The organism is Streptomyces sp. NPDC093260 (assembly GCF_040683715.1).
GTDB classification, from domain to species: Bacteria; Actinomycetota; Actinomycetes; order Streptomycetales; family Streptomycetaceae; genus Streptomyces; species Streptomyces sennicomposti.
Map to the genome: position 1 here is coordinate 57,282 of NZ_JBFBEK010000023.1, position 56,256 is coordinate 113,537.

49 protein-coding genes and 5 pseudogenes (1 of these 54 cut by a window edge) are annotated in these 56,256 nt (G+C 71.9%); 22 read left to right on the forward strand and 32 right to left on the reverse strand.

Features of this window, described 5'->3' with window-relative positions; genetic code table 11:
- Positions 1-89: 89 nt before the first annotated feature.
- On the reverse strand, positions 90-1,106 hold the full coding sequence (locus tag AB0N63_RS25960; protein WP_365532066.1) for a zinc-dependent alcohol dehydrogenase family protein: 1,017 nt from the start codon (positions 1,104-1,106) through the stop codon (positions 90-92).
- Between the two features lie 360 nt (positions 1,107-1,466).
- A complete protein-coding gene (locus AB0N63_RS25965) occupies positions 1,467-2,228 on the reverse strand; it encodes a cobalt-precorrin-6A reductase (protein WP_365532068.1) in 762 nt (253 codons plus the stop codon).
- A 159-nt stretch (positions 2,229-2,387) separates the two neighbouring features.
- On the opposite strand from AB0N63_RS25965, the gene tsaD reads away from it, so the two are divergent.
- From tsaD to AB0N63_RS25980, 3 genes are all read left to right on the forward strand, one after another.
- Complete coding sequence (gene tsaD / locus AB0N63_RS25970) at positions 2,388-3,467, forward strand: tRNA (adenosine(37)-N6)-threonylcarbamoyltransferase complex transferase subunit TsaD (protein ID WP_365532070.1); 1,080 nt, start codon at positions 2,388-2,390, stop codon at positions 3,465-3,467.
- An 81-nt stretch (positions 3,468-3,548) separates the two neighbouring features.
- A complete protein-coding gene (locus tag AB0N63_RS25975) occupies positions 3,549-3,884 on the forward strand; it encodes an antibiotic biosynthesis monooxygenase family protein (RefSeq protein WP_365532072.1) in 336 nt (111 codons plus the stop codon).
- 80 nt (positions 3,885-3,964) lie between these two features.
- Complete coding sequence (locus AB0N63_RS25980; protein ID WP_365532074.1) at positions 3,965-5,206, forward strand: SpoIIE family protein phosphatase; 1,242 nt, start codon at positions 3,965-3,967, stop codon at positions 5,204-5,206.
- Positions 5,207-5,479: 273 nt separating this feature from the next.
- Here AB0N63_RS25980 and AB0N63_RS25985 read toward each other — a convergent pair whose 3' ends face one another.
- On the reverse strand, positions 5,480-6,073 hold the full coding sequence (locus AB0N63_RS25985; protein WP_365532076.1) for a TetR/AcrR family transcriptional regulator: 594 nt from the start codon (positions 6,071-6,073) through the stop codon (positions 5,480-5,482).
- 173 nt (positions 6,074-6,246) lie between these two features.
- Here AB0N63_RS25985 and AB0N63_RS25990 point away from each other — a divergent pair, with 173 nt between their 5' ends.
- Positions 6,247-6,816 (forward strand): hypothetical protein, encoded by a 570-nt coding sequence (locus AB0N63_RS25990; protein ID WP_365532077.1) that lies wholly within the window; start codon positions 6,247-6,249, stop codon positions 6,814-6,816.
- A gap of 30 nt (positions 6,817-6,846) precedes the next feature.
- Complete coding sequence (locus AB0N63_RS25995; protein WP_365532079.1) at positions 6,847-7,275, forward strand: VOC family protein; 429 nt, start codon at positions 6,847-6,849, stop codon at positions 7,273-7,275.
- A gap of 52 nt (positions 7,276-7,327) precedes the next feature.
- Here the strand turns inward: AB0N63_RS25995 and AB0N63_RS26000 are convergent, their stop codons facing one another.
- Positions 7,328-8,359, reverse strand: a complete 1,032-nt coding sequence (locus AB0N63_RS26000; RefSeq protein ID WP_365532081.1) for a LacI family DNA-binding transcriptional regulator — start codon at positions 8,357-8,359, stop codon at positions 7,328-7,330.
- A gap of 280 nt (positions 8,360-8,639) precedes the next feature.
- Here AB0N63_RS26000 and AB0N63_RS26005 point away from each other — a divergent pair, with 280 nt between their 5' ends.
- The 3 genes from AB0N63_RS26005 to AB0N63_RS26015 all read left to right on the forward strand — a co-directional run bounded on the left by AB0N63_RS26005 (position 8,640) and on the right by AB0N63_RS26015 (position 13,361).
- Positions 8,640-10,460 (forward strand): glycoside hydrolase family 35 protein, encoded by a 1,821-nt coding sequence (locus AB0N63_RS26005; protein WP_365532210.1) that lies wholly within the window; start codon positions 8,640-8,642, stop codon positions 10,458-10,460.
- A 163-nt stretch (positions 10,461-10,623) separates the two neighbouring features.
- On the forward strand, positions 10,624-12,819 hold the full coding sequence (locus AB0N63_RS26010) for an RICIN domain-containing protein (RefSeq protein ID WP_365532083.1): 2,196 nt from the start codon (positions 10,624-10,626) through the stop codon (positions 12,817-12,819).
- Positions 12,820-13,040: 221 nt separating this feature from the next.
- Positions 13,041-13,361, forward strand: coding sequence for a hypothetical protein (locus tag AB0N63_RS26015; protein ID WP_365532085.1), 321 nt, complete (start codon positions 13,041-13,043; stop codon positions 13,359-13,361).
- A 55-nt stretch (positions 13,362-13,416) separates the two neighbouring features.
- Here AB0N63_RS26015 and AB0N63_RS26020 read toward each other — a convergent pair whose 3' ends face one another.
- The 3 genes from AB0N63_RS26020 to AB0N63_RS26030 form a co-directional block, all read right to left on the reverse strand.
- Positions 13,417-14,781 carry an alkaline phosphatase gene (locus tag AB0N63_RS26020; RefSeq protein WP_365532088.1) on the reverse strand — a complete coding sequence of 455 codons (1,365 nt, stop codon included), beginning with the start codon at positions 14,779-14,781 and terminating at the stop codon, positions 13,417-13,419.
- Between the two features lie 186 nt (positions 14,782-14,967).
- A complete protein-coding gene (locus AB0N63_RS26025) occupies positions 14,968-16,803 on the reverse strand; it encodes a cholesterol oxidase substrate-binding domain-containing protein (protein ID WP_365532090.1) in 1,836 nt (611 codons plus the stop codon).
- A gap of 128 nt (positions 16,804-16,931) precedes the next feature.
- Positions 16,932-18,026 (reverse strand): YafY family protein, encoded by a 1,095-nt coding sequence (locus AB0N63_RS26030; protein ID WP_365532093.1) that lies wholly within the window; start codon positions 18,024-18,026, stop codon positions 16,932-16,934.
- Positions 18,027-18,203: 177 nt separating this feature from the next.
- On the opposite strand from AB0N63_RS26030, the gene AB0N63_RS26035 reads away from it, so the two are divergent.
- Positions 18,204-18,629, forward strand: a complete 426-nt coding sequence (locus AB0N63_RS26035) for a VOC family protein (protein ID WP_365532095.1) — start codon at positions 18,204-18,206, stop codon at positions 18,627-18,629.
- 564 nt (positions 18,630-19,193) lie between these two features.
- Here the strand turns inward: AB0N63_RS26035 and AB0N63_RS26040 are convergent.
- The 10 genes from AB0N63_RS26040 to mftA all read right to left on the reverse strand — a co-directional run bounded on the left by AB0N63_RS26040 (position 19,194) and on the right by mftA (position 28,554).
- Entirely contained in the window at positions 19,194-19,778 is a 585-nt protein-coding gene (locus tag AB0N63_RS26040; protein ID WP_365532097.1) for an adenylate kinase, read from the reverse strand.
- A 52-nt stretch (positions 19,779-19,830) separates the two neighbouring features.
- A complete protein-coding gene (locus AB0N63_RS26045; protein ID WP_365532099.1) occupies positions 19,831-20,553 on the reverse strand; it encodes an SDR family NAD(P)-dependent oxidoreductase in 723 nt (240 codons plus the stop codon).
- 26 nt (positions 20,554-20,579) lie between these two features.
- Positions 20,580-22,526, reverse strand: coding sequence for an acetate--CoA ligase (gene acs / locus AB0N63_RS26050; RefSeq protein WP_365532101.1), 1,947 nt, complete (start codon positions 22,524-22,526; stop codon positions 20,580-20,582).
- A gap of 113 nt (positions 22,527-22,639) precedes the next feature.
- Positions 22,640-24,139: a mycofactocin biosynthesis glycosyltransferase MftF gene (gene mftF / locus AB0N63_RS26055; protein ID WP_365532104.1), complete on the reverse strand. Its 1,500-nt coding sequence runs from the start codon at positions 24,137-24,139 to the stop codon at positions 22,640-22,642.
- Positions 24,136-24,921 carry a mycofactocin-coupled SDR family oxidoreductase gene (locus AB0N63_RS26060; RefSeq protein ID WP_365532107.1) on the reverse strand — a complete coding sequence of 262 codons (786 nt, stop codon included), beginning with the start codon at positions 24,919-24,921 and terminating at the stop codon, positions 24,136-24,138. Before AB0N63_RS26060 ends, mftF begins: the two co-directional genes overlap by 4 nt.
- Positions 24,918-25,730, reverse strand: a complete 813-nt coding sequence (mftE, locus tag AB0N63_RS26065; protein ID WP_365532110.1) for a mycofactocin biosynthesis peptidyl-dipeptidase MftE — start codon at positions 25,728-25,730, stop codon at positions 24,918-24,920. The genes AB0N63_RS26060 and mftE overlap by 4 nt, the downstream gene beginning before the upstream one ends.
- Before the next feature lies 1 nt (position 25,731).
- Positions 25,732-26,904 (reverse strand): pre-mycofactocin synthase MftD, encoded by a 1,173-nt coding sequence (mftD, locus tag AB0N63_RS26070; RefSeq protein ID WP_365532112.1) that lies wholly within the window; start codon positions 26,902-26,904, stop codon positions 25,732-25,734.
- A complete protein-coding gene (mftC, locus tag AB0N63_RS26075) occupies positions 26,901-28,142 on the reverse strand; it encodes a mycofactocin radical SAM maturase (protein ID WP_365532115.1) in 1,242 nt (413 codons plus the stop codon). Before mftC ends, mftD begins: the two co-directional genes overlap by 4 nt.
- Positions 28,142-28,432: a mycofactocin biosynthesis chaperone MftB gene (mftB, locus tag AB0N63_RS26080; protein WP_365532118.1), complete on the reverse strand. Its 291-nt coding sequence runs from the start codon at positions 28,430-28,432 to the stop codon at positions 28,142-28,144. The genes mftC and mftB overlap by 1 nt, the downstream gene beginning before the upstream one ends.
- A gap of 8 nt (positions 28,433-28,440) precedes the next feature.
- Positions 28,441-28,554 carry a mycofactocin precursor MftA gene (gene mftA / locus AB0N63_RS26085; RefSeq protein WP_365532121.1) on the reverse strand — a complete coding sequence of 38 codons (114 nt, stop codon included), beginning with the start codon at positions 28,552-28,554 and terminating at the stop codon, positions 28,441-28,443.
- Positions 28,555-28,938: 384 nt separating this feature from the next.
- Here mftA and mdo point away from each other — a divergent pair, with 384 nt between their 5' ends.
- The 4 genes from mdo (at position 28,939) to mftM (ending at position 33,990) form a co-directional block, all read left to right on the forward strand.
- The gene (gene mdo / locus AB0N63_RS26090) at positions 28,939-30,231 is read left to right on the forward strand and encodes an NDMA-dependent methanol dehydrogenase (RefSeq protein ID WP_365532124.1); all 1,293 of its coding nucleotides are present in this window, start codon (positions 28,939-28,941) and stop codon (positions 30,229-30,231) included.
- Positions 30,232-30,303: 72 nt separating this feature from the next.
- Positions 30,304-31,485, forward strand: a complete 1,182-nt coding sequence (locus tag AB0N63_RS26095; protein ID WP_365532127.1) for a MoxR family ATPase — start codon at positions 30,304-30,306, stop codon at positions 31,483-31,485.
- Between the two features lie 26 nt (positions 31,486-31,511).
- On the forward strand, positions 31,512-33,029 hold the full coding sequence (locus AB0N63_RS26100) for a VWA domain-containing protein (protein ID WP_365532130.1): 1,518 nt from the start codon (positions 31,512-31,514) through the stop codon (positions 33,027-33,029).
- 34 nt (positions 33,030-33,063) lie between these two features.
- Positions 33,064-33,990 carry a mycofactocin oligosaccharide methyltransferase MftM gene (gene mftM, locus AB0N63_RS26105; RefSeq protein WP_365532132.1) on the forward strand — a complete coding sequence of 309 codons (927 nt, stop codon included), beginning with the start codon at positions 33,064-33,066 and terminating at the stop codon, positions 33,988-33,990.
- A gap of 192 nt (positions 33,991-34,182) precedes the next feature.
- Here the strand turns inward: mftM and AB0N63_RS26110 are convergent, their stop codons facing one another.
- Genes AB0N63_RS26110 through AB0N63_RS26120 form a run of 3 tightly spaced genes read right to left on the reverse strand, consistent with a single transcriptional unit; the run spans position 34,183 to position 37,499 of the window.
- The gene (locus AB0N63_RS26110) at positions 34,183-34,848 is read right to left on the reverse strand and encodes a response regulator transcription factor (RefSeq protein ID WP_365532135.1); all 666 of its coding nucleotides are present in this window, start codon (positions 34,846-34,848) and stop codon (positions 34,183-34,185) included.
- Positions 34,838-36,214, reverse strand: a complete 1,377-nt coding sequence (locus AB0N63_RS26115; RefSeq protein ID WP_365532138.1) for a histidine kinase — start codon at positions 36,212-36,214, stop codon at positions 34,838-34,840. Before AB0N63_RS26115 ends, AB0N63_RS26110 begins: the two co-directional genes overlap by 11 nt.
- Positions 36,215-36,224: 10 nt before the next feature.
- Positions 36,225-37,499 (reverse strand): iron-containing alcohol dehydrogenase, encoded by a 1,275-nt coding sequence (locus tag AB0N63_RS26120; RefSeq protein WP_365532141.1) that lies wholly within the window; start codon positions 37,497-37,499, stop codon positions 36,225-36,227.
- Between the two features lie 225 nt (positions 37,500-37,724).
- Between AB0N63_RS26120 and AB0N63_RS26125 the strand changes: the two genes are divergently transcribed.
- Entirely contained in the window at positions 37,725-38,963 is a 1,239-nt protein-coding gene (locus AB0N63_RS26125; protein ID WP_365532144.1) for a transcriptional regulator, read from the forward strand.
- A gap of 541 nt (positions 38,964-39,504) precedes the next feature.
- On the opposite strand, the gene AB0N63_RS26130 is transcribed toward AB0N63_RS26125, so the two are convergent.
- Positions 39,505-40,131 (reverse strand): helix-turn-helix transcriptional regulator, encoded by a 627-nt coding sequence (locus AB0N63_RS26130; RefSeq protein ID WP_365532147.1) that lies wholly within the window; start codon positions 40,129-40,131, stop codon positions 39,505-39,507.
- Complete coding sequence (locus tag AB0N63_RS26135) at positions 40,128-40,340, reverse strand: hypothetical protein (RefSeq protein WP_365532150.1); 213 nt, start codon at positions 40,338-40,340, stop codon at positions 40,128-40,130. The genes AB0N63_RS26130 and AB0N63_RS26135 overlap by 4 nt, the downstream gene beginning before the upstream one ends.
- Positions 40,341-40,728: 388 nt before the next feature.
- On the opposite strand from AB0N63_RS26135, the gene AB0N63_RS26140 reads away from it, so the two are divergent.
- Positions 40,729-41,187 (forward strand): hypothetical protein, encoded by a 459-nt coding sequence (locus AB0N63_RS26140; protein WP_365532153.1) that lies wholly within the window; start codon positions 40,729-40,731, stop codon positions 41,185-41,187.
- Between the two features lie 140 nt (positions 41,188-41,327).
- On the opposite strand, the gene AB0N63_RS26145 is transcribed toward AB0N63_RS26140, so the two are convergent.
- Positions 41,328-42,167, reverse strand: coding sequence for a LysR family transcriptional regulator (locus AB0N63_RS26145; RefSeq protein ID WP_365532156.1), 840 nt, complete (start codon positions 42,165-42,167; stop codon positions 41,328-41,330).
- Between the two features lie 71 nt (positions 42,168-42,238).
- On the opposite strand from AB0N63_RS26145, the gene AB0N63_RS26150 reads away from it, so the two are divergent.
- Entirely contained in the window at positions 42,239-42,556 is a 318-nt protein-coding gene (locus tag AB0N63_RS26150) for a hypothetical protein (RefSeq protein ID WP_365532158.1), read from the forward strand.
- A 179-nt stretch (positions 42,557-42,735) separates the two neighbouring features.
- Positions 42,736-42,891: pseudogene (locus AB0N63_RS26155) on the forward strand (transposase); the annotation flags it as partial.
- Between the two features lie 15 nt (positions 42,892-42,906).
- On the opposite strand, the gene AB0N63_RS26160 reads toward AB0N63_RS26155, so the two are convergent.
- Together AB0N63_RS26160 and AB0N63_RS26165 are read right to left on the reverse strand one after the other, a co-directional pair.
- Positions 42,907-43,218 carry a helix-turn-helix transcriptional regulator gene (locus AB0N63_RS26160; protein WP_067055777.1) on the reverse strand — a complete coding sequence of 104 codons (312 nt, stop codon included), beginning with the start codon at positions 43,216-43,218 and terminating at the stop codon, positions 42,907-42,909.
- Positions 43,219-43,469: 251 nt separating this feature from the next.
- Positions 43,470-43,646, reverse strand: a pseudogene (locus AB0N63_RS26165) (transposase); the annotation flags it as partial.
- A 165-nt stretch (positions 43,647-43,811) separates the two neighbouring features.
- On the opposite strand from AB0N63_RS26165, the gene AB0N63_RS26170 reads away from it, so the two are divergent.
- Entirely contained in the window at positions 43,812-44,474 is a 663-nt protein-coding gene (locus AB0N63_RS26170; RefSeq protein WP_365532161.1) for a hypothetical protein, read from the forward strand.
- A gap of 44 nt (positions 44,475-44,518) precedes the next feature.
- Positions 44,519-44,757: pseudogene (locus AB0N63_RS26175) on the forward strand (IS5/IS1182 family transposase); the annotation flags it as partial.
- Between the two features lie 122 nt (positions 44,758-44,879).
- Here the strand turns inward: AB0N63_RS26175 and AB0N63_RS26180 are convergent.
- Both AB0N63_RS26180 and AB0N63_RS26185 read right to left on the reverse strand, forming a co-directional pair.
- The gene (locus AB0N63_RS26180; protein WP_365532164.1) at positions 44,880-46,076 is read right to left on the reverse strand and encodes a teichoic acid biosynthesis protein C; all 1,197 of its coding nucleotides are present in this window, start codon (positions 46,074-46,076) and stop codon (positions 44,880-44,882) included.
- A gap of 254 nt (positions 46,077-46,330) precedes the next feature.
- A complete protein-coding gene (locus tag AB0N63_RS26185; protein ID WP_365532167.1) occupies positions 46,331-46,939 on the reverse strand; it encodes a hypothetical protein in 609 nt (202 codons plus the stop codon).
- Between the two features lie 838 nt (positions 46,940-47,777).
- Between AB0N63_RS26185 and AB0N63_RS26190 the strand changes: the two genes are divergently transcribed.
- The gene (locus tag AB0N63_RS26190) at positions 47,778-49,439 is read left to right on the forward strand and encodes a ricin-type beta-trefoil lectin domain protein (RefSeq protein WP_365532169.1); all 1,662 of its coding nucleotides are present in this window, start codon (positions 47,778-47,780) and stop codon (positions 49,437-49,439) included.
- 127 nt (positions 49,440-49,566) lie between these two features.
- Here the strand turns inward: AB0N63_RS26190 and AB0N63_RS26195 are convergent.
- Positions 49,567-49,869 (reverse strand): annotated as a pseudogene (locus AB0N63_RS26195) (substrate-binding domain-containing protein); the annotation flags it as partial.
- A gap of 364 nt (positions 49,870-50,233) precedes the next feature.
- On the reverse strand, positions 50,234-51,334 hold the full coding sequence (locus AB0N63_RS26200; RefSeq protein ID WP_365532172.1) for a hypothetical protein: 1,101 nt from the start codon (positions 51,332-51,334) through the stop codon (positions 50,234-50,236).
- Between the two features lie 547 nt (positions 51,335-51,881).
- Here AB0N63_RS26200 and AB0N63_RS26205 point away from each other — a divergent pair.
- Positions 51,882-52,065: pseudogene (locus AB0N63_RS26205) on the forward strand (IMP dehydrogenase); the annotation flags it as partial.
- 145 nt (positions 52,066-52,210) lie between these two features.
- Positions 52,211-52,960 (forward strand): transposase family protein, encoded by a 750-nt coding sequence (locus AB0N63_RS26210; RefSeq protein ID WP_365532175.1) that lies wholly within the window; start codon positions 52,211-52,213, stop codon positions 52,958-52,960.
- A 6-nt stretch (positions 52,961-52,966) separates the two neighbouring features.
- Here the strand turns inward: AB0N63_RS26210 and AB0N63_RS26215 are convergent, their stop codons facing one another.
- The 3 genes from AB0N63_RS26215 to AB0N63_RS26225 all read right to left on the reverse strand — a co-directional run.
- Positions 52,967-53,509: a DUF4232 domain-containing protein gene (locus AB0N63_RS26215; RefSeq protein ID WP_365532178.1), complete on the reverse strand. Its 543-nt coding sequence runs from the start codon at positions 53,507-53,509 to the stop codon at positions 52,967-52,969.
- Positions 53,510-53,929: 420 nt separating this feature from the next.
- Positions 53,930-55,777, reverse strand: a complete 1,848-nt coding sequence (locus AB0N63_RS26220; RefSeq protein WP_365532180.1) for an FG-GAP-like repeat-containing protein — start codon at positions 55,775-55,777, stop codon at positions 53,930-53,932.
- A 67-nt stretch (positions 55,778-55,844) separates the two neighbouring features.
- Positions 55,845-56,256, reverse strand: partial view of a hypothetical protein gene (locus AB0N63_RS26225; protein ID WP_365532182.1) — the 3' portion only. Its footprint extends 308 nt past the window's final position; the window shows 412 of its 720 coding nt (coding positions 309-720); its start codon lies beyond the right edge, outside the window — the gene reads right to left on this strand; the stop codon is at positions 55,845-55,847.

The following is a 56,256-nucleotide window of genomic DNA, read 5'->3' on the forward strand; positions in this document are numbered from 1 at the left end:
CGAGCCACGGGTGATCTGCGCGGAGTTCCTTGTCCGCTCGCTTGCGCGAGTCGGGTGGCTCGAGTGGGTCAGGGTTCGACTTGAGTGGGTCAGGGCGTCAGGAGGGCCTTGATGGCGCGGCGTTCGTCCATGGCCTTGTAGCCCTCGGCGACCTGGTCGAGGGGCAGGGTGAGGTCGAAGACCTTGCCCGGGTCGATACGGCCGGTCAGGACGCGGTCGATCAGGTCGGGCAGGTACCGCCGCACCGGGGCGGGTCCGCCGCGCAGGCCGACGTGGGAGAAGAACAGCTCCTGCCCGTCGATCGCCACCTCGTGGGGGACGCCGACGAAGCCGACGTTTCCGCCGGGCCGGGCCGAGTGCAGCGCCTGGCTCATGGCCTCGGCGGTGCCGACGCACTCCAGCACGGAATCGGCGCCGATCCCGTCGGTCATCTCCTTGATCCGGGCCACGCCCTCGTCGCCGCGCTCGGTGACGATGTCGGTGGCGCCGAACTCGCGGGCGAGCTTCTGCCGGGTCTCGTGGCGGCTCATGGCGATGATCCGCTCGGCGCCCCTCTCCTTGGCGGCGATCACCGCGCACAGCCCGACCGCGCCGTCGCCGACGACCACGGCGGTGGAGCCGGGCCGCACCTCGGCGGCGTCGGCGGCGTACCAGCCGGTGCCCATCACGTCGGAGACGGCCAGCAGGCTCGGCCAGAACTCCTCGTCCGGCACCTCGTCGGTGGCGACCAGGGTGCCCTGGGCGTTGGGGATGCGCACGTACTCGGCCTGGCAGGTGCTCATGAACTCGCGGTTCAGGCAGTTCGACTGGAAGCCGTTGCGGCAGTTGGGGCAGGTGTTGTCCGAGGTCGCGAAGGAACCGACGACGAACTGGCCCGGCCGGACCGAGGTGACCTCGGAGCCGGCCTCCTCCACGAAGCCGACGTACTCGTGGCCCATGGGATGCGCCTCGTCGGTGGCGTCGAGGCCGCGCCAGGGCCACAGGTCCGAGCCGCACACGCAGGTGACGGCCGTGCGGATGACCGCATCCGTCGGCTCCAGGATCTTCGGGTCGGGGAGGCTCTCGAAACGTACGTCGCCGGGGGCGTGGATCACTGCTCCGCGCATGAGGGATGTCCTTGTCTGGGGGTGGGGAGGGGGCCGGGCGCGGGCGGATCCCGCACCGCCCGGGCCGGACGGCCCGCTGCCCGCCTCCGCCGCTCTGTCCGTGTCCGTGGCCGCAGGGGCCACCTACCAGGTAACCCCGCACGGCGCGGCCGAACGAGTCACCGCTGAAGGGTGTACCGCCGGTCCGTCCCTCCCGCGCCGCGCGCGTCGTACGGTCGGGGCACGGACAACCGTGAGGAGGTCCGCGAGTTCCCGACCTCGCGGCGCGACGATCACCCCCGGCGGGCCGGGCCGCCGGCCGGCTCCCGGGGCGCGGTCGGGGCCGCGTGGGGCAGGCGGGCGGCCCCCGCCAGGGCTCGGTCAGCGGTCCCGGGAGGACGCCGTCCGGAGGGCTTCGCGGACCCAGTGCGCCGCGTCCTCCGGGGTCGGCACGGCGGGTACGCCCTCTGGCGTCGAGGGTCTGCGGATCACGACGACGGGCAGTCCGGCCTCGCGGGCGGCGGTCAGTTTCGGGGCGGTGGCCGCGCCGCCGCTGTCCTTCGTGACGACGACGTCGACGCGGTGGCGGCGCAGCAGTTCGCGTTCCCCGGCGAGCGTGAAGGGGCCGCGGTCGAGCAGGACCTCCATGCGGGACGGGTGCGGCGGCCGCGGGGCGTCCACGGACCGTACGAGGAACCACAGGCCGTCCAGGTCCGCGAAGGCGGCCAGCCCCAGGCGGCCCGTGGTGAGGAACACGCGCCGGCCGAGCGCGGGCAGCACCCGGGCCGCCTCCGCCGTCGAGCCCACCTCGTGCCAGCGGTCTCCCGCCACGGGGGCCCAGCCGGGCCGGCGCAGGGCGAGGAGGGGGACCCGGGCGGTGGCGGCGGCCCGTGCCGCGTGGTGGCTGATCGTCTCCGCGAAGGGGTGCGTGGCGTCGACGACCGCGTCCACCCCGTGCTCGCCCAGCCACGCCGTCAGCCCGTCCGCGCCGCCGAAGCCGCCGACGCGGGTCGCGCCCGGGAGCGGCCGGGGGCCGGCGACGCGCCCGGCGAGCGAACTGGTCAGCTCCAGCCCGGGGACGCCGTGCAGCAGCTCGGCGAGGCGGCGGGCCTCCGCGGTGCCGCCGAGGATCAGTACGTGCATGCGCGGGCCTCGGAGTTCGGGGGGAGCGCACTCAGGGAGCGCACTTGCGGGTGCGCACTCTACTGCGCGGCGCGCCGCCCGCCCCGAGCCGGGTTCACATCGGCATCCCACTGTTGCAGAATACTTGCAATAGCATATGCAATGCAGAAAGGGGTGGGCATGGGCTCTCCGATCGTGCTGGGCATCGAGTCGTCGTGCGACGAGACCGGCGCGGGGCTGGTCCAAAACGGTGCGCTGCTCGGCCACGCGGTGGCGTCGAGCATGGCCGAGCACGCCCGTTACGGCGGTGTCGTCCCGGAGATCGCGTCCCGCGCCCATCTGCACGCGTTGCGGCCGGTGGTCCGGCAGGCGCTGGACGAGGCGGGGCTGCGGCTCGCCGACATCGGGGCCGTCGCCGTCACCACCGGCCCGGGTCTGTCGGGGGCGCTCCAGGTGGGGCTGGCGGGGGCGAAGGGGATCGCGTACGCGCTCGGCGTGCCGTTGTACGGCGTGCACCATCTCGCCGGGCACGTCGCCGCGGACACCCTGGAGCACGGTCCGCTGCCCGCCCCCTGCATGGTGCTGATCGTCTCCGGCGGCCACACCTCCCTCCTCCTCGTCCGCGATCTGGCCCGCGATCCGATCGTCCACCTCGGCGACACCCTGGACGACGCGGCCGGCGAGTGCTTCGACAAGGTCGCGCGGGTCTTCGGGCTGCCGTATCCGGGCGGTCCGGCCATCGACCGGGCAGCGCGCGCGGGGGATCCGCGCGCTGCCCCCTTCCCGCGCCCGCTGCCGGGGTCGTACGACTTCTCCTTCTCGGGGCTGAAGACGGCCGCCGCCCGCTGGGCCGAGGGCCACGCCGGGCGGGAGCTGCCGGTGGCCGACGGGGCCGCCTCGCTCCAGGAGGCGATCGCCGACGTGCTGACCCGCAAGGCGGTGGCGGCCTGCCGGGAGCGCGGCGTCGGCACGCTCGTCATGGTCGGCGGGGTGGCCGCGAACTCGCGGGTGCGGTCGCTGGCCGAGGAGCGCTGCCGGGCCGCCGGCATCGCGCTGCGGGTACCGCCGCCCAGGCTGTGCACGGACAACGGCGCGATGATCGCCGCCGTCGGCGACCTCCTCGTGCGCGCCGGGGCCGAACCGGCGCCGTTCGACGTGTCGGTCGACCCCTCGGCCCCGCTGGAGTACGCGGCCCTGCACCCGGGGGCGACGAGCCAGGCGGCGACGGTCCGGACGGCGGCGGCCGTCCCGGGAGGGTGAACGCGCACGGGGCCGCCTCCGTTCGGGCGAAAGCGGGACCGCGGGCGACAACCTCCGTACGGTAAGGGGAGACATGAGTCCATGACTGTTACCGTTCAGGTCGACACCACGCGCCCCGTGGCGACCCTCATCAACGTCTTCACCGTCTCCCCCGACCGCCAGGAAGAACTCGTCGCGCTGCTCGCCCGCGCCACCGAGGAGACGATGAGGCAGCAACCGGGCTTCCTGCACGCCAACTTCCACGTCTCCCTCGACGGCGAGCGGGTGATCAACTACGCCCAGTGGGAGACCGAGGAGCACTACCGGGCGATGCTCGCCAACCCCGAGGCCCGCTTCCACATGGACCAGGCGGCCAAGATCGCGACGGATGTGCAGCCGCGCCTCTTCCGGGTCCGCTCCGCGCACACACGCCCCTGAGAACCGTCACCGGCGCGGCACACCGACCTCACGGGCCGGGTCCGGGGACAGGATCCGGCTGGTCAGGCAGGAGGGCGCGCGTGAGCGGACCGGAGATCGACTACCAGGCGCTGTTCGCCGTGACGCCCAGCCCCTATCTGGTCCTGGACCCCGCACTGGTGGTCGCCGACGTCAACGACGCCTACCTGCGGGTCACGGGCCGGACGCGGGAGGAGCTGCTCGGCCGGCGCCTCTTCGAGGTCCATCCGGACAACCCGGCGGACCCTGACGCCGACGGGGTGCGCAATCTCGACGCCTCCTTCCAGCGGGTGCTGCGCTCGAAGAAGCCGGACACCATGGCCGTGCAGAAGTACGACATCCCGGTGTCCGGCCACCCGGGTGTCTTCCGGGCCAAGTGGTGGTCGCCGATCAACACCCCCGTCCTCGGGCCGGACGGCGAGGTCGCCTGGATCATCCACCGGGTGGAGGACATGACCGACTTCGTGCTGACCCGCCCGATCGTCTCACGGTCCGGCGACTCCGGCGGGGAGCGGGACGCGATGGAGGCCGAACTCTACGCGCGTGCCCAGGAGTTGCAGCGTCTGAACGAGGAACTGCGGGAGGCCCACGCCCGGGAGCGCGAGACGGCCCTCACCCTCCAGAAGGCCATGCTGCACTCCCCCGACCTGAGGGGGCACCGCGACATCGCCGTGCGCTACATGCCCGCCGTCCGGTCGCTCAACGTCTGCGGCGACTGGTACGACGTGGTGGACCTGTCCGAGGACAGCTTCACCGTCGCGGTGGGCGACGTCGTCGGCCACGGCCTGGAGGCCGCCGCCGTGATGGGCATGCTCAGAAGCGCCCTGTCCGCCGCGGTCCGCGCCATCCACACGCCGGGCACGGCGATGGACGTCCTGAGCGGGTACGCCCGCACCTTCGAAGGCGCCCTGGCCACCACAGCGGTCAAGGCCGTGGTCGACACCCACCGCCGGCGGATCACCTACACGAGCGCCGGCCATCCGCCGCCCGCCCTGTCCCGCCGAGACGGCGGCGTCTCCCTCCTCGACGAGGCCACCGGCCCGCCGTTGGGCGTCCCCGTCCACGACGACCCGCGCCCGCAGGCCACCGTCCCGTACACCCCCGGCGACACCCTGGTGCTGTACACCGACGGGCTGATCGAACGCCGCGGCGAGGACATCGACGCCGGTCTGCACCGCCTCACCGACACCCTGGCGCGTCACGCCGACCTCGGCCCCGAAGCCCTGGCCGACACCCTGCTCGCCCACCTCGGCGTCGCCGACGGCGGCCGCGACGACATCGCGCTGGTCATCGTCCGCCTGTAGCCCGCCGACCGCACCGCCTGCGGCCATCGCCCCGGCCCGGGACTCGGCGAGGAAGAGCGGGGCGACGCGGGCCTCGGCGTCGGCGAGGCGTGCCACGACGTCCGGGGCAGGTGCCGGACCCGGCGACGCTTCTGCGCACGAGGGGGTGGGCGGCAGCGGCCAGGCGGCGCATGGCGCCGGGGTCATGGCGCGATTCCGTGACCCACTTGAACGGGGTGACGGATGGGCGGTCAGGTGTCGGTGCCGCGACCCCTGCACGGATGGGCGGCCGGTTCAGCTGTCGGTGCCGCGACCGGTGCGCAGGATGCCTTCGACGCCGTTCAGGAACGTCTCGCAGATCGGCGTCGGGTCGGAAAGGCAGCCTGCCGCCATGGCGCCGTCCCGGAGCATGACGAAGTGCCGGCCCGCCGCGTCGGCGGGAGCGCAGCCGGCGTCCGCCAGGAGCCGTGTGGCGGTCTCCAGGAACCATTGGCGATGGGCCAACACCGCCTGGTGGACAGGGTGTTCCCGGTCGGGGTACTCGGCCGCCGCGTTCAGGAAGGCGCATCCGCGGAACCCGGGTGAGCCGATGCCCTCGGCGATGGAGCGACTCACGGCCCGGACCGTGTCGGCCGCCGGCAGGCCCTGGGCCCGGATGGCGGCCACCTGTCCCCGGATGCCCTGATCGGCCTGCTGGAGGTAGGAGAGGATCAGCTCTTCCTTGCCCTTGAAATGCCGGTAGAGGGTGGCGCGCGTGACCTGGGCCTCCGCGATGATCCGGTCCACGCCGACGGAGTGGATGCCCTCGCCGTAGAAGATCCGGGTGGCCGTGTCGAGCAGCCGCGCCCGGGCCTCGGACATGCTCCCGCTCTGTGTGCCCGTACTCATGGTCATCACTGTATCAGCGCGCGAGGGAGAACGTTCGGTCTTGACACGGGCGCCAGGGACGCTTTGAATGAATGAGGAAGACCGAACGTTCTCCCTCATTCATTCCACCGGCCCTGCGGCCCTCCGGTCCCTCGATTTCCCCCCTCCTCTCCGCCTTCGCGAAAGGACCCCTCATGGACTCCGTCCTCACCGCCGCCCCGGCCCCCGCCGTGACCGACAGCGCGGCGCTGCGCCGTCTGTACCTCGTGCGCTTCGCGTTCGCCGCGATCTGGGCCGCCCTGCTGTTCGCCTCCGCTCACACCCTGGGCCCCCTCAGCGCGACGTTGCTGGTGATCTACCCCTTGTTCGACGTGGCGTGCGCGCTCGTCGACCTCAGGTCCACCCGGGCGAACCGCGGACCGGTGCGCGGTCTCCACGCGAACGTCGCGCTCAGCGCACTCACCACCGCGGGTCTGGTCGCCGCCGCCACCTCGGGCATCCCGGCGGTCCTCCGGGTCTGGGGCGCCTGGGCCGTCACCGCGGGACTCGTCCAGCTGATCGTCGGCGTTCTGCGGCGCGGCATGGCGGGACAGTGGCCGATGATCGCCAGTGGCGGCATCTCCACGCTCGCCGGGACCTCCTTCATCCTCCAGGCCGGAAAGGACGACCCCTCCTTGAGCTCCCTGGCCGGCTACGCCTTCCTCGGCGGGGTCTTCTTCCTGGTCTCCGCGCTCCGTCTGCGGCGGGCCGAAAAGCGGCGGTGACCGGCCGGGCCCCCTTGGTAGGGTGCGTCGATGTCGTCGATCAAGCAGGTCCAGGTCACCTTCGACTGCGCGGAACCCGAGCGGCTGGCCCGCTTCTGGTGCGAGGTGCTGGGGTACGTCGTACCCCAGCCGCCGGAGGGGTTCGCGACTTGGGACGCCTACAGCCGGTCACTGCCGTCGGAGCAGCGGGACGCGTGGTTCGCGTGCGTCGATCCCTCGGGGGTCGGCCCGCGGCTGTACTTCCAACGTGTTCCCGAAGGGAAGGTCGCCAAGAACCGGGTGCATCTCGACGTGCGGGTCGCCACCGGGCTCACCGGCCAGGCCCGCCTCGCCGCACTGGAGGCGGAGTGCGCACGCCTGATCCCGTTCGGCGCGGTGCACGTGCGCACGCTGTACGACGGCGACGACGCGTGCATCCCGATGCTGGACATCGAGGGCAACGAGTTCTGTCTGGACTGACCTCGGGCGTCGCCTTCGCGGACCGCGCCCGGCCGGGCGGTCACACGGCGGCTCAAGTATCGGCGCGCGGCGCGGTGCTGGCGCGGACCACGAGCTGTGGCTCGACCGACTCGGGAGCGATCGCGCCCGCCGGGTCGGCGATGTGCCGCAACAGGTGGGCGACGGCGAGTTCGCCGGTCCGGGCGAACGGCTGGGCGACGGTGGTCAGCGGCGGGGTGCAGTAGGCGGCCAGCTCGATGTCGTCGACGCTGACCAGGGAGACGTCCTCGGGCACCCGCCGGCCGAGTTCGGTCAGCGCCCTGATCACACCGAAGGCCATCTCGTCACTGGCGACGAACACCGCGCTCACCTCCGGGACACGGCCCAGGAGGAGTCCGTTGCGGTAGCCGGAGGCCGGTGACCAGTCGCCCTCCAGCGGCGGCGGCACGGTCCGGCCGGCCTCTTCGAGGGTGACCCGCCATCCGTCGCGACGGCTGGCGGCCTCCAGCCAGTGCCCGGGTCCGGCGATGTGCCAGACGGTCTCGTGCCCGAGGTTCAGCAGGTGTTCGGTCGCCTTGCGGGCCGCGAGCGCCTGGTCGACCGCCACGACCTCGGTGGTGTCGGTGCGCGGCCCGTCCACCGAGATGGTGGGCGTGGACCGGGTGAACCGCTCGATCCGCGCGCTGGTGTGGATCAGCGGCACGGCGAGGACGACGCCCTCGACGTCCTGATCGGCCAGCCGGGACAGCGCGGCCTCGATGGCGGCGGTGTCCAGGGAGGTGGTTGTCGCCGTGCTGACCGTGTACCCGGCGGCCTGCGCGGCGTTCTCGATGCCGGAGGTGAGGGCCGCCCGCGAGTAGAAGGTGGTCCGCAGGGTGACCACGCCGATGGTGCGGCTGCGTCCCGAGGACAGCATGCGGGCCGCGTTGTTGCGCCGGTAGCCGAGCTGCTCGACCGCCGCGAGCACCTTCTCCCGGGTGCGGGCCTGCACGTTGGGGTGTCCGGAGAGCACCCGCGAGACCGTCTGCGCGGACACCCCGGCGACCCGGGCCACGTCCACCATGCCCGGTGGACGATCACCGCTCTTCACCTGCTGCTTCGCCATGAACGCCATCCCTCGCCGGCCTCGACGCGACTATGATATCGCCTCATCTCGCTGCCGACCCTCTACGTCAACCCGCAGGAAATCACGGCTCAGTTCCGGTTGGCATCGATAACATTCTCTGCCATAGTTCCGGCCATCGAGGCATGCCCGCCCGCCACGGGCCGGGCGCGCCCCACTGTCGCGCGGCCTTCTCGGAACAGCTTCCCTCCGGTCCGCCGCGGCACTGTGGAGGACGGATGGGGAGATCGACGGGTATGACCGACGGAGCCGGCAAGTGACCATGCAGACCACATCGGACGCCGCCCGCAGCCGGCGCCCCGCGGCCACGCTCACCCACGCGGGCGGGACGCTGCTGCGCGCCGGCCGGCCGCACCGGATCCTGTCCGGCTCGCTGCACTACTTCCGCGTCCACCCCGACCAGTGGGCCGACCGACTGGCCCGGCTGGCCGCCCTCGGTCTGAACACCGTCGACACGTATGTGCCGTGGAACTTCCACGAACGCACGCCGGGCGACGTGCGCTTCGACGGTTGGCGGGACCTGGACCGGTTCGCCCGGCTGGCCCAGCAGACGGGGCTCGACGTGATCGTGCGCCCGGGGCCGTACATCTGCGCCGAGTGGGACAACGGCGGGCTGCCCGCCTGGCTGACCGGCACACCCGGCATGCGGCCGCGCACCTCGCACCCGCCCTTCCTGGCGGCCGTGGCACGCTGGTTCGACCAGCTGATCCCCCGGATCGCCGCCCTCCAGGCCGGTCGGGGCGGCCCCGTGGTCGCCGTGCAGATCGAGAACGAGTACGGCTCGTACGGCGACGACGGCCACTACGTCCACTGGGTCCGCGACGCGCTCACCGCGCGGGGCGTCACCGAGCTGCTGTACACCGCCGACGGCCCCACCGAGCTGATGCTCGACGCCGGTGCGGTCGAGGGCGAACTGGCCGCGGCCACCTTCGGCTCCCACCCCGAGCAGGCGGCCCGGCTGCTGCGCTCGCGGCGGCCCGAAGAACCCTTCTTCTGCGCCGAGTTCTGGAACGGCTGGTTCGACCACTGGGGCGAGAAACACCACGTCCGCCCGGCCCGCGGCGCCGCCGACGACGTGGGCCGCATCCTCGGCGCGGGCGGCTCGGTGAGCCTCTACATGGCCCACGGGGGAACCAACTTCGGGCTGTGGGCGGGCGCCAACCACGACGGCGACCGGCTCCAGCCCACCGTCACCAGCTACGACTCCGACGCACCCGTCGCCGAACACGGCGCCCTCACCGACAAGTTCCACGCCCTGCGCGAGGAACTGACGGCCGCCGGACAGCCGGTGCCGGACGGCCCGCCGCCCGCCGACCCGCCGCTGCTGCCGCCCGCCGAGCTGCCCGTCATCCACGGGGCGGCCCTGCTGGACGCGCTGTGCACGGTCGCCGAACCGGTGAGCGCGCCGGCGCCGTTGAGCTTCGAGGAGCTCGGCCAGGCCTCGGGCCTCGTCCTGTACGCGGCCGAACCCCTTTTGCCCGAGGGCGAGTTCGAGGTGACCGTCACCGGACTGCACGATCGCGCCCAGGTCTTCGTGGACGGCGTCCCCGTGGCGGTGCTGGACCGCGAGACCGCCTCCTGCCGCGTGCGCGGCACCGGCAGACGCGTCCGGCTGGAGCTGCTGGTGGAGAACCAGGGCCGTATCAACTACGGGCCGCTGCTCGGCCAGGGCAAGGGCATCCTCGGCGGCGTCCGTGTGGACCGGCGGCTGGTGCACGGCTGGCGCATGCACCGCCTGCCCCTGGACGAGTGGAGCCCCGACGAGCTGGCCCGTGCCGTCTCCCTCGCCCCGCCCGACGGCCGGGCCGGGTTCGCCACCGCCCGGCTCACCGTCACCGAGCCCGCGGACACGTTCGTCGCCCTGCCCGGCTTCGGCAAGGGATTCTGCTGGATCAACGGCCGACTGCTCGGCCGCTACTGGCACATCGGACCGCAGACCACGCTCTACCTGCCCGCCCCCTTCCTGCACCCCGGCGACAACACCCTCACCGTGCTGGAGCTGGAGCGCCTCGGCGACCGCATCGCCCTGCGCGACCGGCCCGAACTCGGCGAACCGCAGGAGTACATCGAGACCTTCGACTGACCCGACCCGCAGAGCACCACGATCCCCACGCAACCGGCACACCCGACAGCAAGGAGAAACCGTGTCATTCGCTCGCAGGAGTCCCGGAAGCAGTCCCAACGGTCCCGGGAGCGGTATCCGTAAACCTCGAAGTACCCCGCTCCGCACCAGAGTCGCCGGCGCGATGGCCGCGGCGGTCATCTCGCTGACCGGCGGCGCGCTGACCACCCCGCCCGCCTCCGCGGCCCCGGCCGCCCCGGCCGCCCCGGCCGCCGACGCCTCCTACACGGTGACCGTCGGCGCGAAGGGCAGCTGGACCCACCCGGACGACACACCCGCGTACCCGTACCTCGACAAGGACGGGACGTTCTACTACCAGCAGGCCCACTCCCTGTACGGCACGGACGACAGCCGGGCGTGGACCTTCTACACGGGCGCCGACTTCGACACCGCCACCCGCTCCGCCGCCGTCAGCGACGCCGGGACCAACCCGGACACCACCGCGTTGTGCGACAACAGCCCCACCGGCGTGGAGGCGACCTTCCCGCCCAGCGGCTCGGGCTACTCGCAGCGCAACTTCTGCGACCTGGCCGGGGTGTGGGTCGATCCCGACACCGGCGACTGGTACGGCCTGATCCACAACGAGTTCACCCCGCAGCCCTTCGGCGACAGCAGCCACTTCGACGCCATCGACTACGCCGTCTCCACGGACCGGGGCCGGCACTGGACGATCAAGGGCCACGCCCTCACCTCCCCGTACAGCACCCGGCGCGGCGACACCACGGCCTTCCCGCAGCAGACGTACTCCTACGGCGACGGCGACCAACGCCTCTACGTCGACGCCGCCTCCGGCTACTTCTACGTCTTCTACGGCTCACGCCTCATCGACAAGAACGGCGGCTGGAAGGCGTTCTACTCGCACGTCGCCCGCGCCCCGCTGTCCGGCAGGATGGCCACCGGCACCTGGCAGAAGTGGTACGGGGGCTCCTGGTCCCAGCCCGGCGTCGGCGGCCGGGAGAGCAACATGGTCCCGGTGACCGCCACCGACACCACCGGCTACACACCCACCGCCAGGGAGTACGACCCGGCCGGCACCGGAACCGTGGACCAGCAGGTCGCCGCGGGCAAGACCCCGCCCACCTCGCCCCTGTTCGTCATGGACATCACCTACAACGCCTACCTGGGCCTCTACATCGGCGAGCCCCAGGCGGTCGACCAGTCCGGCGACGCGCCCCAGCAGCTGTACGCCACCGACAACCTGGCCACCCAGAAGTGGCGTCCGATCGGCGACACCGGCGGCTACCACACCGCCTCCTGGTACCGCTGGTTCCTCGACGCCGCCAACCGGACCGGCTCGGCGATCGTCGGGAAGAACTTCCGTTCCTACTGCTCCTTCGGCTGCTCGGGCGGCGCCTCCGGCGAGTACGTCAACCTGACGATCGACTCCTCCGCACCCGCCGCGACGCGCTTCGACCCGACCCGGACCTACCGGATCGCGGGCGGCGGCGGCCGGGTGCTGGCCCAGGTGTCCGGCGCCTCCGCCACCACCTCGACGGCCACCGCCACCGGTACCGGCCTGGACGCCTGGACGTTCACCGGCAACGGCGACGGCTCCTACCGCATCGCCAACGCCGCCACCGGCCGTCTCCTCGGCGTGCCCACCACACCCGCGGCGGGCCGCGCCTGGGGCACGGCCCCGACCGTCACCGCGCCCGGCAGCGGCGGACCCACCGTCGGCCAGCAGTGGTTCGTGGTGCCCGTCACCTCCCCGTCCAGTGGCACGGCCACAGGCACGTTCCGGCTGGTGAACCGGTACAGCGGCCTCGTCATCGGCCTCTCCGGCACGGCGGGCCGGCTCGCCGAGACCACCCCCGTACGCGCCTGGACCGACAGCGGCGGCCCGGTCGGCGGCGGGCGCGGCGCGGGCGAGCAGACGCTGACCGTCACCGCGGCCGGTGTCTCCTCCGGCGGGCTCGACGGCGACCACACCCTCGTCACCGGCGGCCAGGCGCTGGACGACCCCGGCCACAGCACCACCGCCGGCACCCGGCTCATCACCTACACGGCCAACGGCGGCGCCAACCAGACCTGGCGGCTCACCCGGCAGGGCGACGGCTCCTACGAGCTGCGCAACGCCGAGTCCGGGCTGTGCGCCGACGTGTCCGGCGGCTCCACCACGGCCGGTGCCGAGGTCATCCAGTGGACGTGCACCGGCGGCTCCCACCAGCACTGGACGTTCACCCGCCGCTCCGACGGCACCTACACCGTCGCCTCCGTCCGGAGCGGCCTGGCCCTGACCACGGCGTCGAAGACCCCGGGAGCCCTGGTCACCCAGCAGACCGACACCGGCTCCGCCCTCCAGCGCTGGACGCTCGACTGAACCCAGCCCGGCAGCGCAGGCCGTCCCCGCCGGACCGGCGGACCGGCGGGGACGGCTGACGCCCCACCGTCACCGCCGGCCCGCACGGCTCCCACGACCGGAGTGCCAGGTCCCCCCGCTCCGGACGCGGGCAGGTCTCGCCGAACTCGACCACGGTGAACGTGACCGGCCGGCCGTTCAGCGCGCCACCGGCCGCCGGGGTCTGAATACAGCCCTGCCGGTTGCTCTCCACGAGCACCCACCGGTCCTGCGCGGAGGCGTCCTGCACGGTGATCGGCGTACCCGAGTCGAGCGCCGCCCGCGCCGCCTTCGTCGACCTGCCCTTGACGTCGGGCGGCTTGCCGCCGGCGGCCGTCGGCTCCATGTCGTCCCGCGCGGGGCAGGTCTCCCCCGGCTCCACCGACCCGAAGTCCAGCGCCGTGTCCGTCGGCACGGGCGTGCCCGCGGGCACGTTCTGGGAGCACGCCTTCCAGTTCCGGTCGAGGGCCTGCACGGGGCCGTGGCCGGGTGCGTCGTGCGACTCCGGGTCGGTGTGGCGGTGAGGGCGGCGGTGTGCGACCGCCGCCCTCACCGCTCCCATCGGCTCGGCGCACGGTGTCAGCGCAGGCGCAGCGCCTCGCGGACCGTGGTGAACAGGTCGGTCTGGTCGGTGACGCCGAGGACGCGGTAGGCCTGCGGGCCCTGGGCGGCGATCCGGACCTCGGTTCCGGTGTGCTCCTGGGACTGGCCCGGGGTGTTGGTCGAGTAGTTGACCTTCAGCTGCTGGCCCTCGTCGGTGACCAGCGTGGAGGACAGGCCGGGCGGAGTGGCCTCCAGGGGCACGATCTGGCTGGTGTGGCCGTGGTCGGCGGTGGTGACGACCAGGGTGTCGGGGTGCTTGGCCGCGTAGTCGCGGGCCACCTTCACCGCCCGGTCGAAGGCCGCGGTCTCGCCGATCTGGCCGCAGGGGTCGGCGGCGTGGTCCTGCTTGTCGATGGAGGCGCCCTCGATCTGCAGGAAGAAGCCCTGCTGGGAGCGGTTCGCCTTCTGCTTGGCCTCCAGCAGCTGGATCGCCTTCGCGGCGGAGTCGGCGAGGCTCGGCGTGGTGGCGGGGCGGCCCGGGTTGGAGGTGACGCACCGCTGCGGGTCCGTACCGCCGACCGCCGCCGTCCTTCCGGTCCACTCGGTGGGCACGTTGCCCGGGGCGAACAGTCCGAGGACCGGCCGGCCCGCCTTGGCCGCCTTCATGGACGCGTCGTCGGTGACGACCTGGTACCCCAGCTTCTGCGCCTGCTGCGTGACCGTCAGCCCCTTGTACCGGCCGTCGGTGACCTTCTGGTCGAACCGCTGCTTGCCGCCGCCGAAGAGGACGTCCACCTTGTGGTCGACCTCCTGCTCGGCGATCGATCCCGGCCCGCCGGCGGCGATCGTGTCGCGAGGGCACTTGGCCATGTCGGCCGGCCCCTGACAGGAACGGTCGGTGGCGTGCGAGGCGAGGACGGCCGGGGTGGCGTCGGTGAGCTCGGCGGTGGTGACGTTGCCGGTGGCGTAGCCGTTGCGCTGCGCCAGCTCCAGCAGCGTCTTCACCGGCTTGTCGCTGCCGGGGGTCTTGGAGATGCGGCCGTTGACCGTCTTCACGCCGGTGGCCCAGCCGGTGCCGCTGGCCGCCGAGTCGGTGACGTAGTCCGGGGTGCCGTCGGCGTGGACCGCGTACGTGGTGTAGGCGCCGGTCAGCGGGAACCGGTCCATGTTCAGGCGGCCGCTCGCGCCCACGGTGTAGTCGCGGGCAAGGGTGATCTCCGAGTCGCCCATGCCGTCGCCGATGAGCAGGATGACGTTCTTCGCCTTACCGCCCTGGACCGCGCGCTTCGCCTGCTCCTTGCCGTCGGAGGCGCCGGCGGCGGTGGTGACCGCGACGGCGGCTGTGACCGCGGCGACGAGCGCGGTCGCGACCGTGAGGTGACGGCGGGTGGGTCTGTGCATGACGTGACTCCTTGGGGCGTCCGATGATCGGATACGTGGTCCGACTGGGCCAGATCACCATGCACCGGCAAAGGAGAGGTAAACGAACGGTCGTGTGCGTGCGTCCAGGTCGTGTCGCGCGCCCCTCGCACGCTCCCTGACGGCAGGGGCCGCCGAGCCGGGGCCGGGGCCCGCGGGACCGTCCGGTCAGCGCAGCAAGGCGTCGAGGAACGGGCTGGACAGGACGTGGTGGGGGTCGAGGCGGTCGAGGGCCGCGACCGCCTCGTCCCAGCCCGGGCCGCCTCCGGCGCGCTGGCTCGCCGGGACCGCGCGGGTGAGGACGTCCGGGTCGGACCATGCGGCGGTGTCGGTGTAGGCCCATCCTTTGGACCACTCCACGCGGACCGTGGCCCGGTCCCCGTCCAGGGCCAGGAGGAACTGCTCGATGTCGCGGTAGAAGCGGTGCAGGGCGGGCGTCGTGGGCAGGGAGAGGACGTCGATCCACACGGCGGTGTCGACGTCCGGCCGGTCGGGACGCGGCCGCAGCGCGGACAGCAGCGGGGGCCGCGCGCCGGGGACGCCGCACACGGTCGCGTCCTCCAGGCCGGTCACCCGGATCTCCACCTGGCCGTTGACCGGGTACTCGCCGCGCGCCGCGTACTGCGCGAGCAGGGTGCGGTAGAAGTCGGCGAACCGGCTGACCACCCACTGGAGATCGGCACGGCGGGTGAGGACGGCGTAGCCGTTGGCGGTCTCGCGCAGGGTGGTGGGCCGCACGTACTGGAGCAGGTCACGGGAGGGGCCCCACAGGTCCGAGCGCGGTCCGCCGGCCAGCAGATGGGTGAGCACATCGCCGGTCAGCACGTCCCGCACCAGGGTCCCGGAGAGCAGGACGTCGGTGATGTCGCCGGTCAACGCCACCTTGGCCAGCAGGTATTGGACCTGTCCGAAGAGCGGCGCGCTCGCCCACGCCCCGGCGACCAGGTCCCCGGCCAGCCGGGCCACCGGCTCGGGCAGCGAGTCGGAGAACGGGTAGTTGTACGGCCCGTCGACCGCGCGGGCGCCGAACGGCCGTTGCGGGGCGACGCTCCACACCTTCAGCCAGGGGCGGTCGGTGAAGGCGAACCAGATCGCCTCCGCCCGGCCGGTGCGGTCCAGGAAGCCGGCCAGGGTGCGGGTGCCGGCCGGGGCGCCGGGCGCGGCGAACAGCTCGGCGGTGGGGATGTCCAGGAAGGACTGGCAGCGCAGATTCCGGTCGGCGCCCACCCGCAGGACGGCCTCGGTGACGAGCGAGCGGCCGAGGTGGGTGAGGAGCGCGGCGCAGTCGGGCTCGCCCCGGCCGACGGTCCGCAGGACGTAGTGGCCGGCGGCCGGGTCCCAGACGACCGCGGTCAGTTCGGTGACCAGGTTGCTCAGCGAGCCGTAGCCCTGGCCGGGCGCCGGGTGCTCGCCGACGGCGGGGACGGCCGTGCCGTGCGCGCCGATGGCGAGCGCGCCGCCGACCGAGAGGTCGCCGGGGGCGGGAGCGGAGGCCACCCCGTACCCGCTCGCGCCGGCGAACGCGAGCAGCGTCTCCAGTGAGGCGCCGGACTGGACCCGGACCGCGGCCGTCCCGTCGGCGGCGCGCTGCTCCAGGGATATCGCGGTGAGGTGTGCGGTGGTGTCCAGCAGGACGACCCGGGTCGCGGCGGGTGTGCCGTCGGCCACGGTGAGGGGAGCCCAGCCGTGCCGCCGTCCCTGCGCACGGACCGTCCAGCCCGCGCCGTGTGCCCAGTTGACGACGGCGAGCGCCTCCTCGGGACTGCGCGGCGCGCACGTCCACAGCTGGTCGGTGCGGATCTCGCCGGCCCAGTTCTCGTAGACGCGCTGGTGGACGTCGATCCCGGCCGGGAAGTCCGGTGGAGCCGCCGAGGCCGCGTGGGCGCTGCCCGGCCGGACCAGCCCGCGCAGCACCCAGACCGCGCCGCCCGCCGCTGCCGACGACGCGAGCAGTCTGCGCCGCGAGAGTCCGCCGCTCCCGTTCGAAGGACTGTCCTCCGTCATTCCCGCCCCCTGGCCCGCTCGCCCTTGACCGTTCGTGCTCCGCCCTGCCCCGAACCGGCGCCGCCGGGTCGGCCGAGCACGCACGTTACGCAGCGAGGACGCTGTGACGGTCATACGTTCGGCCGGATTCACGTGATCGAGTGAATTCCCCGCGAATCCGCCCCGTCCGGGGCCGGCGATCCTCCGGGAACCTCCCGCCGCTGGCCGGGACCAGGCTCCCGACCGGCGAAGGAGGCCGGGTCTCGGCGAGCGTAGGAGGCGAGGCGGTCGGCGAGGGCGGCGACCAGGTCGCGGAGTTCGGCGGGGCGCTCGATGACGAACGGCCGGTCGAGCGCGGCGAGCACGGGGGGCAGCCAGTCGAGCCGTTCCGCCCGCAGCTCGACGCGCCGCCAGCGCTCGGCCGTCCGGTCCTCGTCCGCCGCGTCCCCGTCGCCGTCCACGAGCGCGACGCCGGCGGGAAGACGGGCGCGGATCTGTCCGACCGTCCCGTGGATGCGCAGGGCCACCTCGTACCGGTACCCGGCGGTGGCCAGCGCGGTCACCACGCGGCGCGCCGGATCGGGCTCCTCGGGCGCCTCGAACGAGCCGGGCAGGGTCCGTACGTCCGCGATGCGGTCGAGCCGGAAGGTCCGGTCCTCGCCGATGCCCGCGTCCTCGCCGGTGACGTACCACCGCCCCGAGTGGGCGACGATCCCGTACGCGTGCAGCGTGCGCTCGCTGCGCCGCCCGTCGCCGCCGGTGTAGCGGATCGAGACCGGCCGGCGGTGGCGTACCGCGTCGGCCAGGGTGAGCAGGACGTCGGCGTCGGGGGCGTCGAGCGCGCCGGGCCGGTCGGTGAAGGCGAGGCCGTCCAGGAGCGCGTCGAGCCGGTGTCCGACGTGCCGGGGCAGCACCCGCCGGATCTTCGCCGACGCCGTCTCGCTCGCCGTGTGTCCCGTCGCGAGCCCGGCCCGGCGGCCGGCGACCAGACCGAGGAGCACGGCCAGCGCCTCGTCGTCGCTGAGCATGAGCGGGGGCAGGCGGTAGCCGGGGCCCAGCCGGTACCCGCCGTAGCGGCCGCGCACCGACTCCACGGGCACGTCGAGGTCGATCAGGTGGTCCACGTACCGCCGGACGGTACGCCCGTCCACGCCGAGCCGGTCGGCCAGCTCGGCCACCGTCCGGGTGCCGCCCGACTGCAACAGCTCCAGGAGGGTGAGGACACGGCCGGTGGGTCGGGACATGTTCCCAGGCTAACGCGAATACAGGACCGATTCTGTCCTGTATCTCCCCTAGCGTGCGGAGTACGGCGCCCCGGGAGCCCGACGCGGGCGGCCCAAGGCGGCCCGGCGGCCCGGGAGACCCGGACGACGGCTCCGGCAGCCGGCCTCCAACGACCCCTTCACACAGAGGAGACCACCATGAACTTCGTCTCGATCCGCATCATCACCGGTGACGTCGCGCGCCTCGTCGCGTTCTACGAACGGGCCACGGGGGTGCGGGCGGTGTGGGCCACCGAGGACTTCGCCGAACTCACGACCCCCGGCGCCACCCTGGCCATCGCCGGCACCCGCACCGTCCCGCTGTTCGCCCCCGGTTCCGCCCGCCCGGCGGCCAACCAGAGCGTGATCACCGAGTTCCTCGTGGACGACGTGGACCGCGTCCACCGGAATCTGACCGGATTCGTCACGGACTTCGTCAACGGCCCGACCACGATGCCCTGGGGCAACCGGTCACTGCTGTTCCGCGACCCCGACGGCAACCTCGTCAACTTCTTCACCCCGGTCACCCCGGCGGCCGTCGAGAAGTTCGCGGGGGCGATGCGGGGCACGGACCGCGCGCACTGACGCGGGCGGCCGTCCCCCGTGCCCCGGCCCGGCTCAGCACGAGGAAGGCACCTGCCGCACCCCCGGGCGGAGCCGTCCACGGGTGAAGCCGTCCACAGCCGAGCGTCTGCTCACGCGGGGCGTCGCCGGGCGGGGTGCTTCCGAGCCGCGGGCGGGGTGCTTCCGAGCCGAAGGAAGCGGCTGACAGACCCAGGCCCCTCCGCCTACGGATGCAGCGGCCACAGACGGTCCGGCCGGCCACCACGGCCTTGCGTCGGGCCTCAAGCGGTCAGCGCAGGTCGAGTACGGCCTTTCCGACGAGGCCCCCGGCGAGGAGTTCGTCGACTGCTACGAACCGGCGGACCGGGCGGTCGAGATCGTGGGGCAGCCCGTGGTGACCGACATGGCGAGACACTATTGACGGGACCGCGGCCGCCCTGGTCGGAGTCCACCTGAGCCGGGCCGCCGCACGGCAGGTGTACGAGCAGGCGGGCATCGGGTCGAGGACATCGCGGTCATCGAACTCCATGACCTCGCGATGCACCGCACCGGACGCCGCGGGCCCCGCCCTTCGGGCGGACGACGCTACGTTCGAAACACGCCCCGGTTCCCGGCCCGTCGTTCCGCGTCCGGCAGGACCGCCAGGGTTCGCGCCGTGATGTCCTCGACCGGGCCGACGGCGTCGACCGTCAGGAGTACGGCCGAGTAGTGGGCGAGCAGGGGTGCGGTCTGCTGTCGGTACACCCGCTGCCTGTGCCGGATGACGTCTTCGGTGTCGTCCGGCCGGCCGCGGCCCGACAGCCGGGCCACGACGACTTCTTCCGGAGCGGTGAACTCCAGCACCGCGTCCAGCGTGGAGCCCGCGGCGCCCAGGATGCCGGCGAGTTCCCGCGCCTGCGGCAGCGTACGAGGGAACCCGTCCAGGAGGAAGCCGTGCCGGGCGTCCGGGTGCGCGAGCCGGTCCCGGACCATTCCCGCGGTGACGTGGTCGGGGACGAGTGCGCCGGTGTCGAGACAGCGCTGAGCATCCCGTCCGAGCGGGGTCCGGCGTGCCACGTGTTCCCGGAACAGGTCCCCGGTGGAGATGTGGGGGACGCCGAGCCGCTGGCTGAGCACGGCCGCCTGGGTGCCTTTGCCCACTCCGGGAGGGCCGATCAGGACGAGTCGCATCAGTGCCGCACACCTTTCGAGTCGGTTCGGAAGAGCAGGTTCAGAGGCCGGTTCACGTCGGCGCCCGGCCGGTCGTCGCCCGTGGGTGCGGGCGTCGCGCCGACCAGGCCGGGAACGCACAGACGGGATCCTCGGTGAGCACGAGCACCGGCCCGTGCGTGCAGTCCGTCCGGCGGGTCAGGAGTGCGCACACCGCCTCGGCCGCACCTGCCTGGTACGCGGCGGCGTTCAGTGACGGGCCGGGCACGACGGCGTGGACGTCGATCCTGGGCGCCAGTTCGGCGGCCAGCCACTCGGTCAGCTCGGTCAGGCCGGCCAGGGCGGCGTCCTGCGGTCCGCCTCGTGCCGTGGCCGCGACCACGTTGACCACCGACCCGCCGTGCGCGGCCATCCACCGCCAGTAGGCCCGCTGCACGCAGGCCAGCGAGGTCACGAAGGCGCTGTGCAGGATGTCGCGCAGGGCCAGCGGGTCCAGTTCCATCAGCGGACCGGGCCGGGAACGGGGAGCGACCAGGTTCACCACGTGGTCGACGCGGCCGAGACGGTCGACGACCGTGTCGACGGCGCGGCCGAGCGCCGCCGGATCACCGGGTGCGCAGGGCAGCGTGAGGAGGGGCGCTCCCGGTGGCACCGCCCGGCGGGCGTCCTCGGCCTCGGGGCCCGCGAGAACCACGTGCGCGCCGCGCGCGGCGAGGTTTCCCACCACGGCGGCGGCGAGGTCGCCCTCACCGGTGACGAGCACGACCCGCCCGGTCGAGGTTCTCGCACGTCCCATGTCCGTCTCCCTTCGCACAGCGCCGGTCACCCGGCATGCGGGGGCCTGTCCGCCAGGCCGGCGTCGATCACGTCCATGACCGAGGCGTCGGCGAGTGTGGTGACGTCGCCGACTTCGCGGTTCTCCGCGACGTCCCGCAGCAGTCGGCGCATGATCTTCCCGGAGCGTGTCTTGGGCAGCTCGGGGACGACCATGATCCGCCGGGGCTTGGCGATGGGACCGATCTCCTGGGCCACGTGCTCGCGCAACACGTCCGTGACGTCCCCCGCCGGCCGGGCGGTGCCGCCGCGCAGGATGACGTAGGCGACGATGGCTTGGCCCGTCGTCGCGTCCTGGGCGCCGACCACGGCGGCCTCGGCCACCGCGGGGTGCGACACGAGTGCCGACTCGACCTCGGCGGTGGAGATCCGGTGCCCGGAGACGTTCATGACGTCGTCGACCCGGCCGAGCAGCCAGATGTCGCCGTCCTCGTCGTAGCGGGCGCCGTCCCCGGCGAAGTAGTAGCCCTGTGCGGCGAAGCGGGACCAGTACGTCTCCCGGTAGCGGTCCTCGTCGCCCCAGACACCGCGCAGCATGGACGGCCAGGGCTGGTCGAGCACCAGGTAACCGCTCTCGCCCTTGCCGACCTGCTGGCCCTGGTCGTCGACGACCTTGGCGGAGATCCCCGGTAGCGGAGTCCGCGCCGAGCCGGGCTTGGCGGCCGGTTCTCCGGGCAGTGGCGCGATCATGACCGCGCCGGTCTCGGTCTGCCACCAGGTGTCGACGACCGGCGCCCGGTCACCCCCGATGTGCTTGCGGTACCAGCGCCACGCCTCGGGGTTGATGGGCTCGCCGACGCTGCCGAGCACACCGATCGACGACAGGTCGTAGCGGGCCGGGACGTCCTCGCCCCATTTCATGAACGTGCGGATGACGGTGGGGGCGGTGTAGTAGACGGTGACGCCGTACTTCTCGATGATCTCGAAATGGCGTCCCTCGTGCGGAGTGTTGGGCGTCCCCTCGTACATCACCGATGTCGCGCGGTTGGCGAGGGGCCCGTAGACGATGTACGAGTGCCCGGTGATCCAGCCGATGTCGGCCGTGCACCAGTAGACGTCGGTGCCGGGATCGAGGGCGAAGACCGTGCCGTGGGTGTAGGCGGCCTGCGTGAGATAGCCGCCCGAGGTGTGCAGGATGCCCTTCGGCCTACCGGTCGTGCCGGAGGTGTGGAGGATGAACAACGGGTGCTCGGCGTCGAAGTCCTCGGGGGTGTGCTCATCGGGCTGGGCGTCCACCAGTTCGTGCCACCACAGGTCCCGGCCGTCGGTCCAGGGCACATCGGTGCCGGTACGCCGGACCACCAGGACGTGCTCGACGCAGGGCGTGTTCCGGGTGGCCTCGTCGGTGTTGGCCTTCATCGGCTCGGCCCTGCCCCGGCGGTACTGGCCGTCCGAGGTGATCAGCAGCCGCGCCTCGGCGTCCTCGATACGGGACTGGAGCGCGGCCGGGGAGAACCCGCCGAACACGACGCTGTGCGGCAGCCCGAGTCGCGCGCAGGCCAGCATGGCGAACACGGCCTCAGGGATCATCGGCAACTGGATGGCGACCCGGTCCCCGGTCCGAAGACCGAGGGAGAGCAGAGCATTCGCCGCCCTGCACACCTCACGCCTGAGGTCGGCGTAGGTGATCGTGCGGGTGTCACCCGGCTCGCCCTCCCAGTGGAAGGCGACCTGGTCGCCGTGGCCGGCCTCGACGTGCCGGTCCACGCAGTTGTACGCCACGTTCAGCCGGCCTCCGACGAACCAGCGGGCGAACGGAGCGTCCGACCAGTCGAGCACCCTGGTCCACTCGGTGCCCCAGTGCAACCGCGTCGCCTGCCGCGCCCAGAAGGCCAGACGGTCGTCACCGGCCTGCCCGGGCTGTCCGGGCGCCGCTTCGCCCGCCGCGGTGGGCGGGATGTCGGGGCGGACGCGGTGGTCGGAGCGCGGAGACATGTGGGTCCTCCAAGGTGCCGGGACGATTCCAGGGGGCGAGTGCGGCCACGGTGGCCGGACAGGGTTGGCGTGAGGTTGGCGTGAGGTCGGCGCCGGCTGGTGCGGCGGCGTGACTACGGCCGCGCTGCGGTCCAGCGGCTCACCATGCGCAGCGCGAGACGGGGCTTCAGCGGTGCCGTGGTCCTGCGGCGTACGGCGCCCTGCCAGACACCCCAGCCGTAGGCCAGGTCGTCCAGGCGACGGAGCACCGTGTGGGCGAGGGGAGAGAGCGGGCTGCCCGAGCGGTGGTGGTCCAACAGCCCTTCGGCCACGGCTGCGACGACCAGGACGTGCCGGGCGCGGCGGTCGACGACGGCCGCGGCGACGGCGAGCGGCCAGTGGTGCCGGGTGGCGCAGCGCAGGAGTTGCTCGGCGGTGCCGCGCACAGCGGCGAGCGAGAGCAGGGCGCCCGCGCGGGCCGGATGGTCGGCGTCGGGCATCCTGCGGGCCACGCGCACAGCGGTCGCTGCCGTCAGGGCCGCGGCCAGTGCCGCCGGGGCCGGCCTGCCGCGCAGCAGCAGGGCGCAGGCGGCCAGCGACCACGGGGCCGCGTACAGCGGCGGCACGCGGCCGGGGTGACGCAGTGCCAGGTCGGCGGCGCCCGTGCCGTATCCGGCCCGTTGGGCCAGCCAGCTGCGCAGGTCGGTGCGGTGCCGGTGGCCCACGCGGGCGGAGGGGACGTAGCGCAGCCGCCAGCCGGCCTCGTGCAGCCGCATGCACAGGTCGACGTCCTCGCCGACGCGCATGGCCTCGTCGAAGCCGGGGCCGACGGCTTCACGCCGGACCACGACGGTCGCGCTCGGCACGTAGGAGAGCGCGGACACGGGCACGACCGGTCCTTCTGCCGCGCCCATGTCCAGCGGCGAGCGGATCTCCTCGTACCGGTCCAGCAGCCCGGGAGCGGACACGGGCAGCGCGGTCACCCGTGGTGCGGCGAGCGCCAGGGCGGGGTCGGCGAACTGCGCCAGCAGGGCGGCGAGCCAGCCGGGCTCCGGCACGACGTCGGAGTCGAGATACGCCACGTAGCGGGTACGGGCGTGACGCAGCCCGGTGTTGCGGGCCGCCGCCGGTCCCCGGTTGGTCAGGTGGGCCAGCAGCCGTGCGCCGTGCCGGCCGGCCACGGCGGACAGGGCGGCGGGATCGTCGGAGCCGTCGTCCACGACCAGCACCGGCAGGTTCGAGGTCTCCGGATCGGCGCGCAGGGCGCTCAGCAGCCGGTCGAGCTGGTCGGCGCGGTCCCGGACGGGGATCACGACGGTGGTGTCGCCGACCGGGACCGGGGCGAGGCGCGGGTGTGCGAGGCCGGCGTCGAGGAGCCGCCGGGCGAGCGCGGCGCCCGCCGGGTCGGTCACGGTGAACCGGCCGTCACCGAGCCGGCGGACCGCCGCGGCGGTCACTCTGACCAGCCGCAGTGGTGAACCGCCGACCATGAGTCGGCCGTCCCTCGACCGATGCGTCCCGGCGGCCAGCTCGACCGTGAACCCGTCGGGCAGCGTGACGTGCGCGGGGGCGGCGAGCCGACTGCTGCCCGGCGCGGATGCCACGGACGTCTCGGGGAGCCGTTCGAGGGTCATGCGGTGAAACCTCCGTCCGCGTGCAGTACGGAGCCGGTGACGGCGAAGGAGTCGGCGGAGCAGGCCCAGGTGACCACGGCGGCCACCTCCTCGGGTTCCAGAGGGCGTCCGGTGAGCTGCTGTTCGGCGAGCTTGCCGACCTCCGGCAGCTCGTAGAGGTCGGCCGTGGCCCGCAGCATGTCCGTGCGCGTCGAGCCGGGTGAGACCGCGACCGCGTTCACGCCGGTGTCCCGCAGGTCGCAGGCCAGACCGCGGACCAGACCGACCACGGCGTGCTTGGCGGCGCAGTAGGCGCCGAGACCCCACAGCCCGCGATGCGCGGCGGCCGAGGCGAGTGCGACGAACCGCCCGGCGCGGGGCTGCGGCCGGCGCAGCAGGGCGGGCACGGCCGCGCGGGCGAGGTGGGCGACGCCCATGACGTCCACGTCGAGCAGCGTGCGCCACTGCGGGTCGGTCTGTTCCCACACCGGGCCGCCGCCGAGCATGACGGCCGCCGCGGCGACGGCGGCGTCGAGACCGCCGAACTCGCGCTCGGCCGTCTCGACGGCGGCGTGCAGCGCGACCTCGTCTCGGACGTCGGCGCGTACCGTGCGGACCAGCGGGAACTCGCGAGCCAGGGCGTCGAGTTGCGCGGGCTCGGCCAGGGGGTAGGGCACGTCGGGGTCGTCGGCGCAGCGGTCCACGGCGATCACCGCCCAGCCGCCGCGGGCCAGTCCGGCCACGGTCGCCGCGCCGATGCCCCGGGCGGCACCGGTGACCACGGCGACCCTGGGGCCGGTCATCGCCCGGCTCCGGCGGGTACCGGGGCAGGCCGCTGCTCGGGGGAGGCGAGCCGGCCCAGCCCCGAGACGCGCCAGGCCCGGATGTCGGCGGCGAGGCGGTCCGCCATACGGTCGAGGAGCCGTTCGCCCTCGCTCGCGCGGGCCCCGGAGGGGTCGCCCAGGACTCCGGACGGGCTGACTCCTAGGACGGATTCGGTGACGAGTCGGTCCATCAGCAGGTGGACGGGGTCGGTCGGTCCGGCGACGGCCCGCTCCTCGCGGACGGCCGGTCGCCGCAGCCGTAGCATCATCGAGGTCTCGGTACGGCCCGCGTGGGCGTCGGAGCCCGTCGGCAGACAGGGCCACCAGGCGACGTCCCGGCTCTCGCCGCGCAGCCCGGTCACCGCGTCGGCCAGGCTCACCAGGTTGCCGCCGTGCCCGTTGACGACGAGCAGCCGGCCGGCCCAGCGCAGCATCGAGCGGCCGATCTCCGTGACGAGCAGGCGCAGCGCGTCGTGGCCGAGGGACACCGTGCCGGGGAACCCCTCGTGCTCGCCGCTGGCCCCGTACGGCTGAGCCGGCGCCACCAGCACATCCGCCTCGCCCCGCAGCAGACCGGCGGCCCGCCCGGCGACAGCTGCGGCCACGGCGGTGTCCGTGTCCAGCGGGAGATGCGGGCCGTGCTGTTCGCAGGAGCCGAGGGGCAGCAGCACCAGGGGGCCGCGGTCGGTGAGGTCCGGCCAGGCGAGGTCGGCGAGCCGGGTCCCGGGCCGGGCCGTCGCCGGCGCCGGCTCTCTCTCTGCTGTGGCCCGGGCGGGTTCGGCCGGCATCTCAGGCCCCGCCCAGGGTGCGGGTGAATCCGGGCGGGATCACCACGTCGTCGCGGGTCAGCTCATGGACGGAGGAGCGGCCCAGGCCCAGCAGGGCGGAGTCGATGCCGCCGCGCAGGATGTCGAGGACGTTCTCCACACCGCTCTGCCCTCCCGCGGCCAGGCCCCACAGGTAGGCGCGGCCGATCATCACGGCCTTCGCACCGAGCGCCAGCGCCTTGACCACGTCGCTGCCCCGGCGGATTCCGCTGTCCAGCACGACCTCGACCTGGTTGCCCACCGCTTCCGCAACGGCCGGCAGGGCACGGACCGGAGCCGGGGTGCTGTCGAGGTTGTTGCCGCCGTGGTTGGACACCGAGATGGCGGTGACGCCGGCGTCGACCGCGCGCAGGGCGTCGTCCACCCGGCAGACGCCCTTGAGCAGGAACGGCCCGTCCCACTGCGCGCGCAGCCAGCGGACGTCCTCCCACGAGGGCGGCGGGGTCTGCAGCCATTCGCCGTACGCCCCGAAGAACGTGGGCGGGTCCTGCCCCGGGTCGGTCAGGTTGGGCGTCGTCAGGTCGGGCAGGCTGCGGGACCTGAGGAAGTCCAGCAGCCAGCTCGGGCGCGTGAGCGCCTCCGGCGCGAACCGCGCCATGGCCTTCAGGTCCAGCCGCTCGGGAATCTTCGGACTGCCCCAGTCGCGGCCGTGCGAGAAGGACCAGTCGAGGGTGACGATCAGTGCCTTCGCCCCTGCTTCGCGGGCGTGCTGGATGCGGCGCAGCATCGCGTCCTTCGAGCCCATCCAGTACATCTGGAAGAACGTCCGCGGATTGGCGGCCACCACCTCCGTCAGCGGCTTGCTCGCGAAGGAGCTGAGGCCCATCGCCGTGCCGCGGGCCGCGGCGGCGCGGGCGACGGCCACCTCGCCGTCGGGGTGCACCGCCTGCACACCGGTCGGGGAGATGATCACCGGCAGCGAGATCTGCTCGCCCAGGACCGTCGTCGACTGGTCCCGCTTGGCGGACAGTCCGGCGACGTGGGGTGCGAAGCCGAGTTCCGCGAACGCCTTGGTGTTGTCGTCGTAGGACGTGCCCTTCTCGGAACCCGCGAGCAGTGCGCTGTAGACCGACTTCGGCAGCCGCTTGCCCGCCCTTCGCTGGGCCTCGGCGACCGTCTCGAACCACTTGCTCATGACGTTCCTTTCACGGTGTGTACGGCGAGGTCGGCGCCGGCCAGCGGGCTCTCGTCACAGAGGCGGTCGGGGCGGGCGGTGCGCACGGCGGGCATGCCCAGGGGCACGGTCCGGTGCGAGTGGTCGTTGCCCTGGCGCGGGAGCGCGTCCCGCGCCACCGCCGGGAGCGCCGCGGCGCCGTGGCCTTTGACACACTCCGGGTCGGGGCCGTCGAGCGGCAGGCCGGTGAAGAACTTCGCGGCCATGCAGCCGCCCTGGCAGGTGTCGTACGCGGGACAGCCGGAGCAGGCGCCTCCGGTGGAGGGTCGGCGCAGCTCGGCGAAGAGCTCCGACTCCCGCCACACCCGGTCGAAGCCGCCCGCGGAGCGGACGTTGCCCGCCTTGAACGCGTCGTGGATGGCGAACGGGCAGGCGTACACGTCGCCGACCGGGTCGATCAGGCACACCACGCGTCCCGCGCCGCACAGGTTCAGTCCCGGGATGGGCTCCGAGCCGAGCGCGTTGAGGTGGAAGAAGGAGTCCCCGGTGAGCACCTTCTCGCCGTGGCCGAGCAGCCAGGAGTAGATGTCGTACTGCTGCTCGGGGGTGGGGTGCAGTTCGTCCCACACGTCCGCGCCCCGCCCGGAGGGCCTGAGCCGGGTGATCCGCAACTGGGCGCCGTAGCGGTCGGCGATGGCGGCGAAGTCGTCGAGCTGGGAGACGTTCTGGCGCGTCATCACCACGGAGATCTTGAAGTCCCGGAAACCGGCGTCGGCGAGGTTCTCCATGGCCCGGATCGCCATGTCGTACGAACCCCGGCCGCGCACCGCGTCGTTGACCTCACGGGTGGCGCCGTCCAGGGAGATCTGGATGTCGACGTAGTCGGTCGCGGCCAGCCGCCGGGCGCGTTCGGGCGTCAGGCGCAGCCCGTTGGTGGAGAACTTCACGCCGACCTGGTGCGCGATCGCGTAGTCGAGCAGCTCCCAGAAGTCGGGGCGGACCGTGGGTTCGCCGCCGCCGACGTTGACGTAGAAGACCTGCATGCGCCGCAGCTCGTCGATCACGGACTTGATCTCGTCCGTGGACAGCTCCAGCGGGTCGCGCCGCCCGGACGAGGACAGGCAGTGTGCGCAGGACAGGTTGCACGCGTATGTCCACTCCCAGGTCAGGCAGATCGGAGCGTGCAGACCGCCCTTGAACTGCTCGACGAGGGCCGGCACCCGCTCGGGGACGTGCGGTGGATCGTGAAGGGTGGTCATCACCGAGCTCCGGTTCCACTGTGCTGGGGAATGATCATGTCGGCGGCGGCCAGGGAGGCCAGCGCGCGCAGGAAGGCGCCCCGCCGGGCGTCGGGCACGCCGGCGAGGGCGTCCCCGACGCTGGGGTGATGGTCGAGCCCCCGGACCAGTTCGACGAGTTCCGGTGCCTTGAGGAAGGACAGCCGACGGTTGCCGAAGTGGTAGGCGAGCGCCCCGAACGGCTCGGGGCGCAGAGCGACGGAGGGGTTCAGCCGGTAGGGGCGTGCCACGTCGAGCACCGGGGACGACATGGCGGGCCTCAGTAGACGCCGCACATGCCGTCGATGGAGACCTCCTCGACGAGGACCTCCTCGACGAGTCCGTCGGCGACGCCGATGCTGTCCTCTTCGGCCCTGATCTGGTCCTCGTTCACGGCAGACCTCCGTATTCAAGGGGGAGTTGGGGGTGGGTGCCGGTCCCGCCGCTGCGGTGACCGGGGCGTACTCGACGCTACGGCCCGGCCGCCGCGCCGCTCACCCTGCTTCCGGCCGACGTCACCCTGTCCGGTCGGGCAGGTGTGCGGCGCCGGGGCCGGTGTCCGCCGGGCCCCCGTCCGATCGGTCAGGTCGCGCCCCCTGCGTCCGCGCCACGCGGCCGTCCGAGCGGCCGGTGTCGCCACACACCGCGTTACCGGAAGGTGAGTCACGCCACGGACTCCGGCACGTCCGTGCTCCACCCCGGACATCTGCGCCGCCGGCGACGGAGCAGTCGACGCAGTCACGCGCGGCCTGACCGCGCGGAGAGGAATGTCGCGATCATGCAGGTCGAAGAACTACTCAAGCCGTTCCCGATCAAGGAATTCCATCCCTTCCCCAGGGCGCTGATGGGCCCGGGCGCCCATGAGCTGATCGGTCCGGAGGCCAAGAAGCTGGGCTTCCGGCGCACCCTGGTGATGACCACCGGTCTGCGCGGCAGCGACACGGTGCACAAGATCGTCGAGTCGATGAAGTACCACGGCCTCGAGGTCGTGGTGTACGACAAGGTCGAGTCGAACCCCAAGGACTACAACGTCATGGACGCCGTGGCGCTGTACCAGGAGAACAAGTGCGACTCGTTCGTGTCGATCGGCGGCGGCTCGTCGCACGACGCGTGCAAGGGGGCCCGTGTCTCCGTCGCCCACGACGGCCGCAGCGTCAACGACTTCGAGGGCTTCAACAAGTCCGAGAACCCCAGGAACCCGCCGCACATCGCCGTCTCCACGACGGCCGGCACCGGTTCGGAGACGTCGTGGGCGTACGTCATCACCGACACCACGACCGATCCGGACAACCCGCACAAGTACGTCGCCTTCGACGACGCCTCGGTGGCCAGCCTGGCCATCGACGACCCCACGCTGTACTACGACTGCCCGCTCGACTACACGGCCCAGTGCGGCTTCGACGTCCTCGCGCACGCCTCGGAGCCGTACGTCTCGCGTCTGGACTTCCAGCCGTCGCTGGGCAACGCGCTGCACGCGATCAGGCTCACCGCCCGCCATCTGCGCCAAGCCGTCTGGAACGGCCAGGACCTGGCCGGGCGCGAGGGCATGATGTACGCGCAGTACATCGCGGCACAGGCGTTCAACTCCGGCGGCCTGGGCATCATCCACTCCATCTCTCACGCGGTCAGCGCGTTCTACGACACCCACCACGGCCTCAACAACGCCATCGCGCTCCCCCGGGTGTGGGCGTTCAACATGTCGGCCCACTACGAGCGGTTCGCGGACATCGCCGAGGCTATGGGCGTGGACACGCACGGGATGACGAAGGTGCAGGCCGCCGAGGCCGCCCTCGCCGCGGGCATCCGGCTGCTGCGCGACGTCGGCATCCCGGAGAAGTTCACCGACGTCGAGCAGAACACCTACTCCAAGAACCGCCTCGGGCAGGGCCCGACGAAGTTCTACGAGCAGGCCAAGGCGATCAAGGGCGACGCGGCCGACGTCGACCGCATCACGAACCACGTCCTCGGTGACGCCTGCACCCCGGGCAACGCCAAGGAGTGCACGTTCGACACCGTCCGGCCCGTCGTCGACCACTGCATGAACGGCGACCTGGACGACCTGCTCGGCTGAGCACCTCATGCCCGGGAGCGGGGGGCCGGCCGGGTCGCCACCCCCCGCTCCCGCCCACCGGACGGAGGAACCGTGCCCGCCACACCCGAGAACCCCGCGTTCGGCTCGGTCGAGGACGTCGCCGAGCGGTTCGCCGCCCACGGCTACATCGCCGACCGGCGACTCGCCACCACCGTGTTCCTGCAGACCAGACTCGAGAAGCCGCTGCTGCTGGAGGGCCCCGCCGGCGTCGGCAAGACCGAGTTGGCCAAGGCACTGGCCGCCGCCGGCGGGCGCCGGCTGCTGCGCCTGCAGTGCTACGAGGGCCAGGACGAGAGCCGTGCCCTGTACGAGTGGGACTATGGCAAGCAACTGTTGTACACCCAGATGCTCCGGGACAAGATCGGCGACCTCACGGCCGACGCCCCCGACCTGGCCTCCGCCGTCCACCGGATCGAGGAGCAGGACAGCGTCTTCTTCTCCGACCGGTTCCTCGCACCCCGCCCGCTGCTGGACGCGGTGCGCGGCGAGCAGCCGGCGGTTCTGCTCATCGACGAGGTCGACCGGGCGGACGAGGCGCTGGAGGCCGTGCTCCTGGAGTGCCTGGCCGAGTACCAGGTGTCGGTGCCGGAGATCGGCACGTACACCGCGAAGGTCCCTCCGTACGTCGTCCTCACCTCCAACAACACCCGCGACCTGTCGGCCGCGCTGAAGCGCCGCTGCCTGCACCTGTTCCTCGACTATCCCGACGCTGAGCGGGAGTTGGAGATCGTACGGGCCAAGGACACCGGACTGCCCGAGGCGACCGCCCGTCATCTGGTGGCCGTGGTGCGCGGCCTGCGCGAGCTGCCGCTGCGCAAGAGTCCCAGCATCTCCGAGACCGTCGACTGGGCCCGCACCCTCGCGGTCCTGGGCGTCGACGAACTCGACCCGGAGGTCCTCGCCGACACCGCCAACGTGGTTCTGAAGTACGAGCGGGACCTGCACCGCGCGCTGGAGGTCCTGCCGCGCCTGGTCGACCCCAACCGCGCGCTGCCCGAGCCGGGCCACCATCACCACGACGGCCATCACCACGACGGTCACCACCACGGTCCCGGGCACGGCGAGCCGGACGAGGCCGACGGGCGCGCGGTACGGGCCGCCATGGACCGGCAGGGCCGCCACGCCGAGGGCTACTACGGCGCCCCGGGCGCCGGACCGGCGCACCGCACCACCCCCGGCCCCGGCCAGGGCGCCCGCTCGTTCGCCGCCGTCACGCGGCGCCGTACCGACTGACCCGGGAGGCCTGCATGGAAGCCGGCGTGCACCGATTCGTCCGCGTGCTGCGGCTGTTCGGCCTGCGGGTCTCCGTGTCGGAGGCGATGGACGCCATGCGCGGGGCGGCCCAGCCCGGCGTCCTCGCCCGGCGCGAGACGCTGCGCGAGGCACTGCGCATGACGCTCGTGAAGGACCGGCGCGACCACGCGCTCTTCGACGAGCTGTTCACCGCGTTCTTCTCCCTGCGCCCGGTCTCCCAGGACTCCGACGGGCACGGCCACACTCATGCGCACGACGACCTGACCGACACCGGCGAACTGGAGTCGTTCACCGTCTCCGACGAGCCGTCCGAGACCCCTCAGCAGGGGCACAGCCACGGCAAGCCGTCCGACATCCGCGACTTCTTCGACCAGCAGGACCTGGCCCAGCAGTACAACCTGCACCAGGAGGCCAACAAGATCGATCTGGCGTCGATGACCGACGAGGTCGTGCTGTCCGAGGACGGTGCGGCCGGCGGGCGCGACGACAGCCCGTCCGTCCAGCTGGAGACCGAGCGGCTGCACGGCGCCGGGATCCCCGGACGGCTCGCGCCGGCGACCGGGCAGCCCATCGACACGACCCTGACCGTCGCCCAGCAGGACGCCCTGCTCGGCCGGCCCACCGCCGACACCGACGGCGGCCCCGAACTCGACACGTCGAAGCGGCACTTGGCGGGTGTCATCGAGAACCTGCCCGAGCTGCTGAAACGGCATCTCGACCGGCTGGCCGAACTGCAGGCCCTGGCCGTCGAGTCCGGCCGGATCGCCGAACGCACCCGTCTGGAGACGGTGGACGAGGACGAGCGCGGCCAGTTGGAGGAGGCGCTGCGCAGGGTGGGCCGCAGCGTGCAAGGCGCCCTGACCAGCCGCAAGCGCAACACCCCGACGGGCCGTGTTCACCCCGGCCGCACCATGCGCCGCAACATGCGCTACGACGGCGTGCCGTTCAGGCCGGTCACCGTCACCCGCGCCGAGGACCGGCCCCGCCTGGTGATCCTCGCGGACGTCTCGCTGTCGGTGAGGGCCACGGCACGCTTCACCCTCCACCTGGTGCACGGGCTGCAGTCCCTGTTCGGACAGGTCCGCAGCTACGCCTTCGTGGACGAACCCACCGAGATCACGGAGCTGTTCGCCGAGCACCCGCTGGAGCGGGCGCTCGGGCTGGTCTTCGACGGGCTGCCGGCCGGCGGTCTGCTGGACGTGGACGCGACGTCCGACTACGGCCGGACCTTCGAGACGCTGCTCACGGAGCACGCCGCGGCGCTGGGCCGCCGCACCACGCTCCTGGTGCTGGGCGACGGCCGCGGCAACGGCAATCCGCCGAGGACCGAAGCGTTCGCGGAGATCACGCGGCGGGTGCGCCAGACCATCTGGCTGACCCCGGAGCCACGCTACTCCTGGCGCCTGGGCGCCTGTGACCTGCCGCGCTACGCCGAGTACTGCGACCGCGTCCAGGTGGTCGCCGACCTCACCGGGCTGGAGCGCGCCGCCCTGCGGATGGCCACGGAGGCGACCGGCCGATGAACACCACCGCACACCGTCAGGGGGAATCACAGTCATGAGTGTCCCGAGCCTTCGCAGCGCGATCGCCGCCCGCCGGATCGACCCGCTGGCGCCGGGCACGCCCGGTCTGTACGCCGACCCTCTGGTCCGCGTGATCCGCGACAGGCAGGTCCCCGGCAGCGTGTTCCCCCCGCTGGTCGTCCGCACCGAGCACTTCACGCTGCGCCGCCGTGGCCGCCGCGTCGAACTGGGCCACTCGCTGCTGCCCGAGCAGTTGGACAACGACCTGGCCGGGCTGCTCGCCGAGGAACTGTTCGCCCCCGGCTGGCTGTCCGGCAGCGATGTCTTCGAGCGCGTCTTCACCGGGGTGGTGCGCTCCTGCGTGGACGGGCCGCTGGCCGCCTGGACCACCTTCTACGACAACACGCTGGCCCGCATCCGGCAGTACTGGCAGACCCCGGAGCCGGCCGAGCACTCCTCGATCGCCGGGTTCGCGCCCGTGTACCGGCGCACGCTGGACCTGGTCTCCCCCGGCAGTGTGCTGGACCTGGGCTCCTGCTTCGGCTTCCTGCCGCTGCTGCTCGCCGAGCGGGAGCGGCAGACGGTGATCGCCTCCGACCTCTCCCGAGGCGCCATGCGGCTGCTGGACACCGTGGCCCGCGCCCGGGGCAGTGCGCTCGACGCGCTGGTCTGCGACGCCTCCCGGGTGCCGCTGCCCGACGGCTCGGTGGACACCGTCACCGTCATCCACGTACTGGAGCACCTCGACGCCGGGCACGGTGACGCCGTCGTGCACGAGGCGCTGCGGCTGGCCCGGCGGCGAGTGGTGGTGGCCGTGCCGTACGAGGACGAGCCGACCGCCGCGTACGGCCACGTGCGGTGCTTCACCCCGGAGCAACTCGCCGACCTCGGCCGCCGCACGGCCCACCGCTTCTCGGTCGGCGCCTTCCACGGCGGCTGGCTGGTCGTCGAGCCCGGCTGAGCCGCTCCCCCACGAACCGCGCCCCCCCGAAGGACACAACGCGAAGCAGCGTCCATGTCCCTCTGCCTCCTGCTCCCTGTGACTCGCCGGTCACCGGTGGGCCCGGACTGCCGCCCGGCCGCCCGGCCGTAGGCGGATGACCCGGGGGCGGGAGGCCGGGACCGCCGAGGGCCGGCCCCGGCCTGCCGCCCGTCAGATCACGCCCAGCTTGGTCGCCTCGTACACGACTTCCGCCCGGCTGCTCGCATCCGTCTTGCGCATGATGTTGCGGACGTGGAACTTCACCGTGGTCTCCGAGATGTACAGCTCCCCGCCGATCTCCCGGTTGCTCAGCCCACGGGCGAGCAGCTGAAGGACCCTCAACTCCCGTTCGGTGAACCTCGGCCGCTCCGGCTGCACGCGCATCGAACGCACCATCGCCGCGGCCGCGTGCGAGTCGAAGGCGCTCTCGTGACGGGCCACCGCGCGGATGGAGCGCAGCAGTTCGGTGGTGTCCACGTCCTTGACGACGTAGCCGCGCGCACCGTGCCGGATCGCCTCCACGACCAGCGAGTCGTCGAGGAAGGTGGTGAGCACGAGCACCGCCAGGTCCGGGTGGCGCTGCGTCAGCCGGGCGCACAGGTCCAGGCCCTCGGTGTCGGCCGCGGTGGACAGCTTCAGATCGAGCAGCACGATCGACGGACGCGTTCGTTCGACGACGGCGGCCGCCTCGGCGGCCGTGCTCGCCTCGCCGACCACCTCCAGGTCACTCTCTCGTTCCAGGATCGACCGCAGTCCGTGCCGGACGATGGCGTGATCGTCGACGAGTACGATCCGCAAAGCCCGCGTGGGTACGTGAGTGTGCTGCTCAGTGGTCATCCGTTGCCTCCCCGACGCGCGTCACCGGCAGCGGGACGTCGACCCGCAGCAGGACTCCTCCCATGGCCGACCGGCGGATCGACAGTCTGCCGCCCAGCTCCTCGGCCCGTGCCACCATGTTCGCCAGCCCCCGATGGCGTCCGGCGAGATCGGTCGCCCGCGTCACGCGCAGAGCGCGGCGCAGCTGAGCGGGGTCACCGCCGCCGTCGTCGGACACGGTCAGCACGAGCATCTCGGGCAGATACCGCAAGCGCACCAGTGCTCGACCGGCCTTTCCGTGCGTGGCGGAGTTGAACAGGGCCTCGCCGGTCATCCGGAGGATCGACTGCTCGGCCTCGGGTGGCAGCGGCGACGGACTGCCCGCCACCCGCACCCGGACGTCGAGCTTCGTGGGCAGGTGCACCGTGGACAGCCGCTGCAGCATCACCGGGAGCGGGCCCGCCGGCTCCTGCGAGGTGTGGTGGAGAGCGTAGATCGCGGCACGCAGCCGCTCCACGGCCTGCCGGTTGAGGTCCTTCGCGCCGGCCAGCCGTCCGGCGATCTCCGCGGGCCGTCCGCCCAGGCCCGCCAGTTCCGCGCGGCACACCTCGACGGTCATCCCGGCGCTGAGCACATACTGGGAGACGCTGTCGTGCAGTTCGCGTGCGATGCGGCGCCGCTCGTCGTCGAGTGCCTGCCGCTGCATCGCGTCCAGCAGCCGCGCCTGCGTCTCGGCCAGCTCGGCGCTGCGCGCGGCCAGGTCCCGGGCCTGCCGCTCCGCCGCCTCGGACAGTTCCTCGGCGCGTCCGCGCAGGGTGGTCGCCGCGTGGAACAGGAACGTGTGGTGCAGCGCCACGGCGGCCTGGTTGGCCAGGACCCGCAGGATGGCCAGATCCGTGTCGGCGACCTCGACACCGGCGCCGGGCTCAGCGGCGATGCCGCCGACCGGCTCGTCGTCCAGGGTCATCGGCGCGCGCACCCACCCCCGGCCCCGGTCGGGCCCCTGGGCCTCCCAGGGGCGGGTGCGCAGCAGCTGCAGGTGCTCACGCACGTCAACGGGTATCCGGGTCTCGTCGTCGATCAACACGTCGTCCGCGTACAGCAGGAACCGCGGACGGGCGGCCCGCAGCGCGCCGTCGGCGACGGCCAGCAGCAGCCAGCGGGCGCGCAGATGCTCGGCCGCGGTCCGTACGACGGTCTCGACCAGGGCGCGCGGACCCTCCGCCGTGCGCACGAGGGCGCGGGAGATGCCGTCGAGCGCCTCCACGGTCCTCTCCAGCCGCTCGGTGGAGCGGACGTACGCCGGGTAGAAGGACCGCTTGCCGGACCGCAGTCCGGTGAGGACACCCAGGTCGGCGGTCCGGTTCGTACGTTCGGGGGTGCTCACCGGGATCGCCTCACAGTGCCTCGCGGAACAGTGTCTCCACGTCCCGCACGTCTACGTCCCTGGGGTTGGTGGCCATGCACGCGTCTTTGAGCGTCGTGCGGGCCAGGACCGGCACGTCGCGCTCCGCGACCCCGAGGCTCGCCAGTCCCTTCGGCACGCCGACGTCGTCCGCCAGTGCGCGCACGAGATCCGCGAGCTGTTCGGCCACCTCCTGTGCCGGCACACCGGAGACCGGAAGGCCGGCCGCGGCGCCCAGCGCGACGAAGCGCTCCGGCCACGCCTCGGCATTGAACCGGATGACGTGCGGCAGGAGCACGCCGTTGACCACGCCGTGCGGGGCGTCCAGCAGACCGCCGACCTGATGGCTCATGGCGTGCGTCGCGCCGAGGATGGCGTTGGTGAAGGCCATGCCGGCCTCCAGCGCGGCCTGGGCCATGGCGAGCCGGGCTCCGAAGTCCATGGGGTCGACCTGGGTGCGCACCAGGTTCGCGGTGATCAACTCGACCGCGTGCAGGGCGTGGTTGTCCGTCAGCGGATTGTGCGCCCGGGAGACGAACGCCTCGATGGCGTGCGTCAGCGCGTCCAGGCCGGTGGCCGCGTTGAGCCAGTCCGGCATGGTGGTCAGCAGCCGCGGGTCGATCACCGAGATCTCAGGCACCAGCGTGCGGCTCACAATGGTGATCTTGACGTGCTCGGTGGTGTCGGTGATCACGGCGAACTGGGAGACGTCCGCCCCGGTGCCCGACGTGGAGGGCACCATCACGGTCGGGGGGATGGGCTGCACGACCTGGTCCACACCCTCGTAGTCGAGGATGTGCCCGCCGTTGCTCGACAGAATCGCCACGCCCTTGGCCGCGTCGATGACGGAGCCGCCGCCGATCCCCACGATCACGTCGCAGCCACTGGCGGCGTACCGCTGGAAGCCGGCCTGCACCTCTCGGTCCTTGGGGTTGGGCGTCACATCGCACCACACGACAGGGCGCAGACCGGCCCTGCGCAGATGGCCGACCGCCTCGTCCACCCAGCCTGCCTCCGTCAGCCCGGCGTCGGTGACCAGGAAAGGCCGGCGACCGCCGAGGCGCAGCGCGCAGTGCCCGAGCTCCGCGAGCGAACCGGGCCCGAACACGACCTCGGGCACATGGAACTTGGCCAGCCGGGCGGACTGCCGCACGGCCTGCGTGCTCGTGCGCTGCGGTCCCAGAAGCTCGCAGTGGCCCTCGTCGCGGCTCCAGTCCGCACTCGGATCGTCACCGCCGTCCACCATGACGTGAGATGTGAGCGACATGCGACCTCCAAAGGGCGGGAAGCCCGCAACGCACATGCAACCTTGATCTTACGGCCGAGTTGGTCGATAACACTGTCGTCCAACTGAAGACCACGCTAGGCGCGCGCGTCGGGGTACGGCACCTGTCCGATCGGACAGGGGGGCGCGGACCGCTCGGACAGGTGCGCCGGCGCGGCCCCTGCGGACAATAATCTGTCGTCCCCGTTCGAGGACAGGGCAAAGTACATGTCACAACGCAGTGACCTCAGGCGGCGCAGGGCCGCGCTGGAGAGCGAATGGTCCCGCCTGGTGCCGGAGATGAGGACCGCCGGATCGAGTCCGCGCGGTCTGGAAGCGGTGCGCGACGACGTGACCGAATCGTGGGTCCGCTCGCTGAGCAGCGTGGATCCGGGCCGGGACAGCGCCCCGGTCACCGACGGGGGCACTGTGCGGCACCGCTGGAGCGGATCGCCGCTGCGCCGGCCGGTCGACGGCCTCGCCGACGAGTTGCGCAGCATCGCGGAGGACGCCGGGTTCGTCACCGCGCTCACCGACGAGTCCGGCACGATTCTGTGGACGTGCGGCGGCGCGACCATGCGCCGGCGGGCCGAGCGTGTCAACTTCGCGCCGGGCGGCCGCTGGGACGAACAGGCCATGGGCACCAACGCGTTGTCGCTCGCGCTGCGCACCGGCCGCCCCAGCTCCGTCTTCTCGGCCGAGCACCTGGTGACGGCCCTGCACGACTGGGTCTGCTACTGCGCTCCCGTGCACGGCCCGGACGGACGCGTCCTCGGCGTTCTGGACATGTCCACCACCTGGGACCGCTCCAACCCTCTGGCGATGTCCACGGTGCGCTCGCTGGTCGCCACCGTCGAGGCCCGGCTCCGCACAGAGCCCCCCTCGCGCCCCCGCGGTGACGCCGACCCCGTGAACCTCACCTGCCTCGGTGCCGGACAAGCCGTACGCAAGGGCGTTCCCCTCGCATTGCGGCCCCGGCAGCTGGAGATCCTGGCACTGCTCGCGCTGGAACCGGACGGCTACTCCCCCGAACGCCTCCGCGAGGCCGTGTACGGCGACCGGCCGGTGACGGCGTCCACGTTCAAGGCGGAGATCTCCCATCTGCGGCGCGCCCTCGACGGCGGTGTCGCCACCCGTCGCTACGCGCTGACCGCGCCTGTGGCCTGCGACGCCGCCGACGTGCTGCGGGCGCTGGAGAAGGGGGACGCGGACACGGCCCTGCGGTTGTACCGGGGCCCGCTGCTGCCGTGGTCCGAGGCGCCGGGCATCGCGGAGTGGCGCACCCATCTCGAGGTGGCGGTGCGCGAGACGGTGCTCGCCAGCGCCCGTCCGGAGCACGCGCTGCGGTACGGCGAACGGGCTCCGTACGACGTGGAGGTGCACGAGCACGCGCTGAGCCTGCTCGGCCCGCGGGACACCCGTCGCGCCATCGCGGCCGCCCGTCTCGGCGCGGCCCTGCGCGACTGACGCCTCGTCCTCAGGGCACCAACCTCCCGCCAACCTGGGGCGCTCACAGTGCACCGCGTCACAACGACGTGGCCCGTCGTACCGCACCGACGTCCCCCGAGGAGAGCCGCCATGGTGTACGGACAGCCAGGGGCGGACGGCAGCATGTCAACGTCGCCCGCCGCTACGACGACTCCCGTCAATAGTCCGACAGAATCATCCGACGGTAGACCGCAGATCCAGTCCAGGCACGGGCCACACCGCAGTGGCGCGGCTCGTGTCATCCGGATTGTTCATCCGCACCGTTGATGTAAAAGGGCGGACCTTCCCGTGCTGTGCCGCCTGCCTGAAAGTGACGGCACCCCGATACGCAGGCCGACGGCACGAGGCCCTCGTGCTCGAACTGCTGCCCCGACACGGTCCGCTCAGCGGAGGCGGACTCCAGAACCTCAGCGGCCTGTCCGGAACGACCCTGTACGACGCGGTCGCCAGACTCGGACGAGACCATGAGCAGGTGCACCGGGATGTGCCGGTGCACCTGCTCCGCGCGTCCGGTCTCAGCTCACCGCCCGCACTCCGGCGGCAGCCAGTCGAGGTGCTGCGTGATGGTGACCTTGTCCACCCAGAACTCCTGGCTTCGCGTGGACACGAGGTAGCGGTTCGTGAGGCCACTCATCACGTTGTCCCCACAGACAAGCGTCACGCTGATCTTGTCGTGGATGTACCGCACGGGGTGGCGGTCGTACGGCCCGGCGTACACCGCGATGCCCAGCTGATCCCCAGGCGCCAGCGTCACCTCATCGGAGGGTCCGGCGTGGCGCCCACTGTCGACGATGGCGCAACCCGGCTTGTGCGGCGGGCAGTCCGGGGCCGGGGAAACCCTCGCCGTGATGCCACGGGCGGCGCCGAGGAGCAGCAGGAGAGCCAGTGCTGCACCGCCGGCGGCCTTGGCGTACTTCTCCGCCAAGTGCCCGCCGTGCTTTTTGCCGGTCATGGCTTCGACGATCGCCTCGAACATCCTCGGGCTCGGCCACCGGCGGCCGTTCATGACGAGGGACACCGCCGCAGGCGAGGCGTACGCCTCCCGCGCTATCGCGCGGTAGCTCAGCCCGCTCTGCGCGGCCTCGTCCCGGAGATCCGCGCAGACTTCCTGCTTCTCGGGCGGCAGTTCGAAGGCCGACGCGGTCACGACGGCGCCCCCTCGCCGGGATCGGCCTCCGCGCCCCTGCCCGGCGGCCGCCCATTTCCCCCGCCCCACAGGTCCTTGGTGATCAGCACGACCGTACCCGCGATCGTCAACGCCAGACTTGCGTCGACACCGGCGCCGATCAGCACCAGGACGAGAGCGCCCACGATGATGAACAGCAGTAACCGCTGGAAGAAGGTGCTCCAGCTCAACTCGATCAACTCCTACACCACTTAGCCCGGATGAGTCATGGTCTGTACGCGTTCGCCCGCGTATCAGGTGCCGCAATCATGGTGGTCCGGCGGTGGGCGGGAGCGCCAGAGCTGGAGGCGTCTTGTAAACACTCCCCCGCGGCCCTTGAGTTCTGCGGTCGAACGATGCCCAATAGAGGAGTGACCCGCGCCACGCGGGACGTGCCTGGCCCGCCCAGCCCGGATGAGTCGGCACACCCGGCCCCTCGTTTCGCCGCGGGGGGCCTCACGCGCTTCCGCCCCAAGTCCCCCGAGCACAACCGGCTGCACGCCGGGCGCAGAGCCGTGCGCGGACACGTTCTGAGGCGAACCGCTACCGCGGCCGCCCGGACACCGGCAAGATCAGCCCATGGACCCGAGTGAGCCGAACGCCTCCGAGGACGAGGCCAAGGAGACCACCTCCGTCGCCGGCAGAGCGAAGAGGTGGTACCGCAAGCACGAGAAAACCCTCAAGGGCGTGGGTATCGGCGTCATGACCGTCGCGGTGTCCGGCCTGGCTCTACTGCTCGCCAAGGACTACCTCACCGAGGACGAGACCGGGGAACGGGTCACCCTCGACACGGAGTCCTCCGCGCCCGAACCAGAGGACGAAGAAGACGAAGCCGCTCCCCCTGAGCGGCCCATGTCCCCTCAGCACGTCTCAGGGCACCTGATGAAGACCAACGGTCAGCCCAGTGAGGCGGCCAAAGCGGCCTACGCCGAAGCGTACGCAGCGGGCCTCGTCGAGGACCCCGAGATTCCACGCGGGTACACCTGGCGCCAGGACTACGAACGGTACGGCGAGGACGAGGACGACAGCGAGGAGTAGAGCCGCTACCAGCCCCCGGCCGCAGGGCGCCGTCATCCGCCCGATACACGTCGACTGTGCCGCCGTGGGTCACCGGTGCGCCGAGGGGCTTCGAGCGCGGGTGGTCCCGAGCTCACGTCAGACACCACGCGTCAACAGCGTCATGACCAGCAACGCAGTGATGCGGCGGCGGCGATCAGTGCGGTGACGTGGTCACGGTGATCGTCGTCCCGGCGGGCGATGACGATCCGGCTCGGTCCCGCGTCGGGGACAGGGATGCACACGATGCCCGGCGGTACGGGCGTGATGAGTGAGCGGGGCAGGACGGCGACGACGCGGCCGATCCGGACCAGTGCGGTGAGTTCCCTGGCATCGGCGATCTCGGGACCGCTTCCGCCGCCGGGGACGCCCGGCCACCGCGGGAAGGTCTCATCACTGAGGTCGCCCAGGGCGACAGCGTCGCGCCCTGCGAGCCGGTGTTCTTCGGGGAGGACGGCCACCCGGTCCTCGACGTGGAGGGTCTCGGTGGCCAGCCCGCCCAGATCATCGAACGGGGCGTAGAGCAGGCCCGCGTCGGCGCGCCCGTCGCGCAGATGATCGGTGCGGTCAGTGGCGCCGCTGAAGAGGATGTCGACGCGCCGGGCACCGGGCCGCTCCGCGTAGGCGGCGAGGATTCCGGAGAGCAGGTTCGCGTCCCCGCCGGGTTTGATCACGAGCCTGAGCGGTGCGTCGTCGGCGGCGCGTCGGGTGTTCTGCACGGCGATGGTCATCGCGTTCAGCGCATGCCGTCCGTGCTCCAGCAGGACGGCGCCCGCGGGTGTCAGCACGACACTGCGGCTGGTGCGGTCGAACAGCTTCGTGCCGAGTCGGCCCTCGATGCGCCGAATGGTCTTCGACAGGGCCGGCTGCGCGACGGCGAGCCTGTCGGCGGCGCGGCCGAAGTGCAGTTCCTCGGCGACGGTGACGAAGTACCGCAGCTCTCTGACCTCCAACAGATCCATTCCCCCAGGCTATCGAATACCTGCGGAAGAGGTCTTGGACGCGCCTGGGTATCCCATGGTCGTATGGGGAAATGATGCAGCACACCATGTTCGTCAAGTTCACCGAACCGATTCCCGAAGCCGACCTGAACCTGTACCTCGCGGACCTCGAAAAAGCCGCGAAGGGCACCGGCGTGCTCCAGACGTTCGCCGCTCAGCGCCACATCCCGGTCCCCGGCGAGGAGCAGATCCCGGCGTTCATCGCCACGGTCGTCGTCCAGCTCGGCGCCGCCGACGTGGAGGCGCTGGGGACTCTGTTCGCCGCGCCGGAGGTCGGCGAGGTCTTCGACACCTGGCGCACCCGCTACCCGTTCGAGGCGGCGTGGGCGAACCACGAGACACTGGCGTGAGGCGGTTCGGCGTCGTCACCGACGCCGAACACCTGCCCGTGGAGGGTGCCCGGGACCAGGCCCTCGCGATGGTCGCCGTCTTCGTGGCGCCGTCGGGGTGCACGTGGCGGCAGCTTCCCCGGTGTCCGGGCCGCGCCGGCAGACGGTTGTCGGAGGTTCGCCCAGTGGAGCCGGGAGCGCTGGGCCGCCACCGCTGGGTGGTCGAGCGAACCGTGTCCTGGTTGGCCGGCTGCCGGAGGCTGCACCGCCGCTGCGAACGCAAGTCCGAACACCTCCTCGCCTTTGTCGGCACAGCCGCAGCCCTCATCAGCTACCGCCGTCTTGCCGCGAGTTGACGCAGTTCAGCGCCGTCAGCCTGCGGCGATCACGGCCTCGATCAGGCCCGGGAAGCGGCGGTCCAAGTCCCCCTTGCGGAGGCGCATGTACAGCCCGTTCCCGGCGTCGCGTTGATACACCAAGCCCGCCTCGCGCAGTACTCGCCAGTGACGGGTGCGACTGGACTTGCCCACCGGCAGGTCGAAGGAAGCGCACAGCCGCTCTTCATCTGGCCGTTCGGCCAGTTCGGCCACGACCCGACGCCGGTTCGCGTCAGCCAGCGCCAAAAGGATGGGACCCACCTGCAACTCCTCAGTGCGAGGGTGGGCCAACTCGCCTGCCGTCATCACTTCACCTCTCGACAAGGTACGTCTGGTTGCATACCTTCCTAGAGGTACGCAACCAGACGTACCTTACCGCTGCTGGGGGGAGTCATGCCTGTACCCGCACCGCCGCGTCGCAGCATGCTGTCGCGTGTCCGCACGTCACTGCGCAAGCTCCTGCTCATCGAGCACTCGCCCTTCATGACCCTCTGACTCCGGTCAGGGCCTCTGACTTCCGCCTGCGGAAGTGGGCAGGCGGCACCGATCAAGAGCCCCTTCGATATGCCGAAGCAGGCCGGCAGTTGGCGCCAGGCACAGCCGCTGACCAGCACGTGGATGAGGGCCGCGAACAGCGTCTCATCAGGCGTGTCCTGCGTTCCACCGCCTTGTGGCCGCACCTTCGACGGCGGGATCAGCGGCCTCGCGATCTCCCACAGCCCCGCCGGAACCATCCCACTCCACGCACCCCGCCCCCATGCCAAGACCAACGACCGCTTCACCACGTAGGACGGGGTCTCAGGCCGTGTGTCGAAAGTGGAGGCAAGGGCTGTCCCGGGCTGTGGTGCAGGCTGTCACGTCACCACCCCCGGTGCAGGGGGCATCAGCTGTCGACCTCGGTGCTTGCCTTCGACGCTCGCCAGGGGAAGAGTCTCATCCGACGGACGTCCCTCAGGGCGGTGTCGTGCGAGCTGGAGCAGGAGCAGAGGATGTGCGTAGTGGACGCGGCGGCCAAGGAGGCTGCCGTCGCTCGGTTCCTCCGCGAGTACCCGCAGACAAAGCAGGCTGAATACGGCCATCCCGCCCTTGTGGGCTGCACCGATGTCGCTTGGTCGCAGATCCCCGGGTGCCCTGCCGAGCTCCCGGTGCTGCTCCGTGGTCTGCTCGACCAGGTAGCCGGCCCTGAGGCCCTGCGCGTGCTGGACAACGTCTTGATGAGCAGCGTCTTCCACGTGAGCCCGGCGATGTCGGCCGCCCTGCCCTTCCTGATCCGCCTCGCAGCTCTCCCCGACATCGCGGTGCGCTCCGGCTTGGTCGACCTCTTGGTCGTTGCTGCAGAGCTGTCTCAACCTGTCGACGCGGACAACGAACGCCAGGTCCTGCTGCTCGGCAACGAGTGCGATCACCCGGAACGCGAATGGTGCAGGGCCTCCTTCGCCACACACGCTTCTGCACTGCACGCGTTGTTGGAGGACAAGGCTCTTCCAGACGGACTGATCAGCGCGGCCGACCGCGAGTGCCTGCTCAAGGCTATGGAGCCGCAGAGGTACTCCTCCTCCTGACTACCGCAGGCCAGCACGGGTGCAGGGCGTGAAGACTTCTTGCTGTGTCTGGTGTGATCACAGCGTCGAACCCTTCCTGGACAGCCTCATCACTGGGCTGGAACCGCGTCAGTCCGGCTGGCTCGGCACCGCGCTGCGCCGCGAAGGAGCGGATGCGGTCCGGAGAGGACGACCGTGGAGTTCGCCGTTGGAGGACCGGGTCTCGCTGGTCGCCGCGCACTGGCGGACGAACCTGACCTTGCGGCAGCCCGCCCCGCTGTCCGGAATCCCGAAGTCGGCCGCCGATGAGCGAGCACGTCACCGATCAGACGAACGCGGCCGGACCGACCAGGACGCCGAGCCCCGCCGCGACTCCCGACGCCTCACCGCCCACCCTGCACGAGCTCGTTACGGTAACTCCGGGTCTCAGGCGGGCTGGACGAGGCCGGCCTTGCCGTAGATGCTCGCCCTGCGCTTTCCGTCGTCACCATCCGAGGCGAAACCCATGCCGAGCTCGAAGACGTCCGGCCGGGCGAGGTCCGGGATGTGCACGCCGAGGCCTTCGGGCTCGCGGAACGACAGGCTGTAGGCGGCCGTGGTGTGCAGGGGGTTCACGTCCTTGTCGAAAGGAACGGGCGGAGCGGGGTCGAAGGCACCGGTGGCCAGGTTCACCGAGGACAGGAATGTGTTGCCGACACCTGGCTGGGAGATCACCACTTCCTGACCGCTTCCGTCGATGTCCTGGCTGAAACCGTAGCTGTTGCCGTGCAGCATGTAGAGGTAGCGGCCCACGGCGGCGTAGCCCTGCAGGTACGGGTCCCCGTACATGGTGAGGGGCCAGCCGGGCAGAGCGGTCAGGGACGGTTCGCTGATCGTCGCCAGCGGCTCGCTGAAGATCCCCAGGCGGGCCAGGTCCATGTCGTGGATCTGGTACTTGTAGACCTTGTCCGTGTCCTTGTAACGGATGGCGAGACGGCCGTAGACCGGGTCGATGGTGGCGCTGTTGTGCGTGGAGCCGGGCACCGGCGTGTATTTGGCCAGGGTGGGTGAGGTGGTGTCGAGCACCTGGCCGTTGACGAACGGGAAGCGGGCCAGGCGGGTGCCGCGACTGGATATGTTGCCCTTTTTGTCCTTGACTTCGACGCCGTCGGCCTCCATCCACAGACAGGCGCTGCTGCCGACCGGTTCGACGCCGATGTTGGCGCCGTGCCCGAAGCCACGCAAGTACATATAGCCCAGGGTGTTGCCGTCCATGTCCCACTTGGTGATCGTCAGATCACCGCGCCGGTTGCGCTCGGCACTGCTCACCGGGGCGCTCTCGCCGACCAGTTGCCGGCCTGCCTGCGTCACCTGCGCCAAGTAGATGTGACGGTTGACGTTGTCGTAGCCGAGCGCCTGGATGATGGTGGCGTCCTGGGTGGCCTTCTCCCGTATCCATCTCTCGGAGGGGCTGTTGAGGTCGATCCGGGCCGACGGCACCAGGAGGGCGGAACCGGGCGCGGGGAACGTGGCAGCCGAGGCCGGGGCGGCGCCCAGGGACACGGTGGCGGCGGTCAACGCGGTGGTACCGGTCCACGCGAGCAGGGAGCGACGGCTGGGACGCGAAGGCGTTTCGTTGGTCATGGTCGCCCATCTAAGCCCATGCCCGGCGCGGTTGGCCCCGCAGCCGCCTGGCCACGCGAGTTCGGGTCGCGGCGGCGTCGCGGGGCGTCTCGGCCGGCGCGCTCGCTTCATGTCGGGGCAGGACGCTACGCGCCATGACCAACTCCGCTCTTGACCGCGACCACGCTGTTCGTCGCCTGCGGCGGGTGAGTCCCGGCTCCGAGAGAGAACCTCAGAACGTGCGGACCTTGGTCAGTTCACCGGCGATGTGCTGCTCATGTCCGGGGGGCTGCGTCGGCGACGTGGTCGCCCTCCGCAGGCCGGGAGAGACGGTGCGGCTGTCCGCGTTGCGGTTTCCGGCCGGGGGAAGGGCAGGGTTCAAGAGCCTGCCGGGCATGCACGTACTCGTCGTCGGGGGCGACCTGGGAACCGACGTGGGGACCGGTCGCGGCCCGGGTGCGCGTGAGGGCCACGGTGCGCAGCCCGGACGCCCGCTCGTGGGCCCAGAGGGTCGCCTCCCGCCTCCAGGTCATCAGTACGTATCCGCCGAGCAGGACCACGACGAAGACGATCAGCAGCACTTGCGGGAAGTGGTCGATCATCTGCCACTGGATCATGCGTTGGTCCGCCGCCGTTGCGTCCCGGACCCGGCGCACCTCCCCTGAGGGCCCGTTCAGCAGAATCACCGACGCGGTGACGAGGGTTGCCATCAGCGGGAGGGTCACCACACCGAGCAGCACCGCGCGGACTGCGATCCGCCACAGCGCGGGCCGCCCGTCGCCCTCGACAGGCGCCAGCTTCAACAGGAGGAGCCGCTTGCCCGGGGTCGCCCTGGTCAGCCAGGGCAGTACGACTGCCCTCGACGCGGACAACGGCACCGGCACGCGTGTCGATGCGTCCCCCGCCTGTCACCGCCACCTCCGGCAACCGCAGGTACCCACGGGCTCGGGCGATTCCGTGCCATCGCGACCCGGGCCGGAGGGCTTGGCCGCGACCGGAACGCATCCGGGGCCGGTGCGCACTCTGGTGCGCACCCGGATCGATTGTGCGCCCCGGGGGACATGGACGGACGGCGTCGCCGGCGTGGGGGTAACGGACGGCGGCCGGGACGGGAGCCCCGGCCGCGGTGCGCCTTCCGGGCCGGGTTAGCGCAGTTCCACCAGCGTGACGCAGTACCGATGGGAGGCGCGGTCCTGCCCGGGAAGACGGTCGCGCCAGGCGGCGAACGGCCTCGCCACCGATGCGGACTCCGTTCGCCTGCGAGGACCAGTGTGCTCTCACAGCGTGATCTTCTTCGACCACATCTGCAGATCATTTCGAAACCGTCAGTTAAGCACCCAAGCCGTTCTCAGTCCGTTGCACAGCCTTGACGGTGTTGGTCTGGGCCAATACCGTCTGCCTCGCACAGAACTCCACATGGCTCAACACCGCAGTACTGGCAATTGAGTTGGTGATGCATCCGCCGGTTGGAGACAACAGCCCGGCCGTCCGCTGGGGGTCTGCCTGCCGACGGCAGCCCAAGCACCGACCGTCGCCCCGTTCGTCGTCATCCGGACCCGCAAGGGCGCGTGCGCTGCTCCCCGTTGACGAAGATCACCAGGGTGGCACAGCGGACAGACGCGATCATGTGATTCTTCGGAGGCCAGACCTATGCAATCACCCCCTGGAAGGGCACCGCGCCGCAGGTGGAAGAGAGCGCTCTCTCTGCTACCCGTCGTCGTGATGACGGTGGCGGCCACCGTCACCACGACGATGAACGCCCAGGCCGCAGTGCCCCCGGCGCCGTCGGGCTTCACACTCACCTGGAGCGACGACTTCAACGGTGCGTCCGGCACCGGCATCGATCAGAACCTGTGGAAGTACGACACCGGGCCGGGCAGCAACTTCGGCACCGGTGAGATCGAGACGATGACCAACAGCACCTCGAACGTCTACTACGACGGTCAGGGCCATCTGGTGCTCCAGGCCCTGCACTCGGGGTCCGACCCGCGCAGCGGATGGACCTCCGGGCGCGTGGAGACCCAGTCGGCGAGCTTCGGAGCCCCGGCGGGCGGTGTCGTACGCATGGAGTCCGTCCTCCAGCAGCCCAACGTCACCACCGCCAACGGCGCGGGCTACTGGCCGGCGTTCTGGATGCTCGGCGCGCCACTGCGCGACGGTGTGACCTGGCCGAAGTCCGGCGAGATCGACGTCATGGAGGACATCAACGGCCGCAGCTCCGTCTTCAGCACCCTGCACTGCGGTGTGAACCCGGGTGGGCCGTGCAACGAGTCGACCGGCATCGGCTCCGGTGAACGCGCCTGTCCGGGCTGCCAGACCGGCTTCCACGACTACGCGGTGGAGATCGACCGCTCGATGTCGCCGGAGCAGATCAGGTTCTACCTCGACGGCAACAACTTCTACACGATCAACGCCAACCAGGTGGACGCCGCGACCTGGTCCAACGCGGTCGACCACCCCTTCTTCATCATCTACGACCTGGCGATCGGCGGCGGCTTCCCGGACGCCTTCGGTGGGGGCCCGAACGCGTCCACGGTGTCCGGCGGCAAGCTGGTCATCGACTCGGTGGCCGTCTACAACAAGGCGCCCGGCTCCGGGGGCGGGGGCGGCGGCGGTTCGGTGAGCGGTCAGACGATCACCGGCCCCGGCGGCAAGTGCGTGGACGTGGCGGGCGACGACACCGGCGGCGACGGCACGGCGGTCCAGCTCTGGGACTGCCAGTCGGCGGCCAGGGACCAGCACTGGACCTGGAGCGGCCAGACACTGCAGACCCTCGGCAAATGCCTGGACATCGCGGGCGGCAACAGCGCCGCCGGCACGAAGCTCCAACTCGCCAACTGCAACGGCGGCGGCTACCAGAACTGGGTGCGGCAACCGGACGGCTCGCTGCGGAACCCGACCAGCGGTCGGTGCATCGACTCGCCGTCGGGTGCCACCGCCAACGGCACCCGCCTGCAGATCTGGGACTGCAACGGCGCCGCAGCCCAGAAGTTCGCCATCGGCACCCCGATCTACGGACCGGGCGGCAAGTGTGTGGACGTGGCGGGCGACGACACCGGCGGCGACGGCACGGCGGTCCAGCTCTGGGACTGCCAGCAGGCCACGTCGCTCGACCAGAAGTGGACCTGGAACGGCCAGACCCTGCGCACGCTGGGCAAGTGCCTGGACATCGCGGGCGGGGTGAACGCGGCCGGCACAAAGCTCCAGCTGGCCAACTGCAACGGCGGCGGCTACCAGAACTGGGTCGCCAACGCCGACGGCTCGATATCCAACCCGACCACCGGCCGGTGCATCGACTCGCCGTCGGGCGCCACCGCCAACGGCACCCGCCTGCAGATCTGGGACTGCAACGGCGCCGCAGCCCAGAAGTTCTCGCTGGCATGACCTGGTGAGCCCTGTCTCAGAGGAGGTGGGGCACGTCGAAGGGCCGCACCCCAACCGGTGCGGCCCTTCGGTGCATTCGCCGCCGCGCTGGTGATCCGCAGGTCTCCTGGGGGCCGGTCGGGGCGTTGGCCGGCGCCGGTCCCCCGCCGGCCCGCACGGTCAGTGCGGGTGCGATGAGCACCGCGCCGTCCGTCCCGCGCCCGTCGAGTTCGCCCGTCAGGAGCCCGACAGTGTGCCGGCCCGTCTCCTGGGCGGGGACGGCGGCCGAGGTGAGCCGTACCGAGGCCTGGACGGCGGCCACCGACACGTCCTCGGGCACGGCCCGCCCCTGGCGGCGCAACACGGCGAGCAGGGGTTCCACCGCGGACTCGTTCTGCAAGACGAAGCCAGTGGTGCGCGGGCGCTCGTCGAAGATCCTGGACGGCGTCACGCGTTCTCGTGGTGAGTGCGCCCGCACCTGGTGTGCCGGCGCGCACACCCTGCTTGCACGAAGGGGACAGCGCTTCAGCCAGGGCCGCCTCCGGACCACTCATCATCTCTGCCACGACCAGACAGTCTCAAGCACATCGTCCGAAGCTGCCCCAACGCCGACCATGGGGCCACGATCACCCGTTCCAGCCGGCACGACGAGGTCGCCTTCTACCGGGACGTCCGATCCGACTCCCGGCGCGACAGCGGTGCCTGCCCGGCGACCGTCCGCTCGGGAGGCGGCAGAGACACCCGAGCCGTCAAGACCGTCCGCGGCCGCGGCGTCCACCTGGAGGTTCGGCGCTGGAAGGCACCGCCGCGCGCCGTCACGCAACGGACAGGCTCCATGCGCCGGCTGAGCGCACCTGGTAGTAGCCGCGGCCCGGCCACTGGAACGTATGGACTCCGGCGCGCCCCTCGGTCACCGTCACCCGGTAGGCGAGGCGGTCGTCCAGCGCCTCCAACTGGACCAAACTCGACCCCGCGTAGTGCAGAACACCTGGTCCCGGTTCCCCCCGGTAGTGCACGACATCCGAACCGGTCCCGTTGACGGCGTCGTGGAAGCGCGGGACTTCACGGAGCGGTGCCGCAGTCGCCGTCCACGCCTCCTGTTCGCCGACGCCGAACACGCGGAAGGCGGTCGCCTTGGTCCCTTCCGGCAGGGGGATCCGGGCGGTGAAGGGGGTTCCGTCGCCGGACAGCCGGTACAGACGCGAGGAACGCCCTTCTCTGCTGCCCTCGAAGCGCAGGTGGACCCGTGCCCGCCCGTTGGACGAGAAGACCATCACAGCCGGGCGGTACGAAGGCATCTTCAGCCGATGGAGCTGCTGGCCGCTGTCTTCCCCTCCGCCGACCTGCGGCTGGGGAACACTCGCCGGCGTCCTCGGACGAGGCTCGGCCCCGCGTGACTGTGTGCGCACCCTGCTGCCCGGGACCAGCTGTCCCACAGCGCTGGGACTCGAATCCTCCGTCAGGCGGACCGCGTCCGCTGCGCATACGGCGATGGTGCGGGCGACCCCGCCGGGGGGCGCCCAACTGACCTGCCGGGCGGCCCGACCGTGCCGGGCGTCGAAAAAGCACAGCGGCATGCGCTCCGGCAGAGGCCGGCCGGCGATCAGGGCATCCAGACGGGCCAGCGCGTGCCTGCCCTCGTCCAGCGTGCGCAGGACATCGAGTCCGCCCTCCCGCAACCGGTCGCCGGCGACGTCCCGTTTCGCCTGATCGTATGCGTCGAGAGCACGTGCAAGCTCAGCCCGCATCTCATCGGTGGCGCCGGCCTGGCCAGGGCTGAAGGAATGGACGTCCAGCGCCTCACCGAAGGCGGTGATCTCCGCCTCGATCCCGAAGAGCGCCGACTCGTCACGCCTGCGCCATGGCCACCGTCGGCGGAACCCCCCGCCCACCCCGCTACGCATGGCCGCCATCATGCCGCACGGGGCCCGGCAGGCACCTCCCGAGGCCCGCGTCACGTCAGAACCGTGCTTCGCGACGGCCGGCGCACCGCACGACGCGCACCGCGATGGTTCGGGGAGAGCGGGTGGAGGAAGACGGCCCGCTGCTGTGGGAGGTCAGGCGGGTGGCACGTCCAGGATGGCGGCCGGGCAGACTTCGGCCGGTCGCTGAAGGGCCCGTCCCCCGACCGCGTCGACCGGCAGGGTCCACCGACACCCGCTCGTCCAGGTACTGACAGCGGGCCTCCTCTACGGGCGGCATCCGCTCGGCCACGTCCTGGTCGGCCTTGCTGCGGTTCGACCTGGCCGTCACGGCGACCAGCGAGCCTGGACAGCCGAAGTCGTCGGCGTAGAGGTCGCGGCGCTTGGCCGTCCAGCCGTAGGCGCCCGCCGTGCCGCTCGTCGACGTGGTTCGGCCCGTGCGAACCGGGCCGCCGAGCGCCCCGTCAGACCGTCGGAGACATCCTTCCAAGCGTAGGCTGCCCGTTGCGGCGGCATCGGCGTGACTCGGCACCGGAGCGGCGGCACCGCCGAGCCCACGCGGCAGGCCCCGCACTCGTCCCGCCCTGGTGGCAGCGTCGGCGTCCCGCACGAGGTGGCCGTCGACGGGCAGGGTCTTCGACCTCACCCTTACCCTGCCCCTGGACCGGGTTGCCGAGGGCTACTGGGCGATGGACGAGCGCCGCGCGGTCAAAGCCGTCCTGGAGCTCCGACCGCGCGGCCGCGGGAAGTTACTGAGCGTTTTCAGGGTGGCCACTGATCGGGTGACGAGGCCGACGTCCGCAACGCACGAGGCTCCTGTGCCGTTGAGGGAGGTGTTCGACGTCTCAACTCATCAGCGCAGGAGCCTCGTTGGTTCCCTATCCTGCCGCACTCGACCTGCCTCACGCCCTGGTCGAGTGGGTAACCATGCTCATCGTCACCCGTGAGGGTGACCGCCGCTGCAAGCTCCCGCCCCACCAGCGTGCTCTCGTCGGCTTGATCTACCTTCGCCGGCACGACCCACTCACGCAGATCGCCGCTGGCTTCGGCATATCCGTCGGCACCGCCCACGCGTACGCCAGGGCCGTCGTCGATCATCTATCCCACAGGGCGCCCGGCCTGCTGCGAGTCCTGCGGGAGGCCGATCCCGACTACGTGCTGCTCGACGGAACCCTCGCCGAGTGCGACCGGGTCGGCGACAGCCGGGCGGACTTCTCCCAGAAGCACCGCCGCCACGGCGTGAACGTGCAGGTGGTGGCCGATCCCACAGGCAAGCTGTTGTGGATCTCGCCCGCGCTGCCGGGACGCACCCACGATCTGACCGCGGCCCGCACCCACCGCATAATCCGGATCTGCGAACGCCAAGGCGTTCCCGTCCTCGCCGACCGCGCCTACATCGGCGCCGGCTCCTGGGTGACCACGCCGATCAGACGGCTCCCGCACCAGGACCTCAACCCGACCCAGTGGACGATCAACCGAGCCCTGTCAGCTGCGCGAGCGCCAGTCGAACGAACCGTGGCGCAAGTGAAGTCCTGGCGGATCTTCCGCCGGGCCCGTTGCAGCCCCAACCGCCTGTCGTCAATCTCCGCCGCCATCCTCACCCTGGAGCGGCAACGTTGAAAACGCTCACTGTCCGACCGGGTTGAGGTAGGTGCCCGGGCGGGTGGCGCCGTCCTGCTTCAGGATCTGGCCGCCGAACGGCCACTTCAGGGTGAAGTGGGTCGTCTCGTTCGGCGGGGTGACCAGGAACTTCGCGGGGACGAACTTCTCCTTCCGCGGCGTGGACTTGGCGACGGGGAGCAGGTTGATGCTGAAGTCCGCCGTGTCCCCGCGCCCCAGGGTGATCTTCGTGGGCTTCTTGGAGGAGCGCACCAGGGACCAGGTGCCGTCGGTCTTCTGCGCGCCGACCATGTCGACACCGGCGAAGCCGGACAGGGTGCAGGTGCGGTTGCTCTTGTTGGTGAACCAGATGAACGCCTGCGTCTGCTTCCCGGTCCGCCCCATCTCCGGCTTCGCGTCGTCCCCGGTGGCGAAACCGGCCTTCAGGTCGGTGGTGTGGCAACGCGTCGGCGCGGCCTTGGCGGTGGCGGCCGAGGCCGGGACGGCGGCGACGGCGGTGCCGGCGGCGACGATCGCCGCAAGGGCCACGGCGGTCATTTTGGTCTTCATGACGTGTCGGTTTCCCCTCGAGTACGACTCGGTGCGCGAGGTCAGTGCGCACCCACACACCTGGAGACGCTCGATGTCCGGCGGAGGTTCGGTGCGCCGGGCGACCTTTTCCACCGCGTACGGTGGGGCATGGCGCCGCCTCTGCCCGAGCCGCCGGCACACCTGGCCCCGCTGCTCACCGGCCTCGGCGTGAAGCCGCTGACCGCCCGCCGCGGCACCGAGCACGGCTTCGGGCTGGGCGCCGGGCGGTGGAGCGTGGGTTCGCCCACCCGCACGCCGGCTGCGTCGCTTGCGTGGCCATCACGGTTCTGAGCGCTGGCCGCCGGCCCTCGGGCGCCCACCCGGTGGGCGCTGCGCCGTACGGCGCCGTGCGGCGATCCACTCGCGCGGCACCGTACGGCTGCGCAGACCCTTGGACGGCTATCGGGTCCTGAAGCGGCGGAAGAGGTTGCGGGCCACGTACACGCCCGGGCCGCCGAAGCCGACGATGTCGACGCGTCCGTCACCGGTGATGTCGGCGAGGAAGCGGGGGTGGCGGTCGACGCGCCAGGCGCCTGCGTCGTCGTTGTATCCGAAGCCCCGGCAGACGAGTTGGGCTTGATCGAACCGGCCGTCACCGCGGTTGTGCGACACCCAGACTCCTTCGTCGCCGAAGCCGACGATGTCCGGGTTGCCGTCGCCGGTGACGTCGGCGAGGAACCGGAGGTGCTTTCTGCCTGTCCAGCCCTGGGCGTGCCCGAAGTCGTTCAGAACCAGTTGGGAAGGCTCGAACGTGCCGTCACCGTTTCCCCGTGAGACGACGACGCCCTGTGGGCCGAACCCGATGATGTCCATCTTCCCGTCACCGACGGTGCGGATGAGGAAGCGGGGGTTCTCCTCGACCGACTTCCAGCCCCGATCGGTCCCGAAGTCGTCCAGGACGTAGAGCGGTTCGGGAAAGGTGCCGTCCTCCTCCTGAAGCGAGACCCAGACGCCGTCGTCATGGCAGCCGACGATGTCGGCGCGTCCGTCGCCCGTGGTGTCGACCACAAACCGGGGATGCTTGTCGGCGAGCCAACCGCCCGCCTTTTCGTGGCAGCCGAACGCCCGGAGGACCGGTTCATCGGGCAGTGGTGCGAACTTCCCGTCCTCGTCCTGGAGCGAGATCCAGACGCCGTCGTCGTGGCAGCCGACGATGTCGAGTCTGCCGTCGCCGGTGGTGTCGACGAGGAACCGGGGGTGCTTGTCGGCGACCCATCCGCCGGCCTGCTGGTCGTGGCCGAACGCCTTGACAGCCGGGTCGCCGCCCGCCGGCGCGAACGTCCCGCCGTCGTCCCGAGGGGACACGCGGACACCGTCGGCGCGCAGTGTGACGGCATCGGGCTTGCCGTCGCCCGCCATGTCCGCGAGGGTCCACAGGTCGGCCGGGTTCGGGGAGGGCGGGGGCTGGTGCAGGACGCGTTCGTCGTCGTCGAACGTACCGTCGCCCCTGCTGGACACCGTCACAGCGCCCTTCGCGGGTTTGATGCCCACGATGTCCGCCCGGCCAGCCCCCGTGGTGTCGGCGAGGAAGCGCGTGCCGAGCCCGGCCCATCCGCCCGGTTGCCCGTTGGGCTGGCGGCCGCCCCCTGCGCTTCCCCAGCCGCCGGCGTTCTGGTCGCTGCCGAAGCGTTCGAGGACCAGCAGCAGATCGCTGAAGGAGGGTGCCGCGTTGGGTGCGGGGCGCATCGCGGCCGAACGGGCCAGGCGCCAGGACCGGCGGCCGTTCCAGTGGTTCAGGTGTGCCCAGCGCAGCACGGGGTCGCTGGTCCGCTCGGGTTCGACGGTCACGAACCGCCAGCGCTGGCTTGCCGCGTTCTCGTCGTACTCACGCAGGATCACCCGTGTGCCGTCCTCGCCGGGGTCGGCAAGGTCGAGGACGGTGTCGTCGGTCACGGTCTCGATGAAGTAGAGGTCCGCTTCACCCTCGGCAGGGACGACGCGCCACTGCTGTCCCTTCTTGCCCGCGGCGGCGTTCGCCCGGCGCACGCCGTGGTCCGCGGCGGCGGGGTTGTCGAGCACCTTGCCGCTGGTCGCGTTGCGCAACACATATGCGGGGTCGTCCCCGGGTTGCCCGCTCGGCGCGGGCGCTACGGGCGTGAGCCGCCATGGCTCCGGGAACGGGTCACCGTCGGGAGAATCGCGGACGACGAGCGCTCCGTCCGCGCCCGGCGCGGCCTCGGCGCCAAGGGTTCTCCCCGAGGCGGCGTTGACGATGTGGAACTTCAGTTCTTCCATGGGCAGGGGCATGCTGGTGCCTCTTCCAGGCGGGGCGGGCGTTGGCTCGGAACGGGTGAGGTGCGACGGTGCACCGGCATCACGTGAAGACGTGGTGGTAGGGGACGTCCCACTCGCTGGGCAGCCGCGGGTAGAAGGTGTTGATGACCGTCCCGGTGAAGTCCCCACCCCAGTTGTAGGTGACGCGTACCTCGCTGTCGGCCGCCACCGCGTGGTCCTTGAACCCGAGGATGGTGTCTGGGTGGGTGATCGGCACGAAGGTGATCCCGCCCCAGGGCGTCACCGTGACGATCCACAGCTGCGTGTCCTCGGGTGCGCTGTTCCTGCCGCGCCATTTGTCGCCGACCTTGTCGGGCAGGCCGACCTGGACGCTGTCGGCCGTGCTCTTGGGCGCCTCCTGGTGGACGGTGATGCGCCTGCGCTGAGGCTTGGGCACACCGTCGTCACCTCGGCCGGCGTCGGCTGCCCCCGGGGCTGCGGGTTTCTGTGAC

Coding starts and splice junctions, on each gene's coding strand:
- AB0N63_RS25960 (WP_365532066.1), bottom strand. CDS start 1,106: ATGCGCGGAGCAGTGATCCACGCCCCCGGCGACGTACGTTTCGAGAGC.
- AB0N63_RS25965 (WP_365532068.1), bottom strand. CDS start 2,228: ATGCACGTACTGATCCTCGGCGGCACCGCGGAGGCCCGCCGCCTCGCC.
- tsaD (WP_365532070.1), top strand. CDS start 2,388: ATGGGCTCTCCGATCGTGCTGGGCATCGAGTCGTCGTGCGACGAGACC.
- AB0N63_RS25975 (WP_365532072.1), top strand. CDS start 3,549: ATGACTGTTACCGTTCAGGTCGACACCACGCGCCCCGTGGCGACCCTC.
- AB0N63_RS25985 (WP_365532076.1), bottom strand. CDS start 6,073: ATGAGTACGGGCACACAGAGCGGGAGCATGTCCGAGGCCCGGGCGCGG.
- AB0N63_RS25990 (WP_365532077.1), top strand. CDS start 6,247: ATGGACTCCGTCCTCACCGCCGCCCCGGCCCCCGCCGTGACCGACAGC.
- AB0N63_RS25995 (WP_365532079.1), top strand. CDS start 6,847: ATGTCGTCGATCAAGCAGGTCCAGGTCACCTTCGACTGCGCGGAACCC.
- AB0N63_RS26000 (WP_365532081.1), bottom strand. CDS start 8,359: ATGGCGAAGCAGCAGGTGAAGAGCGGTGATCGTCCACCGGGCATGGTG.
- AB0N63_RS26005 (WP_365532210.1), top strand. CDS start 8,640: ATGCAGACCACATCGGACGCCGCCCGCAGCCGGCGCCCCGCGGCCACG.
- AB0N63_RS26010 (WP_365532083.1), top strand. CDS start 10,624: ATGGCCGCGGCGGTCATCTCGCTGACCGGCGGCGCGCTGACCACCCCG.
- AB0N63_RS26020 (WP_365532088.1), bottom strand. CDS start 14,781: ATGCACAGACCCACCCGCCGTCACCTCACGGTCGCGACCGCGCTCGTC.
- AB0N63_RS26025 (WP_365532090.1), bottom strand. CDS start 16,803: ATGACGGAGGACAGTCCTTCGAACGGGAGCGGCGGACTCTCGCGGCGC.
- AB0N63_RS26030 (WP_365532093.1), bottom strand. CDS start 18,026: ATGTCCCGACCCACCGGCCGTGTCCTCACCCTCCTGGAGCTGTTGCAG.
- AB0N63_RS26035 (WP_365532095.1), top strand. CDS start 18,204: ATGAACTTCGTCTCGATCCGCATCATCACCGGTGACGTCGCGCGCCTC.
- AB0N63_RS26040 (WP_365532097.1), bottom strand. CDS start 19,778: ATGCGACTCGTCCTGATCGGCCCTCCCGGAGTGGGCAAAGGCACCCAG.
- AB0N63_RS26045 (WP_365532099.1), bottom strand. CDS start 20,553: ATGGGACGTGCGAGAACCTCGACCGGGCGGGTCGTGCTCGTCACCGGT.
- acs (WP_365532101.1), bottom strand. CDS start 22,526: ATGTCTCCGCGCTCCGACCACCGCGTCCGCCCCGACATCCCGCCCACC.
- mftF (WP_365532104.1), bottom strand. CDS start 24,139: ATGACCCTCGAACGGCTCCCCGAGACGTCCGTGGCATCCGCGCCGGGC.
- AB0N63_RS26060 (WP_365532107.1), bottom strand. CDS start 24,921: ATGACCGGCCCCAGGGTCGCCGTGGTCACCGGTGCCGCCCGGGGCATC.
- mftE (WP_365532110.1), bottom strand. CDS start 25,730: ATGCCGGCCGAACCCGCCCGGGCCACAGCAGAGAGAGAGCCGGCGCCG.
- mftD (WP_365532112.1), bottom strand. CDS start 26,904: ATGAGCAAGTGGTTCGAGACGGTCGCCGAGGCCCAGCGAAGGGCGGGC.
- mftC (WP_365532115.1), bottom strand. CDS start 28,142: ATGACCACCCTTCACGATCCACCGCACGTCCCCGAGCGGGTGCCGGCC.
- mftB (WP_365532118.1), bottom strand. CDS start 28,432: ATGTCGTCCCCGGTGCTCGACGTGGCACGCCCCTACCGGCTGAACCCC.
- mdo (WP_365532124.1), top strand. CDS start 28,939: ATGCAGGTCGAAGAACTACTCAAGCCGTTCCCGATCAAGGAATTCCAT.
- mftM (WP_365532132.1), top strand. CDS start 33,064: ATGAGTGTCCCGAGCCTTCGCAGCGCGATCGCCGCCCGCCGGATCGAC.
- AB0N63_RS26110 (WP_365532135.1), bottom strand. CDS start 34,848: ATGACCACTGAGCAGCACACTCACGTACCCACGCGGGCTTTGCGGATC.
- AB0N63_RS26120 (WP_365532141.1), bottom strand. CDS start 37,499: ATGTCGCTCACATCTCACGTCATGGTGGACGGCGGTGACGATCCGAGT.
- AB0N63_RS26125 (WP_365532144.1), top strand. CDS start 37,725: ATGTCACAACGCAGTGACCTCAGGCGGCGCAGGGCCGCGCTGGAGAGC.
- AB0N63_RS26140 (WP_365532153.1), top strand. CDS start 40,729: ATGGACCCGAGTGAGCCGAACGCCTCCGAGGACGAGGCCAAGGAGACC.
- AB0N63_RS26145 (WP_365532156.1), bottom strand. CDS start 42,167: ATGGATCTGTTGGAGGTCAGAGAGCTGCGGTACTTCGTCACCGTCGCC.
- AB0N63_RS26150 (WP_365532158.1), top strand. CDS start 42,239: ATGATGCAGCACACCATGTTCGTCAAGTTCACCGAACCGATTCCCGAA.
- AB0N63_RS26160 (WP_067055777.1), bottom strand. CDS start 43,218: ATGACGGCAGGCGAGTTGGCCCACCCTCGCACTGAGGAGTTGCAGGTG.
- AB0N63_RS26180 (WP_365532164.1), bottom strand. CDS start 46,076: ATGACCAACGAAACGCCTTCGCGTCCCAGCCGTCGCTCCCTGCTCGCG.
- AB0N63_RS26190 (WP_365532169.1), top strand. CDS start 47,778: ATGACGGTGGCGGCCACCGTCACCACGACGATGAACGCCCAGGCCGCA.
- AB0N63_RS26200 (WP_365532172.1), bottom strand. CDS start 51,334: ATGATGGCGGCCATGCGTAGCGGGGTGGGCGGGGGGTTCCGCCGACGG.
- AB0N63_RS26215 (WP_365532178.1), bottom strand. CDS start 53,509: ATGAAGACCAAAATGACCGCCGTGGCCCTTGCGGCGATCGTCGCCGCC.
- AB0N63_RS26220 (WP_365532180.1), bottom strand. CDS start 55,777: ATGCCCCTGCCCATGGAAGAACTGAAGTTCCACATCGTCAACGCCGCC.